The sequence below is a fragment of the Mesobacillus selenatarsenatis SF-1 genome (assembly GCF_000813125.1).
Lineage (GTDB): Bacteria > Bacillota > Bacilli > Bacillales > Cytobacillaceae > Mesobacillus > Mesobacillus selenatarsenatis.
Map to the genome: position 1 here is coordinate 1 of NZ_BASE01000046.1, position 57,671 is coordinate 57,671.

Sequence of the window (57,671 nt, forward strand, 5' to 3'; positions counted from 1 at the left end):
GAAGAAAAGTGTCCGTCATAAAGTTAATAGGCTGCATCTCCTGTTTTACTAACTCTTTTTATGCCGTAAATAAAAGCTGCCAGCTTCAAGTGGCAGCTTTTACAATGATTTACGACCTCGCGCTTTGCTCGGTTTCCGCGCTTGCTCTTAAATTGCGCGACCTTATGAAAAAGATTGTGGTCATCACGATTGACAATGCACCGAACATGACGCTCATATTCTGGAGTCCGACTGCATCGAGAAGGAATCCGGTCATCAACAGGACGACCTGGAAGAAGACGCGGTCCATCATATTCCGGAACGAGAAGAAACGGCCATGAAAATCTTTAGGCACTCTAGTCTGAAAGATGGTAGCGGCTGTCGGGAAGAAGCAGCCTACTGAAAATCCAAACAGCAGGAAGGCGATGATTGTAAGAACTGGCTGGTTGGCAAAATAGAGCATCAATTGCGACCAGCCGATCAGCATCGAGCTAGCAAACAAAATTTTATATGGTGAAAATTTATAGCTGATACGTTTGATCAAAAATGCGCCGCTCATGAAGGCGAGACCTTCGGCGGTATAAATCCAGCCTTTGATGGCAGTACTGTCCTGCAGCTCACTTATATTGATGACAACCAGGTTGAAGCCGCCCAGGAAAATAAGCGGAATCAAGGTCAAAATCAAGGTCATCATCACAATCGGCAGCTTGACGATGATAGGGAACACGTCTTTGAACCCTTGTTTTGGCTGACCATCTTTGACTGCAGAGGCCTTTTTGTTTTCATCAAACTGTAAAAACCAGGTCAGTCCGAACAGGACGATGTAGGCAGCCATCGAAAGGAGATACACAGCATTCAAAGGAATGGCCACAAGCAAAAGTCCTGCAGCGGCAGTCCCAATGATACGAGACAACGTGGACACATTCATATGGACTCCATTCAGCTGCAATAAGTCCTTCTCACTAACGACAAGCGGGATTGCTGCCTGGAGTGCCGGAAAGTAGAATGCGGCAGATATTTGCAATAACACAAGGAACACAAGCATCCACCATACTGAACTGGTTTGAATGGCAATCAGCATAAAAACGACACTGATGATTCGTACGAAACCTGATATCAGCATGACAGTCTTTTTGCTGTATTGGTCTGTCAATCTTCCTGCAAGAGGTCCGACTGCAATCCCAGCCAGTAATCCAGCAGCAAGCAACAGTGATTTTAAAAAGTCAGAAGGAATTTGTTCCTGCATAAACTCAAGGTTTCCAATGATTCCAAGCCATAGTCCTAACCCGGCTATAAACTCGCCGGTCAATAAAATCCAGACATTCTTATTTCTCCACATTTCCTTTGCCTCTCGGTTTCGATTATTTTTTACTTCTCCATAATTATCCGATAATTATAAACCTTCGTAAAGCTAAATATTTTTTTCAATATTTCCTAATAACGATAATTTGATGAAAAAAGATACGGGACTATGAAAATTGTACCAGTGTCATTTTACATTCTTTTGTACGAGTTTTTCCATTTGCACAACAGGGAAATGTATATGGATATGAAAAAGGAGGTGCATTTGGTTAGGCCACTGGAAATGATCATACATACAAGTTAAATGGAAATGGGAGTGGAGAGTTTGAAGAAGTACATAAAGAGTCTGGCAGCAGCATCCGTCATTTTTGCAATTGTTGGTTTTGGCCAGCCAGGAGCTCAGGCAGCGAGCATTGGAATGGGGTCAGTTGGATCAGATGTTACATATGTTCAATCCATTTTGAAGAAACTCGGCTATTTTAATACCCAGACAACCGGATACTATGGGCCAATCACTACTGAAGCAGTGAAGCAACTTCAAAGAGATTTTGGACTTGAACCGATTGGAGGCGTTGGCCCGCAGACATCGAAGCTTATTCAGGAAATCGAGATGATGGCTCATGTTGTTTATGGTGAATCCCGGGGTGAGAGTTACCAGGGACAAGTTGCAGTGGCATCAGTGATTTTAAACAGGGTAGATTCCAATGAATTTCCTGATACAGTTCAGGATGTTGTATTTCAAAGAAATGCCTTTACAGCAGTAAATGATGGCCAGTTCAATCTGCAGCCAAACGATACAGCTTACCATGCAGTAAAGGACGCCTTGCTCGGATGGGATCCTTCATATGGATCCGTTTATTACTACAATCCAAAGCTAGCGACTGATCAATGGATTTTTACGAGAACAGTGACCAAACAGATAGGCAATCACCACTTTGCATATTAAAGTGTTAAGCATCGGTTTCTTTAGAAACCGGTGCTTTTTATGCATTCAGAGGTAAAAAAAGGTACAGAATATTGTTTAGAAAGGACGACTCGATTTTTTCTGGGCTGGAATGTCCTAATACGAATCTTAGATAGCTATTCAAGCGGAGGGCGGGCATGTAAGTATTTCAATTTAGGAGGAATAGGAATGAAAAAAAGAAGGATGATCAATTTAAATTAAGCTATGAATCCGACGGGAAAATGGATAATAAGAAAAACGAAGAAAAGAAGAAGAATAAAAGTGCAAACTTTTTTAACATAACGCCTGACAGTGAATAATGGCAGTGAAGGAGCGCAAAATGGCTGAAGAACGGATTGAGAGGGCTACAGAAAACGATTTGGCTGTCATCGGCTCAATGTTTGCGGAATGCAAAGAGTACCTTGAGTCGAGAGGGATTTTACAATGGGATGAAAAATACCCTAACCATGAGTACTTCGAAAATGCCATGCAGGGTGAAGAGTTGTTTGTCTTGATAAAAGACGAGGACACCATTGGAGTGATGGTCCTTGATGAGTGGCAGGCTCCGGAATGGGAGAATGCCAATTGGTCTAAAACAGAAGGAAAGCCGCTGATTCTCCACTCTTTTTGTGTCGACCCATCTGCACAGGGTGGCGGGTATGGCAGCAAGATGCTGCAGTTTGCCGAGGAATTTGCGAAGGATCACGGATATGGTGCGCTCCGGCTAGATACCTACTCCGGAAACGAGGGCGCGGTCTCCTTTTATGAAAAAAGGGGTTATACAATTACCGGAAGAGTAATGATGAATGGAAAGCCAGAAGGACATGAATTATATGTTTGCTTTGAAAAATTGTTTTGAAAAAGAAACCCTGTCTTCGCTGCAAATGGAGGCAGGGTTTCTTGCTTTCATAGTTTTACAATGACCTCAGTACCATCATGCAATTTCGCATCAACAAGCACAGTTCCTTTGTGATTGCTCAGTTCACGGATCATTTCATTCATCAGCTGCTTGTTTAGTATAGTATCGAAAATTGCATCGGGGACATGTTTATTTTTAGAATCCTGATTCGCCCATTTGTGCATCTGGTTCCTGAATTTTTTAGAAGCAAGAATGGAACTGGCAGTTTTTATGATTTTGTAAGGGACTGGGAGGAAGAATGCGATCTTATTAGAAGTTTTTATTTTTATTTTCAGCATACGTTTTACTCAATGACGACTTTAACTGTATCGCCGTTTGCTGATTGGATGTCAACGATGTTGCCGTCCAGTTCATTTTCGATTGCATCGATCAGCATGTTGACGTCAAGGTCCTTGACGTACTGTTGGGATTGAGGGATACCTGCGGCGATGCTGTGACCCGTTTTGAGAAGTGCTTTTACGAGCTTGATCGGCACATTGACGTTCACATTGTCATTTGCCTTGGATGCAATCCGGATTTTTAATGTTTTATCTAAGTATTTCTTTTGTTTGGTAGGCAAGGCAGGCGTTTCTTTTTCCTTGAGTACGGCAATCAACTGGGCACCTTTCTCGGAATCTATTTTTCCTTCTTGTACCATTGTTAAAATCTTTGAAATTTCTTCACTCATCATAATTCCCCCTATTCACCTTTTAAAAGTTTGATCGCATCTTCTGGAGAAATTTCACCCTTCTCCAGCATCGCAACGATTTTCTTCTCATCGAGCTCATTTTTCTTTTGAGTGTCATATCCCAAGGCGGTGATAATATCGTTAAGCTTTCCTCGGACGGTAGGATAGGAAATGCCGAGTTCTTTTTCCACTTCTTTAATATTTCCGCGGGATACAAGGAAGGTTTCGACGAACTGTAGCTGTTCCTTTGTTAAAGATGCAAGCTTTGAAAGTTCGAATTCATTTTCAATGGTCGTATCACAGTGATTACATTTTAACTTGGTAATTTTGAGGGTTTGGCTGCAAACAGGACAATTCGTTAATACAGGATATACCATGACTGCCTCCTTTCGGTTGTGTTTAGGTATATATTATATGTATTAATTAAAAATGTAAATATTTAATTTAATAATTATTAATAAAATTAATTTTATAATTAAATATATAAAAATCAAATTAAAAAACCTGTCCTAATCAGGACAGGTTTTAAGCTTAATTGCGCGGATCGACATAATCAGGATAATCCGTAATAATACCATCCACCTTCATATCAATCAGGAATTGAGCTGCTTCAGGGCTTCTTACTGTCCAAGATTGAATCTCCATTCCAAGGTTGTGGACTTTATCGACAAGTTCCTTTGAAACGAGTCCATAACTGGGATTGAACAAATCAGCGTATTTTGCGAATTCTTGAAGCGCAGCATCCGTCGTATAGAGACTTGAATAGGTTAAGACACCAATTGGTACTTTTGGAAGCAATGCATCCATCTTTTTCATGGATTCAAAGTTAAAAGATTGGATAATAATCTTGTCATTTTGAGGCTTGTCCAGGTTTCTTTCCGTCAATTCCTGCGCCACTGCTTCTTCGATTCCAGGATAAAGCTCAGGTGCCTTCAATTCTATTAATATGCCAATTTTTCCGTGATAGCGATCGAGTATCTCTTTGAAGGTAGGAATTTTTTCACCGGCAAATTGCTCGCCTTTGAAGCTTCCGGCATCCAGACTTCGCAGCTCTTCTAGCGTCAAATCACCAACACGGCCAGTACCATCTGTTGTCCGATCTACAGTAGTGTCATGAATCACGACCAATTCGCCATCTTTGCTGCGCTGAACATCGATTTCAATGTAATCCGCCTTCATTTCCAGGCCCTTATCAAATGCAGCGATTGTGTTTTCCGGTGCATAACCTGCAGCCCCGCGGTGTGCGACAGTATCGAACTGCCTCAATTCACCAGTGGTAGGTTCAGCAGCAAAGACCTGCTGAAAAGGACTAAGCATAAGGGTTAAGGCAACTCCAGTTCCGATTAATGTTTTTTTCATTTCTCCATCTCCTCTGCATGATTTATGTAACAGTGATAGATTAACGGAGAAATGTTTAGCCCCTATTTCAATTTTGTTTAGAGAGAGTAAGGGATTTATAAAATTATTTAGGAATATTTCCTTGAGGTTATTTACAATTGGATGAGTAATTCTTCCCTATATTTCTACCCTCATAAATTTATGGACTTCCTTGAAGCCTATTTTCTCGTATAAGCGAATAGCTTTTTCGTTAAAAGAAAATACATTCAGGCGGACATCATTGTATCCGAGGTGTTTGAATTCGACCAGACTTTGCTCAATCAAGGATTCTGCGACGCCATTCTGTCTGAACTCCTGTTTTACATATACATCACTGATCCATCCAATCTCCTTATGTGTGAACCAATCCAGGCTCCGGTCCACCAGCACCCAGCCAAGCAAAAACTCCTGAGTTCTGGCAACAAGAAAATAAGCCCCATGGTCCAGGGAATTCTCGTAAGATGCTATCATCTCTTCTTTGTTATTATCAGCCTGTATCCCAGTAGCCTCGGCCCTGTTCACACCCGCCAAGCTAAAAATCTCTTCCAATTCACTTTGTGTAGCTTTGCCGTATTCTATTTCCACTTAATCACCTATTATTTATTAGAATATTAAAACTAAACCAAATTTTACGAGTTTAAATGGTATATATCCATAGTTAACTATAGTAAAATTTTTAATACATCCAATTAAGTTTAAACCGTGAAACGAGGTCTGCTAAATGAAAGTTCTAATATCCGGCTTTGAGCCGTTTGGCAAAATGAACATCAATCCTACTGAGGAATTGTTGCACGAAGCGGAAAGTTTTGAAATTGAAAATGTGGAAATCTCAACAATCCTATTGCCGGTCAATTATGATGAGTGCGCGGAAGAACTAATAAAAAAGATGGATGATATCCAGCCGGATGTGGTGATTTCCTGTGGTCTGGCGGCAGGCAGGACGGCGATTACTCCGGAGAGGATCGGAATCAATGTAAAGGATACGGGTTCTGGTGATCCTTATCCTGATAATAAAGGGAAGATCCCAACAGATGAAATGATTGATGAGGATGGACCGGATGGATTATTCGCCACCTTGCCCAACCGTCTGATCGAGAAGAATCTGAAGGAACTGAACATTCCTGCAGCTGTGTCAAACAGTGCCGGTACATTTATTTGCAATAATACCTTATATGCTGTTTTAAATCATATTCGAAAAAATAATTTGAGCATCAAGGCTGGATTTATCCATTTTCCCGCATCGACGAAAATGTCAGCCATCAATCCCTCACTGCCGTCATTGCCCCAGGAAACAATGGCCCAAGCACTGAAGGTGATTGTTGAAACATGTGCCACGGTTGGAGTACGAAAATAAGAGAGGATGCCAGATGAAACTTGTCTGGCATTTTTAAAAGGAGAGAAGGGATGGAGTTTAAAATTTCGCCTCTGGGTGATGTGGCTGTAGTTTTGTCATTTGGTAATGAAATTAATGAAAGAACGAACAGGCAAATACAGCTTTTCGTCAGCAAGCTGGAAATAGAAAAGATTAGAGGCATCATAGAATGGGTGCCTGCCTATACATCTCTAACGATTTATTACCAACCTGAGATGATCGCCTATGAATCTCTCAAAGCTGAGCTTGAAAAAGTCAGCCTGTCTCCCGGGGAGTCTAAATCAGACAGGAAGTTCGTCTATGAAATACCAGTCTGTTATGGCGGAGAATGGGGCGTGGATTTGGCTTATGTTGCTGATTATCATGGAATGGAGAAGCAGGAAGTCATCGATATTCATGCAAACAGGGAATACCTCATCTATATGATGGGATTCATGCCTGGGTTTCCGTATCTGGGAGGCTTGCCTGAAAAGCTGGCTGTGCCGAGACTCGAGAAGCCAAGGCAGAGTGTGGTGCCCGGTGCTGTCGGGATTGGCGGAAATCAGACAGGTATTTATCCTGCTGATGTTCCTTCAGGATGGAGGATCATTGGTACCACTCCTGTTACCTTGTTTTCTCCGGAGAAGGAGGAGCCATTCCTGTTCGGTTCAGGTCAATATATTAAATTTGTACCAATCAGTGAGGAGCAATTTTTAACGATAAAACAAATGGGCGATACATACGAGGTAAAAAGGATTGAAAAGAGGTGATGTAAAGTGTTTAGTGTCGATCTTAATTGTGATTTAGGTGAAAGCTACGGATTATTTAGAATTGGCAATGACCAGGAAGTGTTAAAGCATATCACTTCTGCCAACATCGCCTGTGGGTATCATGCCGGTGATCATAATGTCATGATGGAAACGGTGAAAATGGCAAAAGTATTTGGAGTGAAAATTGGTGCGCACCCTGGCTTTCCTGACTTGCATGGTTTCGGCAGGAGAGAAATGAAGATAAGTGCCGATGAAATTTACAATCTGACTATATACCAGATTGGCGCTCTTGTTGCGATAGCGAAAACTTGTGGAACAAAAGTCGTTCATGTAAAGCCGCATGGCGCACTGTACAATATGGCTGCAAAAGATAAAGAAATCGCCGATGCCATTGCGGGGGCAGTGGCAGACACCGATCCAACATTTATTTTATTCGGACTTGCAGGCAGCTGTCTTGTGAAAGCGGGAGAGGAAAAAGGTTTGCAAGTGGCGCATGAAGTGTTTGCAGACCGTACCTATCAGCCTGATGGTTCGCTGACGCCGCGTTCGGAGACCAACGCAATCATCCACGATCCAAGTTTAGCAATAAAAAGAGTGGTTAGGATGGTACGTGAAGGAAGAATTGAGGCAGTCGACGGGACAGAGATTGAAATCAAGGCAGATACCATTTGCATCCATGGAGATGAACCACAGGCCCTTGATTTTGCAGTAAGGTTAAATGAAGCTTTAAAAACTGAAGGAATAGAAGTAGGCAGAGGCTGGGATTCTCTATGACGGAATTTCTTTTTAAAGTCCTTAAGCCCGGCCTGCAGACAACAATACAGGATTTAGGGAGAACGGGTTATCAGCAGTATGGCATCAGTCCTTCAGGGGCGATGGATCCCTATTCCTTGCAAATGGCCAACCTCCTGGTCGGGAACCCTCTTCATGAGGCAGGGCTGGAAGCTACGATGCTCGGACCCAGTCTTGAAGCAATGACGGATGTGTCGGTTGCCATTTGCGGCGGGAATCTGCAGCCAATGGTGAACAAGAAAAAAGTATCGATGTGGAAAAGCTTTGTTTTTAAAAAAGGAGATATTCTGTCATTCGGTAAAGTGGAAAGCGGGACAAGGGCGTACATTGGCTTTGCCGGCGGAATTGATGTCCCCCTCGTGCTAGGCAGCAAGTCCACGTTTATAAATGGCGCCATGGGCGGTTTTAATGGCCGGGCACTCGAGGCAGGGGATATTGTACATGGAAGGCCTTTTGTCCGGAAAAATCGTTTTTTACATAAAGAATTTATACCTGAATATAATGCCCAGCTTGTAATTCGGGTGATTCTCGGCCCTCATCTGGAAAAATTTCATCCTGATGCCATAAAGCGATTCTTATCAAATGAATACACGATATCACCCCAGTCAAACAGAATGGGCTTTCGCCTTGAAGGTCCCGAGCTTGGCCACATTGGCGGAGCCGATATCATTTCTGATGCCATTCCAGCAGGAGGAATCCAGGTACCGTCAAACGGGCAGCCAATCATATTGATGGCAGAACGGCAGACGACTGGCGGATATGCCAGGATTGCGACAGTGATTTCTGTCGATCTTCCCCTGCTTGCACAGGCGATGCCTGGAACAAAAATTGGCTTTGCTGAAATCACCATAAAAGAAGCTCAGGAGCTTTATCGGAAGCAGAGAAAACTATTCAATGTCCTTTCTATTGTTTCTAGATAACTACCTTTTAGTGAGACCTGACTATTCAATATCAGGTCTTTTTGAATTGTATAAAAACTTTTCTGCTGGAAATAACTGATAAAATCAGTATTTTCGGGGAGAGAGAAGCATGTATCTATTATTGGTCATAGCAGTCTGGATTTTTTTCGCTTATAAATTTGTTGATTGGTCACAATGGAAAAGGCAATACTCAACTATTCTATTTTTTATGATGGTGAACCTGCTCTACAACACACTTTATTATAATCACACTTTATGGGCATTCCGTGGAATAACAGCTGATTGGCTGAACCACTCGATTATCAATATCGCGTTCACTTTTTTCATCTGTCCGGTAGGGTTGATGATTTATCTGCAGCGGTTTCCATCCACTAGGAGGAATCAGCTGATCTATGTCGGCATATGGGTAGCCTTTTATACGATCATTGAGGCTCTATTCGCTCACAGGGGAATGTATGTTTACGATAATGGCTGGAACAGCTGGCACAACATTTGGCTGAATTTGATTTTGTTTGTGGTCCTGTGGATACATTATCGGAAACCGGTGATCGCATGGATCATCTCTATCCCGCTAGCGATCATTTTCTATTTATTTTTTCCGTTCCCACTGGACAGCCTAAAGTAAAGGCTTTTTTCTCAAACTTTGTTGCTATTGAATACACAATTGGATTGAATTACCTATATTCCTTCTTAAAGTTAATGCTTCTATTGAGAAAAGAGCATGGAACTTCTTACCGACCTGCAAAATGGGGGGGGAATATTACGTTAAAATCGGCTTTAGGATTTTAACAACAATCTTTACGAAAACAGCCCAAAGTAAAAGAGGTGGCTTAATTTGTTGATACAAAATGTATTGTCAGCACCTGTGTTTCTCGTTTTGCTATTCCTGACTTATATCGCAATGTGGCTGTATATCAGCAGGCATGAGGTCAGAAGGGGAAATAAAGATAAACATTAAACAGGTATAATTTCAGGAATATGCTGTTGATTTCTAGATTTGGGAATATTTTTTAAAAAATCAGGAATATTACGATTCATGGTGCCATATTAAAGGCTAAAAACACGGTGGAAAGATTCCACCGTGTTTTTAAGTTCCGATTCCCTCACCAAGACGATGGGAAGGGATGATATTTGTAGACATCGTTGTTTTTATGCCAAAAATAATACTCGGCTTCAAACCAAGTAGCAGTAATATCTATGTTTTATAAAAGTGTAGTGTCTGAAATTTATGGCCAGAGCCTTAATCAATAACTCGAACTACGTCATTGCCACAGTTTTTGCATTTTCCTTCAAGCACAACACTGTCGCGGAAACCCTTGATTACATATTTCTCAATTTGCACGGTGTCCATGCAATGTCCGCAAAAAACGTTCCGTACGAGCAGCTGACGAACATCAGAAGGAATCATAAGCCATTTTTTATTTGCCTCAAAAGGGCTCGATTCATCCGTGTTCTGCGGTTTGTTTGAATTTCCTTTATCCAGTTTCTGTAGGACTTCGCGGATCCTTTCTGGAATAGGTTTGAAATTCTCAAGCTCCAGCCATTCTATCAGGATGTCGATCAGTTCCTTGCTGTCTCGCTTTTCAATGAGGTCGAGTAAATCCATTTTTAATTCTGGATGCTGACCAAGGATGAAATCCACATACTCATATCTCCCAAACTCAGCAGCCAGAGCGAACTCGGTGTAGATACTCTCTGCCAATTCATCTTTAACAAAGTCCCATCCTTTGTCCGTATACATAAGCAGTGAGAGCTTTTCGTCTGTCGTCAGGTAGCCATTAGCTAACACCCATTCAACCTTCTCCATGACTTCCTTCTGTTTTATGTCTGCAAATGCGCCGTACATAGGGGAATGATGGAGGTCAGCTGTATAAATCCTCTTATCTTTTGAGCCTGAAAGAATCTTGCCAAGCAGGCCTTTCCCGCCGTACATAATGATTTCATTAGCAGCGAGCAAAATTGTGGTAAGCTCTTCTTCGCTTAATGGGTTCCTCGTATTATTTTTGTTCATTTAAAAAACTCCAATCAGTGACCGTTATGTGATTATTACACCATACTTCATTCTTCCATGCTAGTCTCATTGGAGTTATTCTAAAAAAATATTGCATTCTAAAAAGTTAGAACGTAAAATAAAAATAGAACATATGAATATATTGGAAGGTGAATTGAGTTGGAATATACAAAGAAAACAATGGAAGTGAATCTTGAGCAGCAAAAGTTGATTTCTAGTCCATTGCGAGTAAAAATCATTTATTTGCTTGCGATGAAGGCAATGACGGCAAAGCAGGTTGCGGATGAACTCGGGAAGTCAGCTGGCAGCATTCATTATCACATTCAGCAGCTGTACAATGGCGGGATTCTTGAGCTTGAGGAAACGAAAGAAAATCGAGGCATCATTGAGAAATACTATCGTTCGAAGGCCACTCATTTTAACTTGAAGAATGAGGGAGCGGTTCCGAATTCAGAATCAGTGATTAGTCAGGGAACATACGTATCTTTGACTGAGGAAGACAAAAAGGAACTGCAGGCTGATATTGATTTATTATTCTTGAAATATGTTAAAAAATCTGCAGGTAAAAGTGAAAAGGATAAAATTTCATATGAAATTAATTTTTCCTTGAAGAAGGAGAAAGAGGAGGAGAGATAATTGGAACGCGCAGTTAAAAAAAATCTGATTCTGTTTCTCGTCGGTAAGGTCACTGCGGTCCTCGGTTCATCGATTTACGCTTTCGCCATCGGGCTGTATATCCTTGCAGAAACAGGATCGAGCTTGAATTTTGCCTTCACACTGGTGCTTAGCATGCTGCCGCGGATTCTGCTTGCTCCGGTTGCGGGTACCTTGAGTGACCGTCTTGACCGTAAAAAAATCATCATCTCCTCCAATTTTGCCAGTGCCATTTGGCTGGGAGTGATTTTAGGAGCTTTCACGTTTTTCTCGCAGGAAATTTGGATTTTGTATGTTGCGACAACAGGATTGAGCATCATTAGTACCTTCTATTCAATAGCCGTTACCTCTTCGATCTATAATATGGTGGGTCCGGACTTCCTTCAAAGAGCGATGTCCCTGAACCAGGCAGCGATTTCCCTTTCAGCTATTTTAGGCCCGGTGCTTGGCGGAGTCTTCTTTGGCATCATTCAACTACACCTCTTCATGGCATTGAACATACTAACTTATATCTTCTCAGCATTTGCGAGCATCCTCATAGAATACAATCTTTTTTCAAAGAAAACGGAAAACAAAAAATCAACTAGCATGTCCGAGGACCTGAAACAAGGAGCTTCCTATATTAAAGCTCAGCCATTTCTCCTCCACCTGGTGATCCTCAGTGTCTGGCTGAATTTTTGGTTTGCAGTATTTCCCGTAGCCATGCCTTATTTAGTTTTAACAGTCAGGGAAATGTCCCCGGTCCAGCTTGGAATCATTGAAGGGGCATTCTCTATCGGGATGCTGGTCATGGCGCTCATCCTGTCAGCGAGGAAGGAAATCAGGAGGAAGGAGTTATCAATCACTGGAGGCATGGTTTTGCTATCCGTTGTATTGATGATGATCGGGCTCCCTGCAGTCCCAGTCTTCATGGGACTGTCAAACGTAGTTATCTTCGGCTTTTTGATGAGTATGGTCCTGATTCTGTCAGCATCCATCATGTTTATCAATACACCAGTGAGTGTCCTTTTACAAAAAAATACACCTGATGAATATCGGGGAAGGGTCATGTCCCTCCTTGAAACAGGGGCAAGTGCGATGACACCATTAGGATTTATCCTGTTTGGTTTCCTGCTTGAAAAATTGCCCGTTTGGCTGCTGCTGGCAGTGTGTGGATTCAGCCTGTTCGCTATGGTTTTCTATCTTTACCGTGGAAAAATGTTCCTCAAGCTGCTGAGGGAGGAAGACCAGCCCAGAGCGGCATCTATCTAAAATAAAAAGGATGAGCAGGGTCGCTCATCCTTTTACCATTCCTTAGGCTCGTAATTCAAGTCACTGAAAAGCTGCCTTTTTTCTTTCTTTGTCAGGTCACGCCATTGACCAATTGGCAGGTTTCCAAGGTGGATGTTCATGATTCTGATGCGCTGCAGCCTGACAACCTGGTATCCAAGAGTTTCACACATCCGGCGGATTTGCCTGTTCAATCCTTGGGTAAGGATGATATTGAACTCGTATTTTGATAATTGGACGACCTTTGCTGGAAGAGTTTTTGTGCCAAGAATCCTTACGCCTTCTGACATCGCCTTGATGAATTCTGGAGTAATCGGTTTGTCCACGGAAACGATATATTCCTTTTCATGCTTGTTTTCGGCGCGGAGGATTTCATTGACGATATCACCGTCATTTGTTAGCAGAATTAAGCCTTCTGAATCCTTATCAAGTCGTCCGATGTTGAAAATCCTTAGCGGGTGATTGACAAGGTCGATGATGTTGCCCTTCACATGCCTTTCCGTTGTGCTTGTAATCCCGACAGGTTTATTCAAAGCAATATATACATAGTTTTGTGCCATCCTGATTTCTTCGCCATTCAGGCGAACGACATCTCCAGGCTCAACCTGGCTGCCGATTTTCGCAACCTTTCCATTGATAGACACGCGACCTTCCTCAATGAGCCGGTCCGCGCCCCGCCTTGACGTTTTACCAGTTTCGCTGATGAATTTATTGATACGCAGGTTAATCCCATCCTTAAATATGAAGTATACATTTAAGAATATTCCACTGCTGGGTTATTTTCAAGCTTCCTGTGGTCAATCCTTAGGAAACTGCAAACGAATTGATGAATCTGGCTCAAACTATATTATAATGTTCAAAAAGGCTGTAACTTGGAGGAATTATATTGGTAGACGTCCTGACTGAAATAGAAATAAAATCCCCGGTTGATCAGGTATCAGATTACGCAGCGAATCCTGACAATGCTCCTGAATGGTATGTGAATATTGATAGTGCTGAATGGCTAACAGAGAAACCATTGAATCTTAGTTCGAAAATTGCTTTCAAAGCCAAGTTCCTTGGCCGGGAACTTGCTTATATTTATGAGATTGTAGAGTATGATCCCGGAAGGAAAATGGTTATGCAAACCTCAGAAGGGCCATTTCCGATGAAGACGACATACACATGGAATGCAGTTGACGCAAACACAACACGGATGACACTGAGGAACCAAGGAGAGCCAACAGGTTTTTCAAAACTGGTTTCACCTTTTATGGCTTCAATGATGAAAAAGGCAAATATGAAGGACCTGAGAAACCTGAAAGAAATTTTGGAAGGATAAAAGCAAAAGCATCAAAGAAGAGAACCGCTTCTTTGATGCTTTTTATTGTTAACTATATGTCATAATATAAACTGCGTCCAGCTCCTAGTACCACTGGACGCTTTTGATGTCCGAGCAATAAAATTTACGAAAAGAGCTTATAGTAAAGTAGTAGAAACCCTATTAAATATAGCAGAAAGGATTAAACATCCCCTAAATGGTCTAAATAAGTAAGGAAAGAGTTGGTAACTTAAGGGGCTGGAAAGTATGTTGAAAAAGATTGTTTTACGAATAAGGGAAAGTATGTGGCTGAGACCGGTCATTTATAGTGTATTGGCATTCCTGCTGGCTTTGGCCGTGATTTATATCGATCATAATGAGCTGGCACAGGGAATAGTCCCTTCGTTTTTGCTGACTAATGTTGAGTTGGCACAGACAATTTTAGGTTCGATTTCTGGGGCGCTGCTGACGATGACGACCATCACCTTTTCGACGATCATGGTCGTGCTTACTACATATTCATCTCAATTTTCACCGAGGACGCTGAGTAACTTCGTTGAGGATCCTGTGACGATGCGGGTGCTCGGAATCTTCATGGGCGGCTTCGTATACTCGATTCTGTCGCTGTTGTTCATGAGTGAAACTTGGTATGAGAGCCAGGTGATCTCAGCTACGGTTGGAGTCTTCATTGCGTTCATTTGTCTCGCATTCTTCGCCTATTTTATCCATAATGTCGCAACCTCCGTCCAGGTGAGTACGCTGATTCGGGAGATTACTGAGGGCGCATTAAAGGTCATTAGAAGACAGGAAGATACATTGGAAAGTGAGTACACGAACGTAATAGACGACAGAAAAGATGCTGGTTTCACCTATGAATATGTTCGGGATGTAAAATGCAGAGGGTTCGGTTATGTTCAGCTGACCGACTATCAGGGACTATTGAAATATGCATCTCAGAACGAACTTGGGGTTGAAGCCAATTTCTTGAACGGTGATTTTATGACAGAGGACAGCATTGCCTTCAGAGTCCATCATAGCGGTGAAATCAACGAGGATATTGATGCCGTCCTGAATCAATACTTAAAGCTGGGTAAAGAGCGGTCATCAATCCAGGATCCTGAATTTGCGCTTCAGAAGATTGTGGAGGTTGCTTTAAGGGCCATCTCACCAGGAATTAATGACCCAAACACCGCAAGAGTCTGTATTTCCTATTTGGGCATGGCCTTGTCCCATCTATGCCGTGTCCGTTCGAATGGGCGCTATATAGCCTATTATGATGAAGATATGCAGCCGAGGTTTATCGGGAAGCAAAAACGGACTATGGACATCTTGTATTTATCCTTTTACCAAATTGTCCATTATGGGAGTCAGGACTTTTCCATTCTTACAGCCCTCATCGACGCTTTTCTATTGATCGGAAAAACAGCTGACGATTCCTTGAAGAAAAGCATTTGGGAGTTGTATATTTACAGCATGGAAAAGTTCGATTCAAACGAGTTGAAGGACCTCGACCAAATCTATTTGAACGAAAAAAAGCGTGAATTATCAACGGTGCTGGGGATAGCTCTTTGATACTTCACCTTTTTTACCAGTTTTGAAAATGGCAAAATTCATCAGTTTTATGGGCCATTTGGAATAATTCCATTGTGCGCGACCTAGTATGTTTGTTATGTTAATAAAGGAATATTTAGTATTTTTTTCAAGACAATCATGCGGCGTGGCACTGGGGGAAATGTTTGAATGGGCAGTGACGGAAAGATACAAAGATACACCGGATTATCTATCATATTTTTTCTTCTGTTCGCGGAGTTAATTGATTGGCTGACTTCATTTTATTTTCCCATAAGTGAAGGTGTTGGCTATTTGATTGATCTGGCTGTCTCCTTTGTTTTTATCGCATTGGTCTTCCGGGTATTCAAAGCGGTGAAAAATACAGCAGAGGATTTAGAAGGACATAAAAAGCGACTAAAAAGCATTTTTGATACTCTGGATGTCGCGATCTGGTCACATGATCTGAAAACGGACACATTGCTGATAACCTCTGGTATCGAAAAATTATACGGACATTCGTCTGAAGAGTTTTATAATGACAACACGCTCTGGAAAAAAGTCATCCACCCAGAGGATCTGCGCATTTTAGCTGACAGGGAAGATGGATTATCAAGAGGAGAAGCAGTCACCAGTGTGTATCGAATCATTCGCCCCGATGGAGAAGTGCGCTGGATTCAGGATAGAGGCATTCCCGTCATTGATGAAAACGGAAATTTTGTTGATTTTACCAGTGTCCTTTTCGACATTACCGACCGGCAGGAAAGTGAAGGGCGCTATCGAAGCCTTGTGGAAATGTCGCCCGATTTGATTGCTGTATACAGCAGAGGAAAGCTGGATTATATCAATGAAGCCGGATGCAAATTGTTCAAGGCAAAAAGTCCAGAGGAATTAATCGGACAGCCGATATCCAAGCTTATTCCCCTTGATGTACTGGCTCATATAAAAAATCGTGAATTAACAATAGATGAGGATTTTGAGGAAAAATTGTGGTTCGAATTTAAAGCAACACAAATAGACGGACAAAAAATTGATGTCGAAATGTCCGCGATGCCGATTTTATACGAAGGAAGAATGGCTGAACAAATTGTTGGCCGTGACCTGACGCAGCGCAAGAAGGCGGAAAAAACCATTAAATATATGGCCTATTATGACGTTCTTACCGGACTGCCGAATCGGAATATGGTCAGGAAGCACCTGAATGCTGCACTATCAAACGGCAACGGGAATCTCGCAGTACTCTTTCTTGATCTCGACCGTTTCAAGATTATCAATGATACGAAAGGCCACCGTGTTGGCGACCTATTGTTAAAGGTTGTTGCCACCAGGTTGAAAAATGCGGTCAAAGAGCAGGGGCTTGTAACACGCCAGGGCGGTGATGAATTCATCATTGTACTTAAGGATTTCGGGAAGGAACAAGTCGTTGAAGTCGCAGAAGGAATCCTTAATGAATTTAATGAAGGGATTACCATCGAAGGCCAGGAGTTCTTCGTGACCCCAAGCATTGGAATCAGCATGGCACCAGAGGATGGTCAGGATGAGGAAACGCTGATCAAGCATGCTGATACGGCGATGTATCTCGCAAAAGATCGCGGGAAGAACAACTACCAGTTTTATACCGACAAGCTGCACGGACTCTCCTCGCGAAAAATGGAGTTGGAAAATGGCCTTAGAAAAGCGTTGGAGCAAAACCAGCTTATGCTCCATTATCAGCCACAGGTAAATCTGGAAACCGGGGAAATCATCGGGGTAGAAGCACTTGTGCGCTGGGTGCATCCTGAGAAAGGCATCATCTCACCAGCTGAATTTATCCCTATGGCCGAGGAAACGGGATTGATCGTTCCTCTTGGTAAATGGGTGCTGGAAAAGGCGGCTGCGCAAAACAAAGAATGGCAGGAGAAAGGCTACAGCCCAATACCGATGTCAGTAAACATATCTGTTCGCCAGCTGCAGGAAGATACTTTCATTGATTGTGTAAAACAGGTAATGTTCGATACTCAGCTAGCACCAAATTATCTGGATTTTGAAATCACAGAAAGTGTCATGCAGAACAGCGAGAAAACAGCTTTGATTCTGGACCAACTAAAGGAGCTTGGCGTAACACTCGCGATTGACGATTTTGGAACCGGATATTCATCATTAAGCTTACTGAAGCATTTTCCGATTGATAAAATAAAGATCGACAAATCATTCGTTGATGATATCACACAGCATTCCAACCAGGGAGCGATGGTCAAGACGATCATTGACATGGGACACAATCTTAAATTCAGTGTTATTGCAGAAGGTGTAGAGGAACAGGAGCAGGTTGAATTTCTGCTTAAAAACGGCTGTGTGGTTGGACAAGGCTATCATTTCAGCAGACCGTTGCCAGTGGAAGCGATTGAAGAATTGTTTATGGAAAATAAAAGACGTGGAGGCATTCTGCAGTAGCAGAGTGTCTTTATTTTTAACACCAGGAAGGGACTTGTTTTCAAAAAGATTGTAAATAATAATCTGGATGTTTAACAGAAGAAAGTTTAGGCTATTACACTTTCGTATACTAAAGAAGGAGGATTACATCAATGAATGAAAAGTATAAACCATTATTTAATTCATTTACGTTCCCTAATGGTATTAACCTGAAAAATAGACTTGTCATGGCGCCGATGACCAATTTTTCGTCGAATGAGGATGGAACCGTAACGGACGCAGAGGTAGAATATTACGCACGCCGTTCGAATGGCGTAAGCATGGTTATTACTGCGTGTACATATGTAACCCGCAATGGAAAAGGGTTTCATGGAGAATTCGGTGCCGATAGTGATGAAATGATCCCAAGCCTAAGGAAGCTGGCATCTGCGATAAAAGCTGAAGGTGCTAAAGCGGTACTGCAAATTTTTCATGGTGGCCGTGAGTGTCCACCCGAGCTTGTGCCAAACGGAGATATTGTCAGTGCGAGCGATGTTCAATCAGAACGCAACAGCGCGAAAGCACCACGAGCATTGACTGGAGAAGAAGTGGAAGAGATCATTGCTGCGTTTGGGGAGACCACCCGGAGAGCGGTTGAAGCAGGCTTTGATGGTGTAGAGATTCATGGAGCCAACGGCTATTTGATTCAGCAATTCTTTTCGCCACATTCAAACAAGCGTGATGATCAATGGGGAGGGTCGCTGGAGAAAAGGATGGCATTCCCGCTGGCGGTTGTGGATGAGGTGAAAAGAGTAACCGCAAAGCACGCAAAGGACCCGTTTATCGTCGGATACAGATTCTCGCCAGAAGAACCTGAGGAGCCGGGGATAACAATGGCTGACACATTGGAACTAATTGATGCCCTGGCTGAAAAAGACTTAGATTAGTTGCATGTTTCGTTAAATGATTTCTGGTCAAAGCCAAGAAGGGGTGTCGATGATGACCGTTCAAGGATGGAAATCATCCAAGAGCGCGTGGGAAGCAAAGTTCCTGTCATAGGTGTCGGCTCACTTTACAGCGCAGAAGATGTTATGAAGGCATTTGAAACAGGAGTGCCCTTGCTCGCGTTAGGCCGCGAACTCATCATGGACCCAGACTTTGTCGAAAAGGTTGAAACTGGCCGTGAAAATGAAATCGAAACAAAGATCGATACAGGTGCACAGGCCCGGCTTGTCGTTCCGGATCCATTATGGCAGGCAATCGTAAATACACCAGGCTGGTTTCCAGGCGTTCAATAATAAATTTGCTGAAAAAAGAACCAAAGTTGCTGCTTTGGTTCTTTTTATCGTTCATTTTAGATGAAAATCCTTTAGCAGAAGCAACTTATTGGCGAAAATTCGATTTTATTGGCGATATTTTAATTTTATTGGCGAAAAAATGAATTTATTGGCGGAGTTCACAGGTTTATTGGCGATTTTATGATTTTATTGGCGAACTGGAAATTATCCTCGATTTTTTCCATTTGAATTGCCATAGAAGTGTAAGATATATCACCGTAAGCAGCAGTTTAAGTCTTTATAATGAAAATATGTAAGGGCTTACATTAATTTGTTGATCTGGAAACTACCTATACTGACGCAGCTTTGCCAGGTTCGATTACGGGAGGGGATGTTTGTGTTGCTAACGGAAGAACAGAAAATGGTGCTGGATATTTTTGAAGAAATGAAAAACGAGGGGCATGAACAAGTGATCTTCAACTATGACAAGGCAACTGGATTGAAGTCGATTGTCGCCATCCACGATACGACGCTTGGTCCGGCGCTAGGGGGGTGCCGGATGTGGGATTATGAATCGACTGGAGAAGCGCTTCGAGATGTTCTGCGCCTTTCGAAAGGGATGACTTATAAATGCGGCGTTTCGGGTGTGACTTATGGAGGCGGGAAAGCGGTTATTATCGGTGATCCCAAGTCGGAAAAATCGGATGAGCTTTTCCAGGCTTTCGGCTCATTCATTGAAACATTAAAGGGCCGCTTTTACACAGGAACGGATGTCGGTACGGTTGGCATGGATTTCGTATCTGCATCAAAGCAAACATCGTATCTTGTCGGCTTGCCTGAAGAATATGGAGGCAGCGGGAATTCTGCTGTTATTACTGCCTTTGGTGTGTGGAAGGCAATCAAAGCAACTGCAAAAGAGATTTTTGGAACGGACTCACTTAAGGACCGGCAAATTGCCGTTCAAGGTCTTGGAAAGGTAGGCCGCTTTCTGGTAGGGCACCTTCATGAAGAAGGAGCGAAGCTGATTGTCACTGATATTTTTGAAGAGAATGTAATAGAAGTTAGAGAGCAATACCCAGATATCGAAACAGTTGAACCACTTGATATTTACAGCGTAGAATGCGACATTTTTTCACCAAATGCTTTGGGCGCAGTTATCAATGACATCACGATCCCAAAACTTAATTGCCTCGGAGTTGCCGGAGCAGCGAATAATGTTCTGGCAGAAGAACGCCACGGCGACATGCTGCACCAGAAAGGCATCCTATATGCTCCGGACTATGTGGCCAATGCGGGCGGCTTGATCCAGGTGGCAGATGAACTTCACGATTACAGCAAGGATCGGGCGTTCAAGAATGCGAGCATGATCTATGATATTCTCGGAAAAATCTACAAAATCTCCAAAACTCATGATATACCAACGTATAAAGCCGCAAATATATTAGTAGAAGAGAAGATTGAAAAAATCAGCAGAATCCAGAGCAAGTATACAGGTTAAGCAACAGGAGGTGAGAAGCATGCGCTATAAAAGCTTTAAAAATGTCATTGATGCTGCACGAACAAGACCGCCCGTAAAAATGAGCATCGCAGCTGCACACGACCGAGATGTGCTTGAAGCTGTTAAAGTGGCTGTGGAACTCGGAATCATTGAACCTTATCTAGTCGGCGACCCGCAAAAAATCTTTGAGCTGGCAAGGGAACTCGACTTTTCTGTTGAGGAATATCCTGTTTATCCGGCCTATACTGAAAATGAAAATGCGTTTATTGCTGCCAAACTGGCAAGCGATGCTCAGGTGCAGGCAATCATGAAAGGCTTCGTGAATAGCACACCATTTTTAAAAGGGGTGCTTCATAAGGAGCTCAATTTAAAAACTGGCTCTGTTATCAGCCATATCTCCGTGTTCGACATCCCGGGTGCTGATCAGCTTATTAGTATGAGTGATGGCGGTATTAATATAGCCCCAGATTTTCAGCAGAAGAAGCAAATCATCCTGAATGGTGTCGAGTTCCTCGACAGAATTGGAGTGGACCGGCCGCGGGTAGCGATTTTAGCAGCGAACGAACGAGTCAGCGAGAAGATGCCAGTGACCGTGGAAGCCGACCATCTGGCCATGCTAATTAAAAATGAATCGAGTAAGCCTATTTTGATAGAAGGACCGCTTCCGCTGGACCTCGCCATCAGCAGGGGATCTCTTCTGCATAAAGGACTGGAAAGCGAGCTTGAGGGAGCAGCCGATCTGCTCATTGTCCCAACAATTGAGGCAGGAAACTTCCTTGGCAAGGCGATCACTTATTTTGCCAAGGGGACGATGGCAGGAATCGTGCTGGGTGCGAAAGTACCGCTCGTATTAAACTCCCGGTCAGATACAGCAGAGGCAAAATTGGCTTCGATTGCACTGGCCGTCGTTGCGGCATCCAATACAACGGTCAGCGTTGGAAGATAGGAGAGTTATGATGAAAATCCTTGCAATAAATCCAGGTTCCACTTCTACCAAGCTAGCAGTTTATGAAGGCGAAAAATTACTTTTTGATGAAACCATCCGACATGCTGATGCTGAAATCATGAAGCTGCCAGAACTGGCCGACCAGCTGCCATACAGGCTTGCGTCCATTATGGAGGCTTTACGATTGAAGGAATTCAAGCCTTCAGAGCTCGACGCGGTCGTTGGCCGGGGCGGCATGCTAAAGCCAATGGACAGTGGAACGTATTTTGTAGATAACCATCTGCTAGATGATGCACGCTCAGGGAAATATGGCAATCATGCATCGAACCTGGGATCCATTATCGCAGCGGAGATAGCTGGAACTCATCAAATACCTGCCTATATAGTTGACCCAGTATGTGTCGATGAACTGATGGCTGAAGCAAGGATCTCCGGTCTGGCTGATATAGAAAGGAAAAGCCATGTCCACGCTCTCAATATCAAGGCCGTTTCCCGGAAAATTGCAGCGGAAATCGCGAAGGATTTGGGTGATACAAACTTTGTTGTGGCTCATCTAGGCGGCGGCATTTCAGTCGCTGCGCTGCGCAATGGCCGGATCATAGATGTCAATAATGCCGAAAATGAGGGGCCGTTCTCTCCTGAAAGAGCGGGCGGCCTGCCGGCAAAACAGCTCGTCCAGCTTTGTTTTTCAGGGAAATATCCCGAAAAGGAATTGCTTCAGAGGATGACAAAGCAAGGTGGGGTGTTTTCCTATCTGGGCACCAAAAATCTCATGGAAGTAGAGAAGCGAGCTGTTGATGGTGACTCGGAGGCCGGCCTTATTATAAATGCAATGTTACATCAGGTCGGGAAAGAGATTGGTGCGATGGCCACGGTACTTGAAGGGAAGATCGACGGAATCATTCTTACCGGGGGAATCGCCCATTCAGATATGATTACGGGTTTGATTCAGGAGAAAATCAGTTTTCTAGGAAAAGTTTTCGTGCTGCCTGGTGAAGCGGAAATGGAAGCACTGGCTGCCGGAGCTTTCAGAGTGATGAACGGACAGGAAAAAGCGAAAACCTATTAAAAAGTGCCTGAGCCTATGTGTCTTGCGAGGACACATAAAGGCTCAGGCACTTTTTTTTGTTTAGAATGATAATTTTATTCTGGAAATAGCATTTAAAAACAGGGTTTTACTCAAGTAAATAGACTTATTGCTATAAAAACAAAAGTCTAATAGAAAGTAAATAAAGAAATTTATTCGCAAAAAACAGCCTCTTATTAGCAAACTGGAAGTTATCGCTGGTTTTTTCCAGCCGCAAGTCCACTCTCGTAGATCTTCACATTTGCATAGATGCCAGAAAGAACCGGTGCCATCAATTCCAACTTTTCAGCATTCTCCAACAAGTAACCAAATAGGTGATCAGCTTCTGTCAGCAGTGATTTTTCCATATCGCGCTGCAGGGAGGATTTCATTCCATGACCGATTTCCTTCAATCTTCCCAGTGTGGTCTCCATAGCTCCTTCTGCTAGCGTTGCACCGATTGTCTCCATGATTGCCGCAGTTTCATGAACCAGGTTCTCGATTGTTTTCCAGCCATGCTCCTGATCCCGAATTGGACCGATTGGCGACCTGAAGAGGGAGGTGATGCCGCTAAGTGATGTGATGAATAAGTATTTGTGCCACATCTCCTGGTCAATTTTTTCAGAAAGGCGTAAGCTTGCTTTCGTTCCGATGAATGTTTCTTCAAGCTTCAAGATTCGTTCCGTTTTTACACCATTCCGTTCACCGAAGACGAAATCATGAATGGGGCTGGTGTGAACGATTTTTCCATCTTGAGTAAGGGTAGTTTCGATAAAGCATAGGCCACCAATTACCTTTTCAGGTCCGAAGGCTTCAGTAAGCACATCAAGATGCGCAATTCCGTTCAGTAATGGCAGGACCATCGTCTTATCTTCAACGTAAGGCTTGATATCCTCAATGGCACTCTCCAGATGATAGGCCTTGGTAGAAACAAGAACTACGTCAAATGGTTCCACATTTTCCCCTGCCAAAACAGTCTTAGGTTCTGTAAAGTGCATATCCCCATGAATGCTTTCCACCACCAACCCATTTTCACGAAGCTGCTGCTGGCGCTTTTCACGGACCAAAAATGTGACATCTTCTCCTTTTTCCAAAAGGCGGCCGCCGAAGTAACCGCCAATTGCTCCTGCTCCCACGATTAATATTTTCATATCCATCAACCTCCTAGACTATGTAAAAGTGCACGCCTGGAATCAAGCGTGCACAATCCTTGTCTTATTGTTATACGAGAAAGGCTGCGAGCAGCCCTCCTGCAGTAATGAAAACAATGATGATTTTTGCGAAAAGGGGAAGCTGCTCTTTCCCTTTGTCATTAACTTGTGCTTCTTTCTCATTGACCGATTTGCGGTATTCCGGACTGCAGCATCCGCTCATCGTTACGCCACCTTGTTATAGTTGGAAATATCTTCTTCGAGCGGAATATTTTTAGCTCGTGCTTTTTTAGCAGCGTTAAAGAAAATAACCGTGATGGCGACTGTAACAATTAATGCTCCGATATTGGATACTGTCAGCGACTGGCCGAATCCGATTGGGGCATTAAGGATGTAGGAAGTCGTAGCTGCTGTCATGAACATACCAGGAATCACGGCGATCCAGTAGTTCTTTTTGGCGATGAACAGGTACATGGCACCAACCCAAAGCGCGATTACCGCAGTTGATTGGTTAGCCCAGGAGAAGTATCTCCAAAGAAGCGTGAAATCCACTTTTGTCAAAGCGAATGAGATAACGAATAATGGAACAGCAATCCATAGACGGCTAGCGATTTTCTTCTGTGAAAAATTGAAGTAGTCAGCAATGATCATACGCGCACTGCGGAAAGCAGTATCACCTGATGTGATTGGAAGTACGATTACACCAAGAACTGCAAGAGTTCCGCCAATTGCACCAAGCATTGCTGTTGAAGCTTCACTTACGATAGCAGCAGGTCCGCCGTTTGCAAGCATGTCGTTCAGGCCGTTGTAGCCGTCGAACAAGCTCATTGCAGCCGCAGCCCAGATCATTGCGATGACACCTTCAGCAATCATCATGCCGTAGAAAATTTTACGGCCATTCTTTTCATTTTGCGTTGTACGTGAAATGATTGGTGTTTGTGTTGCATGGAAACCTGATAGAGCGCCACATGAAATTGTTAAGAACAATAGCGGGAAAATCGCTGCATTACCAGGGTGGAAATTTGTTAATGATAATTCAGGAATCGGTGCACCAGTGATGACAAGCATTGCGCCTACTCCGACTGCACTGATCAACAGCAATGCGCCGAAGATCGGGTAGAAGCGTCCAATGATTTTATCAACAGGTAGCAGCGTCGCTAAAATGTAGTAAACAAAGATTGCCCCGATAATAAGGCCCATTGTTACTTTTCCATCCATTAAATTGTGAAGCAAGCCAGCTGGAGCTGTAACGAATACGGTTCCAACTAAAAGTAAAAGAAGAATTGCGAATGCATTAACCACATGCTTCATGACTTTGCCAAGGAATTTTCCTGCAAGTTCAGGAAGGTGAGCGCCTCGGTTACGGATTGAAATCATCCCTGTTAAATAGTCATGTACAGCACCAGCGAAAATTGCGCCAAGAACGATCCAAAGGAAAGCAACCGGTCCGTAAAGCGCTCCCATGATCGGCCCGAAAATAGGTCCGACACCAGCGATATTAAGAAGTTGAATCAGAGAGTTCTTTGCTGTGGACATTGGAACATAGTCAACGTCATCCTTATGTGTATAAGCCGGAGTGGAACGAACCTCGTTCACGCCGAAAACCTTTTCTACAAACTTGCCATACGTGAAATAACCAATAATTAAAAGTGCAATACCAGTTAGAAAGGTATACATATGGAACCTCCTCAAAGTATAATGTATGCGTTTTCATTAAGTATAATAGAGAAGGAGGAATTATGGCTGTTTTGTGAACAAGATGCAGGAAAATGAGCCTGAAGCGCAAAAAATGTCGATTAAAATGCAAAAAAGCATCCTTAAGATGCTTTAAGAGAAGTTATAATTCTAGCTTTGTCCTCAATGCTTTTACATAATTCCGGCTGACTGACAGCATTTCATCCCGTCCTTCGATTTCCAGTTGATAGGCTCCATTGAACCAAGGAGTAAGCCGGGTAACATAATCGAGATTCACAATATAGCTTTTATGAATGCGGAAAAAAGAGTATGGCGTAAGCCTTGTTTCAAGATCCTTCAAAGGAATTCTTGTTTCGTATTCTCTTGCTTTCGTGACGATTTTAGAGTATTTTTCTTCTCTCGATATATAAAGGATATCCTTCGGGTCGAGGTAGAAGATTTCTCCGTCTCCTTCAACGGCAAGCTTGCCAGTTTGCTTGCCCGACTCTTGTTCGGCGGGCATTAGGAAATGTTTCTCAATCCTGTTGACTGTCTCCAGCAGCTGATTCTCATCATAGGGTTTAAGCAGGTAATCAACTGCCTCATATCTAAAAGCCTCGACAGCAAATTGCGGATAAGCAGTGGCGAACACAATTAGTGGTGTTTTCTTTAATTCCATCATCGCTTTCGCTGCTTCCATTCCATTCATTTTTGGCATTTCGACATCAAGGAAGACGACATCCGGATGGAGTTGCAGGGCCTTCATGACCGCAACTTCACCTGATTCAGCTTCCCCGACAACCTGGATGGAAGGGAAGGATTGCAATAAGTGCCTCAGCTCATCCCTGCTGTATAATTCATCATCAACGATTAGAGTACGTATCATCTTGTCCATCTATAACTCCTCCGCTTGTGGAATCGTAAAAGAAATCTTTGTGCCTCTTCCAGGCTCGCTATCAATCCGCAATGAGGCATCTTCCCCAAAATTCATCGTAAGCCTTCTGTTCACATTGAAAAGAGCGATCCCGCTGCCTGTTTCAGAATCAATTATTTGTTTGCCTAACTGATTGATCCGTTCCTTACTCATTCCCTGTCCATTATCCCTCACCGTTACTAGCGTGCTTTTATCTACTTTATGAATCTTTATATGGATTTGGCAGTCATGATCCATATTCTTGATTCCATGTTTTACAGCGTTTTCTACAATTGGCTGCAGCGTCAGAGGCGGAATTTTTACAGGCAAAGCATCATCCTCAATATCATAGGTAACCTTCAGTTTTTCTACAAACCGGGCCTCTTCAATAGATAGATAGGCTTTAACATGGGCCAATTCCTGCTCAAGCGTTGTCATCGATACTGTCGTCGCGGTCAGGTTCTGACGCAGGAAATGGGAGAGAGAGACAAGCAGCTTCCTAGCTTTTGCAGGATCAATCCTGATCAGCGAGGTGATGACATTCATTGTATTGAAAAGGAAATGAGGGCTGATTTGTGCCTGCAGTGCCTTTACCTCTGCTTCCTTGGCAAGCTGATAGGCTTTTTCGGCTTCGGCAATTTCAAGCTGGTTGCTAAGAAGATTGCTAAGGCCGGAAATCAGCTCAATAACGACATTGGTGATTTCTTTTTCAGATTTAAAATAAAACTTCAGTGTGCCAATCGTTTCGTCGCGAAGTTTTAAAGGAGCGATCACCGCAGCGCCAAGAGGGCAGCTTTGCTCGCGGCAGTGGATCGTTTCATCATTGGCGACGACAAGTTTGCCGCTTTTCAGTACATCCCTCGTAATCTGCGTCTGAATTGGACTTGTTGAGCGATGATGATCATCCGCAAGACCGATATGTGCCAAGATTTCAGTTTGGTTTGTGATTGCGACCGCACTAGTCTGCACTTCGTTGTGCAAAATCTGGCAGACTGCCCTGGCTGAATCCTGATTGATGCCCTTGCGCAAGTATGCGAGTGTCTGGTCGGCGATTCGCAGTGTTTTTTGCGCAAGCATCGCTCCAGTCTTTTCTTCCTCGGAAACCACATTTTTTATCACCATCAAAAATAAAGCAGACCCAAGGCCATTTGCGATAATCATTGGAACACCGATAATTTCGACGAGTGTTTGGGCTTGATCATAAGGTTTCGCAATCAAAAGGATAATCAGCATCTGCACCGTTTCCGCAATCGCCCCAACTAGAAAGGCTGTACTCAGATTGACATTGTTTTTCTTCTTCTGAAAGCGGCCGGCAATGATTCCGGCAACTATGGCCGCAAGTCCGCAGGCAAGAGCAGTGAACCCGCCGAGTGTGAAGCGATGCAGACCTGCTATGAGCCCGGCACCAATTCCGACCTTATAGCCTCCAAGCATACCGGCAATCACAATCCCGATAACCCGGGAATTGGCAATCGCTTCATCCGATGCCAGGTCAGCAGCCCAGGGGTTGAACTGCAGATTATCAGTTGAGAAGCTCATGCCAGAATATGTACCGATAATCCCGAAAAAACCAAAGAATACAATTGCAAAATATTGCTGTCGCCTGTTCAGGGAATCATGGTAAATCAACCCCCGGAAGAAGCGGAACCTTGTTAAAATAAAGGCAATCGTCACAATGATGCCAAGCCGTTCCAGCATCGTAATGAGTAATTCGAACATAACCGTACTCCTCAGGAAGTATTTGCATTCATTTTAAATGAAAGGTTGAGAAAAACAAAGATAATAAGCTGCGCTGTTGGAGTTTTACATAAAAAGAAGCCTGGCATGCTTGTACAAGTGGGAAATCCTACTATTAGTATGACATTAGAGTTGGATTGGTACTTTTTTAAGGAATAAATGATAATTTTAGGGGAGGAACTTGAAATTTCTACTGAAAAATGCAATCCCATTAGAGTTTTTTCAGTTCAAGTAATTGATATTGTGGATTTTGTAAAAGGGTATTGTCAACTTATTGGCGAAAATCTAATTTTATTGGCGAAGTTCACAACTTTATTGGCGAAAATCCCCTTTTATTGGCGAAAATCCCCTTTTATTGGCGAAAATAAAAATTTATTGGCGAACTGGAAATTTCGTGCGTTTTTTTCCAGTTCGCCAATATGAGTGGCTAGAATATTTCAATATCGCCGCTCGATACATCAGCGTTGATTTCGTATTTCCCGCTTCCATGTTTGCCGCTAAGGCGGTTATCGGATGCTTCTTTGTTTTCAAGCGGGAATTGACTCGATATGTCACCGCTGCTTATTTTTCCGTTCAACGTAAAATCAGCATCATCTGGCAAATCCAGCTCGATATCACCTGAGCTTACATTTAAGTTAACGTCATCTGTCAAACGTTTCATCTGAATTTCCAGCTCACCCGATGAAACATCTGCCTTAAGCTTCCCTGAATAGTTTTTGACATGGACGCTTCCGGAGCTGACTTCAAATGAACCAGACTCCGCTACAACTGTGTTAAATTCGGCTTCTCCTGATGAACTTTGGTGTTCAAGTGATTCTACATCCAGATTCTCCAAAACCATGCTTCCTGATCCGATTTCAATCGCAAGATTCTTTAACTTCATCGGAGAGTGGATCGAATCTCCTTTGAATACAACTTCACCTGAGCCGAGCTTGATTTGCATATTCTTTTCATAGTCTTCAGGTATATAAACTGTCAGAGACGTTTTATCCATCTCAAACCAGTTGAACCAGAAGAAGCCTTTGCGTTTAACAGCAACCTCAATCTCATCGCCATGTTTATCAACTTTTACCGTACCTTTGCCCTTTAGCTCGGCACGAACATCATCCCGGTCTTCTGCCACAATCATCGTCTCGACACTGGAGATATCAATCGAGATATTTTCTGTTTGACTAGTCACCTTCACCGCGTTTTCCGCCTTTGCAAAGTTAACTCCGCTGCCATCAAACATATAATTCCAAACGATGTAAGCCCCTGTAATCAACAGGAATATAACCAAAATCCGTTTCATTTTAAAAATCTCCTCTCAATCTCATTCTATATTCAGAATAAGGCAAAACATTCTTCTCCCCAATGAACCTCCGCTTTAAATCTCGATAGGACCTGAGGCGGATTTTGAGTTAAGTCGCTCATGAAAAAAAGCCAGATTCCGTTCAAAGTCTGGAATCTGGCTTCTTGTTGTTATTAATTAGGCTTTCGCTTCATAAAGTTTTGCAATCTCTACAATGGTTTCAACGGATTTCACCATGTTATCCACAGAAACATATTCGAACCTTCCATGGAAATTCTCTCCGCCTGTAAAAATATTTGGTGTAGGCAATCCCATATAGCTGAGCTGCGAGCCATCTGTGCCGCCGCGGATCGGTTTGACGATTGGTTTGATCCCTAGGTTTTCCATGGCCTCGTAAGCGATGTCGACAATTTGTTTTACTGGCTCGATTTTATCCTTCATGTTGTAATATTGATCGTTCATTTCAAGCTCGACCCGGGTCTCGCCGTATGTCAGTTTCAATTCATTGGTGATTTTCTGTATTAAATCTTTCCGATTCTGGAAGCTGTCACGGTCAAAGTCGCGGATGATATAGTGCAGTGTCGTTTCCTCGACATCGCCTTCAATGGAGCTGAGGTGGAAGAAGCCTTCATATCCGTCCGTATGCTCAGGTGTTTCTTCAGCTGGCAGCTTGCTGTTGAACTCCATCGCGATTTTCGCCGAGTTGACCATTTTTCCTTTCGCCGTGCCAGGGTGGACGTTTTTGCCTTTAAAAGTCACTTTTGCGCTTGCTGCATTAAAGCTTTCATACTCCAGTTCGCCAAGCGGTCCACCGTCAATGGTATAAGCGAACTTCGCATTGAATGCTCTAACATCGAACTTATGCGGCCCTCTGCCAATTTCCTCATCTGGTGTGAACGCGACACGAATCTTGCCATGTTTGATTTCCGGGTGCTTGATCAAATAAGCCATCGCTGTCATGATTTCTGCGATTCCAGCCTTGTTGTCCGCGCCGAGCAGAGTAGTGCCGTCAGTCGTAATCAATGTGTGGCCCTTATACTGGGGCAGCTCAGGGAAATCGGCAGGCGAAAGGATGATATTCTGTTCCTTATTCAGGATGATTTGATTTCCATCGAAGTTTTCCACAATCTGCGGATTGACATTTTTGCCGGTAAAATCAGTTGCTGTATCGACGTGGGCAAGGAATCCGATTGTTGGAACCTCTTTATCGGTATTGGCAGGAAGTGTCGCCATCACATAGCCGTTCCCGTCAATCGTCACTTCTTCCATTCCAATCGTTTTTAACTCCTCAACAAGCATGTTGGCAAGAGTCAACTGGCCTTCTGTCGATGGCGTGGTTTCGCTGTTTTCATTAGACTGGGTGTCCACTTTCACATATGAAGTGAATCTTTCAATGAGCTCGTTCTTCATTCCGTTTCATCTCCCATCCGTATGTATGTTTTCATATTAGCATAGAACATCAGAAACGCCATTTTATAGGAATCTCAAAATTCAATTTTTAAGGTATAATGGAAAAAAGGAGGATGGGAGTTTATGGGATATATATTTACGGCTATTGTCCTGTCTGCAGTGTTCTATTCGATCTATAAAATAATCACAACCGGAAAAATGCCGAGCAACAACTATACTCCATTTGATGATATTACTGAGGGGAAAAAGCCAAATGATGATTGATATAGGAGTAATTATTGTTCTGATGCTGTCGCTCTGGTCCATCACGATCACACTGCAAAAATTGGCTGACAGAATCATGAAAAAACAGGAGCAGCAATATGAGCTGCTCAAAGAGATTAAAGATTTGCTAAAAAACGAAAAATAGCAGAATAGAATGTTATCTCTTTACATAAATAAAAGTTAAGGTTAGGATGAAAATAATTGAATATTGAATTTACTACTAGGGGTGCCTTATTACGGGCTGAGAGAAAGACGTTAAGTCTTTTAACCCTTCGGACCTGATCTGGGTAATACCAGCGTAGGAAAGTAGTGTGAGAGACGTTTTCTTACTTTGCTTCTATGCCAGGTCCAATTATGGATCTGGCTTTTTTATTTTTCTAAGGAGGGAACAGGATGGAAAAGAAAGAGATTGCTATACTGCTGGACAGAGTCCGCAGGGAGAACCCGCTTGTACATAATATCACCAACGTGGTGGTCACCAATTTCACCGCCAATGGATTGCTGGCTATCGGGGCGTCCTCTGTAATGGCCTATGCTCAAGAGGAGGTTGCCGAAATGGCGAGGATCGCCGGGAGTGTTGTTCTCAATATCGGAACGCTGAGGCCAGAAGTCGTAGAGTCAATGTTGATTGCCGGCAAAGCGGCGAACGAGCAGGGAGTACCGGTTATCCTGGACCCAGTGGGTGCGGGCGCGACACAGTATCGTACCGAGACAGCTAGGATGTTGATGGAAGAATTGGAGATTGCGATGATGAGAGGAAATGCATCAGAGATTGCCAATGTTGCCGGGGAGAATTGGAGTATACGTGGAGTGGATGCAGGTGAATCCAGTGGGGATGTGTTCGAGCTTGCTGTTTCAGCCGCAAAAAAATTGAAGACAGTTGTTGTCCTTACTGGTAAAGACGACATTATTACAGACGGACACACTGCATTTATTGTCCATAATGGGCACCCAATGCTAACAAAAGTGACGGGCACCGGCTGTTTGCTGACTTCCGTAATAGGCGCCTTCACTGCTGTTGAAAAAAATATGATCAAAGCCGCAACAGCAGCAGTAACCATCTATGGAGTGGCAGCGGAAATTGTTGCTGACAATTGTGCCAGTCAGGGTCCGGGAAGCTTTCAAATAGAATTCTTAAACCAGTTATACCTGATTGGCGGAAACGATCTGATTGAGAAAATGTCTTTTACTCGAAAGGAGGTAGATTGATATGAAAAGAGCAATGACAATTGCGGGCTCAGACAGCGGCGGCGGTGCTGGTATCCAGGCAGATCTGAAAACCTTCCAGGAGCTGAAGGTGTTTGGGATGTCTGCTCTGACTGCTGTAACGGCGCAAAATACGCTTGGGGTCCAGGCAGTCTTTCCCATGGAGGTAGAAGCGGTCGCCGAGCAAATTCAATCTGTCGGAGAAGATATAGGGGTAGATGCTTTGAAAACTGGAATGCTTTTCAACGCTGAAATCATTGAGACTGTTGCTGAGAAAATAAAGTATTTCGCCTGGGAAAAGGTCGTTGTCGATCCGGTCATGATTGCCAAAGGTGGAGCATCACTGCTCCAGCAGGAAGCTGTTTCTGCCCTGAAAGATCATTTGCTTCCACTTTGCCTCGTGGTCACACCCAATATTCCCGAAGCAGAAGTGCTGACCGGGATGACTATTCTCAGTCACGATGACAAGAAGGAAGCGGCCAGGCGCATCCATGCCCTTGGAGCAAAAAATGTCGTGATTAAAGGCGGTCATGATCTAAATACAAATGAGTCTGTTGATCTCCTTTTTAATGGTGCAGACTTTGAGTTCTTCTCTGTTCCGAGAATTGAAACGAAGAACACACACGGTACTGGCTGCACTTTTTCCGCCGCGATCACCGCACAGCTTGCGAAGGGATTGACAGTATATGACGCGGTATCCGTGGCGAAGGAGTTCATCCACGCTGCCATTGGAAACTCACTGAATATTGGCCAAGGCCACGGCCCAACAAACCATTGGGCCTTTAACAGGGAGAAGGGAAGGCTAGCAACATGGCACGGATAAATCCAGAGAAACTGAAAAGCTTGCTCAAGGTTTATTTTATCGCAGGCAGCACGAATTGCTTGGAGGATCCTTGTATAGTGCTTGAAGAGGCGATTCGCGGGGGCATCACTCTTTTTCAGTATCGTGAAAAAGGGAGTAACTGCCTTGATGGGACGGAAAAGCTAGTGCTGGGAAGGGAGCTGCAAAGAATCTGCAAGAATAACGGCATACCGTTCATTGTGAACGATGATATCGAAATGGCCCTTGAACTTGATGCGGACGGCGTCCATATTGGCCAGGAGGATGAGGATGCACAGGAGGTCCGCAAAAAAATCGGTGACAAGATTCTGGGAGTATCGGTGCATTGTGTAAAAGAGGTAGAAAAGGCAAAGCTTGCAGGTGCGGATTATTTTGGCGTTGGCCCGATTTTTCCGACAGAAACAAAGAAGGATACAAGAGCTGTTCAGGGAACGGCACTTATCGAGGAGTTAAAAGATTTTGAGATTCCGATTGTCGGTATCGGTGGAATTACCGCTGATAATGCTTCGCTCGTGATGGAAGCCGGAGCCGATGGAGTTTCAGTGATTACGGCGATCAGCCATGCAGATGACGTCTGGGAAGCAGCCGACAGATTGAGAAGGAAAATTTATAACTAAACGGAGGTTGAAATGAGAAACACACAAAAGCTTACACTTACTGCGATGATGGTAGCCATCGGTACATTGACCAGCCATATGTTGTTTATCCCGCTTGGTATTGTGAAGGTGTTTCCTGTACAGCATTTCATCAATATATTGTCTGCCGTTTTGCTCGGGCCCTATTACGCTTTAGCCCAGGCCATTGGCATTTCACTGCTGAGGAATTTGTTCGGGACTGGATCTGTCTTTGCCTTTCCGGGAAGCATGATTGGTGCTCTCCTGGCTGCCTATTTATATCAAAAAACGAAGAAAATAGGATTCGCTTTTGCCGGGGAGGTAGTTGGAACCGGAATTATCGGTGCCATTGCAAGCTATCCAATCGCGGTGCTTCTCCTTGGCAATGAGGCAGCTGTGTTTGGGTTCATTCCTGCGTTCCTGGCGAGCTCATTGGCTGGAGCGACATTGGGTTTTGTTCTTTTGAAAATTTTTCTGAAGAATGCTGGTGGAAGTATCGAGATGACCAGCAAGCTTTAATTTGGAAATAGTTTCTTGCGTATGTCTTTAGCTGGAAATAGGTGAATTCCTGCTATATGATTATAAATAGAATCATATATTCCAGCTGAAAAGGGTGACATTTTTGAACAAAGAGAACAAGCTTGGATTGGTAGTGGACGTTGAGACAACTGGACTTGGTCCAGATTCAGATGAAATCATAGAACTGGCTGTTAAGCTATTTTCCTTTCACGAGGAATCAGGAGAAATAATCGACATTCTTGATGAAGATTCTTATTTACGGGAGCCGCTGTCTACAACCGCCCAAAGGAATTATGACAGAGCATACCGGATTCATGGGATTTCTTATGACATGGTTCGTGGAAAGACATTTTACGATGAGAAGATCATCGATTATTTTAATCAGACCGATGCGATTTTTGCCCATAATGCTTCTTTCGATAGAAGTTTCTTATTCAGGATGTATCCAGAGGTCAACGAGATGAAATGGTATTGCACGATGAAGAATGTTCAATGGAAGAACCACGGCTTCCCTAACAGCAAGCTGCTGACTTTACTTCAGGCTCATAACATTTCGAAATTCCAGACGCACCGCGCGATGGATGACATTACATATTTGACGGAACTGCTGAAGCAGCAAAACCCAAATGGCGATTTTTATTTGAAAGAAGTACTGGATTACGGTCCGATGCGAAAGTACCAGCCTGCCCAAAAACAAAGAAGAAGAATGTTCTATTAGAAAAGGTGCCTGTTTTTTCAGGCACCTTTTCTATTTTATAGGACATATAGATAAACGCTCAGGAAATGGGAAAGGCTTCCGAGCATGATAAAAATATGGAAAATCTCATGGAAACCGAGATGCTTGGAACGAAGGAAATCAGGTTTCAACGCATAAATGACGCCGCCGATCGTGTACATGATGCCTCCGGCAACCAGCCAGAATATACCGGCAGGATTTAAGACAGATGAGAGGGGAGAGACGACGAAAATAACCATCCAGCCCATGACAATATAGATAGAGGTAGACAGCCATCTTGGACTCCTGAACCAAATCATCTTAAAGAGGATTCCGCACAAAGCAGCGAATGTAATGATGCCGAACAAGGTCCAGCCTGTGAATCCATTAAGGCTTATCAGGCAAAACGGTGTATAGGTTCCGGCAATCAATACGAAAATCATGGAATGGTCGATTTTTCTAAGGAAGGCGATCACGCTATCTTTGCTGATGACCATATGATAGGTCGCAGATGCAGTATAAAGAAGGATCATGCTGATGCCGAAAATGGTGACAGAAGTAATTGCCAGCGCTGAGCCGGTGGTAAGCGAAGCTTTGATGACGAGCGCTAGCAGGCCTGCAAAGGATAATAATGCACCGGCAAGATGAGTCAGGCCATTAATTGGTTCGCGGATGTAGCTGTTCATTTTTTAACCTCCATATCACTTTACGTAGTATTAATAACTACTTATAATAATATACTCATAACGATACATAGTCAATGTTTACGATTGTGTTTTTTTGCATTATAATAAAATAAGGCTCTTTTCTCAAGCTTGGTCGCTATTGACTACAAAATAGGATTGAATGATCTATGTTTCTTCGCAAAGTTGACTCTTTTTATGAGAAAAGAGCAAGCAAACTTAATACCGACCTACAAAACGGCTTTAGGATTTTAACAACAATCTTTACGAAAACAGCCTAAAATAAAAACATGAGGGATTACTATTGAATAATCTAGAACAGCTGCTGGCTGAGCTTAAACTTGAAAATAATATCGCACTGGAAGACATCCCTGAAATCGACTTGTACATGGACCAGGTGATCCAGCTATTCGAAAAGAATTTTGGAAGCTCGACACGGAATGAGGATGAAAAAGTCCTGACGAAAACAATGATCAACAATTACGCAAAGGGGAAGTTGTTCTTCCCTATAAAAAATAAAAAGTATTCGAAGGAGCACCTGATCCTGATCAGTTTGATCTATCAGCTGAAAGGCGGCTTGTCGATCCAGGATATCAAGCAGACACTTGAAGGGATCGACAAGAAGACTGAGACAGGTGATCTTCCGCTTGGCCACTTTTATCAAAGTTATTTGAAGCTTTATGAGAAAAATGTTGAAATCTTCAGCGAGGATGTCCTAAAAACGGAACAAGATGTTAAACAGGAAGTGAAGAGGCTGGAAGCAGATGAACCTGAGGAACTCGAAACGGTATTATTGATTGCTTCACTTATTAATATAAGTAATTTTTATAGAAGGACAGCAGAAAAACTGGTTGACAGGCTTGCAGCTGAAAATAAGAAAAAGGACTGAATTCAAGGTGTATTTGACAGTAAAAGAAGCAGCAGAATATTTATCGATCCCGGAATCGAAAGTAGAAAAGATGATTTTTCAACGGAAAATAAGGGCCATTCACGATGGCGACCATTATTTGATATACAAAGATCAATTCAACACGCATATGAAACAGATGCAGAAATATAAGATACTTGTTGAGGAAATCATGAATGAACCGGTGCCTGAGGATATTGACATTAAAGATGAGGATTAAAAAACGCGAAAGGACTGATCCTTTCGCGTTTTTAGTTCACAGATGTTTCGACTCTTTTCATTTTATCCGCGTGCTTGATCGGCAATTGGACGATTACGTCTGTACCTTTATCAGGCTCGCTTCTGAACTTGATTGTGCCATTATGGGATTGAACAATTTTAAAGCTGACAGTCATTCCGAGTCCGGTACCTTTTTCTTTGGAAGAATAAAAAGGTTCTCCAATTCTTTCGAGGAGCTCTTTTGATATTCCTACACCCTGGTCCTTAACCACAACTGTAACATTGTTATCAAAGCTCTCGAGTGTGATGTTGACGACATCCCCCGCTGAAGATGCTTCAATTGCATTCTTTAAAATGTTGATGAACAACTGCTTCAGCTGATTCGGTTCGCATTCAATCATGACAGGCTCGCTTTGTACCTGAAACTCGATTTGGATATTATGCAGGCTCGCTTCTGATTTTAAAAGTGAAATGACATCATGTAAAATAACCTGCAGATCTGCTTCTGAGTATTTAATTTGCTGCGGCTTGGCCAATAATAGCAATTCGCTGACGATATGGTTGATCCTGTTCAGTTCATCAATCATGATCTGGTAGTATAGCTGATGCTTCTCATCCTCCATCTGCAATAGCTGGACAAGTCCCTTTAAAGATGTAAGAGGATTGCGGATTTCATGGGCTACGCTCGCTGATAGCTCACCGACTACAGACAGCTTGTCCGTTCTTCGCAAACGCTCCTCAGTTTGGCGAAGTTCCGTAACGTCCCTGGAGTTGCAGATTATTCCCGCGATTTTATCATTCACAATAATCGGCAGGGAAGTGCTCTGAAAAATGAGTGGCTTACCGTTTTTTTGCAGTAATTCCAGTTCAAACATTTGTGGGCAGTGATTTTCCACCACATTGGCAACCTTATCTAAAACAATCTGACTGTGGGAATCCGGAATTAAATCTGCAAGGTTTTTTCCGATATACTCGTCCTTGCTATAACCAGTGATTCTTTCAAACTGTGGATTAAGATTTGTGATCGTCCCATTCAAGTCGAGCATCGAAACAATATCAGGACTATACTCAAATAATGACCGGTATTGCTGCCTGCTCTCTTCAAGGAGAGTTTCAACGTATTTTCGTTCAGTAATATCCCGGCCCATTATGACAAGACCTTGCCGGCTTCCATCATCATTGAAAAGCGGAACTTTAATCGTATCAAACGTCTTGGTTGTTCCGTCCGGCTGGGGAAGCACTTCCTCGACACGGATGATTCCGCCTGCCTTCCATGCTTCTTCATCGGATATCTCGCAATATCTTAATGCATCGCCGAAATAATTGCTATATTCCGCAAGCTCCGAGTCTTTCTTTCCTCTATAGTCAACATGTTCAATATCAAACAGTTTTAAACCAAAATCATTGGCTTGAATCCATCGGCCTTCTCCATCTTTGAAATTGACGAAATCGACCATTGAATTGATCAGTGTGGACAGTCGCTCTTCTTCTTCTTTTGAAGCACTCAATTCTTCCATCTTCGAGATGAAAAAATAGAAAAACCATCCTGCTAACAAAACATAAAGAACTTCCTTAGTATGTTCGATAATGGCAACAAAGTCTGAAGGAGCGTATAAATTCAGCAGGTAATTTGTTCCGAAAATCCAGGCAATGCTCAGTATGAAAAAGATCAGGACATATTGCTTTTTTTTCATCTCTTGACTCCTAAAGTAAGCATTCAGCTTACGCAATTTAAATAAGTGTTACTTTTCTATAGTAGCACAATTCATTCAATTAAAATTAAGATTATTTTTAATTTATCTTCTCTATTATTTGGAAAAATATACAAAGGACCGAATTAGATCGGTCCTGTTTTCTCATTAAAAATCTCCATCAGAGGCCTGGAACGGAATATTTAAACGATTTTCAACTGTCCGGAGTCTCTGGTTCAATCGATTTAACCGGCGCGTGTGTCGTTCGTCGTTTTGATTTAAGCGGGTAACCTCATTATTAAGACGTCCAATTTCCCTGTTAAGCCGTGTAATCTCCCTGTTTTGTCGGCCAATCTCTTTATTCTGTCTATCCAGCTCTGTTTTTTGAACCTGGATTTGCCGTTCAAGCTGATTGACCCGCCGTTCAAGAGCCGGCTGCCTTGCGTGATCATGTGATTCCTGCTGTTGCGTGTAATAGTTGAAATCGTAATGAGTATAAGGGTCAAATTGATGCGGACTGTAAGCATAGTGATTCGGATACATACGGGCACACTCCTTATTTTAAAAAAGTCCGCCAGGGTGGCGGTAAATTCTATATAGGGTATGTAGGTGTACGCGGAGAGTGAAGGGCAGTTGCCTAAAGAAGGAAAAAACTGGTGAAGCGGCGAAAGGGATAAACAGGTCAAGGTCAGAGGAGATGAAACTATGGATTGTAAAGTAAGAAAGGGCAATATTCACTATGAAGTCACCGGGGAAGGTTTTCCCTTGCTCATCCTTCATGCTATGGGTACAGACCACCGTTCGATGAAAGGCTGGCTTGAACCTGTTTTTAATGAAGTTGAAGGTTTCCAAAGAGTATATATTGATTTACCTGCCCATGGGCTGAGTGATATTGATGATAATGTGAAATCAACGGATGACTTACTAGGAAATCTATTGGACTTTATTGATGATAAATTTGGGGAAAAAGAGTTTTCACTTATTGGCGCTTCCTTTGGCGGATATTTAGCACAAGGTATTCTCCATAAGAAAAGAGGACAGGTAAAAGGGATTTGCCTTTTGGCTCCAGCGCTGCATGTAAAAGAAAGGAATCTGCCAGAACGAATTGTTTTAGAGAAGGATGAAGAGCTGCTTTCAAATCTTGATCCTGATATCCAAACCGCATTTGAAACTCTATTCATCCACCAAAATGACGCAACATTCGGGGCCTTCATGAAAGAAATCCAGCCCGGCAGGCTTTTGGCCAACCGTGAGTTTCTTGCTTCAGATTGGAAGGCCAAACGCTATTACCTGACAGATGCACCTTTTCAAGATGTTGAAACCCTCCCACAATCAGCGTTGTTTATCCTTGGGAAGCAGGATTATATTTGCGGATATAAAGACCATTTCTTTTTCTTGGATAAGCTCCCGAATTCTACAATGGCTGTATTGGATCGTGCAGGCCATATGCTCCATGTTGAAAAGCGTGAACTTGTCCAGGCTATATTTGGGGATTGGCTGACAAGCAGTCATTAAAAAAGAGAGCGCAAATATTGCGCTCTCATCCCTTTCGGAGTTGTTCCAATATAACCTGAGCCTCATAACCAGAGGTGAAATCAATGATCGTCGCTTCTTCACCTTTGATTGCTTTTACAAGATTATCAACCAATGAATCTGACAAGTTTCCATCAGCCTCCAAAGGAAGAATCTCCTCGCCAAGCTTGCCGCCAGCGAGTTGCCCCCAGTTTAGGAGTGATAATGTCCCTTTATCTCCATAGGCTGTGAACGCAATTTCCTCCTTGCCGGCAATTTGGCTCATGCCATCAATAAATACTGGAGTACCATCAGCAAGCTTCAAGATTGCAAGGATCGCACTTTCACTGGCGTGCGGGTCTTCAGGGAATTGAATCTGAACATCTTTCACCTCTACTGATCCAAAAATCTTTTGTAGCTGCTGGATGAAATGGACACCAACCTCAAGGACATAGCCACCCTGTTCCTTGCTCGCAACCCATGCATTCTGCTGCCATGGGCGCGGCCATTCTGGGAAATGCATCTTCAATTGAACCCTTCTAAGCTTGCCGACATAGTTCTCCTTGATTAATTTTGCAAAAGTCTTGCTGCCGGCACTATAGTTCAGCGGAAAATTCATCGCATGGACGACACCCGCATCCTGTGCCTGTTTTAAAAGACTTTCAGCCTCTTCAACTGAGTTAGCCAACGGTTTTTCACATAAAATATGTATCCCTTTCGCGAGAACATCTGATGCAACGGCATGGTGGAATTTAGGGGGTACAGCGACATAAACAAGATCCATTTGGGTCTTCTCAAGCATTTCTTGATGGTTCGTAAATGCCGGAATCCCGCCAAGTTCGGCTGCCGTTTCCTTCGCTCTAGTTTCCATCGCGTCACAAATAGCCGCAATCTCCATCTCCGGGTGGTCCTGAAAACCTCTTATCAAACGCTGGCCAATCGCACCCAGGCCAATCACTCCAACTTTTATCATAGGGAACCTCCAAGTTTCATAGTTCTTTCTTTTCATTATACAAATTATTGTGAGAATTAGTTTGAATAAAAATTATGGCGTTTTAAAATAAGGTCTTTAGGACTATGGATGTTTAAATTTTTAGATATTTTGGAATATTGTAATAATTATTTTAGGTAATTAAAATTATAGTGTAATAGACTAAATGACAGGAAGGGGTAAGGAATTGAAAAAGAAATTAGGCCTTAAGGTCCTATCGAGCATTACGATGACAGCAATGCTTGCAAGCACTCTATCATTTGCATCATCAGGACCAGCACCAGTTAATGCAGTTGAAAAAGCAAGTATTCAGTCCCAGGGTGGAGCACCAATAGATTTAGGCATCGCAAACGATGAGAGATTAATAGAAATGCTTAAGAAGAACGGCACTATTGCAAAGAACGCAACACCGGCAGAAGCGGAGAAAGCATTGCAAAAGTATTTGCAGAGTAAGGCAGCTGGGGCTTCAAAAGAGCCTGGAGAGTTACATAAACATGAAAAGGAATTAGGCAGCACGTTAAACGAAAAGCTCGCTTCGACCGGACTTGTTAATGGAAAAGGAAATAAAAGCGGGCAGACGAAGGGTACTACTGTTAATCCAGTACAGGAAGAAACCTGGAATGGGGGTCAGCGTAAGGATAATGTTCTTGTCTTGTTGATTGAATATCCAGATTTCCCCGCAACGAACATTCAGCCTGGAGAAACAGATATGTATTATGAAGAATACGTAAAAGAGCATTATACAGATATGATCTTCGGCGAAAACGGATATAAGGGTCCAAATGGGGAGACTTTACTCTCCGTTAAGCAGTTCTATGAACAGCAATCCGGCGGAAGCTATACGATAGAAGGTCAGGTAGCCGGATGGTACAAGGCTTCTCAGCCAGCAGCCTACTACGGTGGAAATAATGCAAGTGACAATGACAGTAATGCAAGAGCTCTTGTAAAAGAGGCACTCTATGCTGCAGCTACAGACAGATCAGTTGATTTGAACAATTATGATCAGGAAGATCGTTACGACCTTGATGGGGACGGAAACTACCGCGAGCCAGATGGTCTGATTGATCACCTGATGGTTGTTCACTCTTCAGTTGGTGAAGAAGCGGGTGGAGGTCAATTAGGTGCAGATGCAATCTGGTCACACCGGTGGAATCTTGGTGGTGTAACGACTTTGCCACGTACAAAAACGAAGGTTCCATACTGGGGTGGAAAGCTAGCTGCTTATGATTATACAATCGAACCGGCTGATGGAGCAGCAGGAGTATTTGCACATGAATACGGCCACGACCTTGGACTTCCTGATGAATATGACACTATCTACAGCGGTGCTGGAGAAGCGGTATCTTACTGGTCCATTATGTCAAGCGGCAGCTGGGCAGGTAAAGTTGCGGGCACAGAGCCAACTGGCTTTAGTCCATATGCACGAGAATTTCTGCACGCATCCATGCCGGGCAGTAACTGGTTGACTGGGTCCACAATCCATTCTGATGATGTTACGAACTCAGGTAAGGAAGTATTGATTGACCAAGCTAACTCTAAAGGAACGAATAATGATGCTGTTAAAGTTGATTTGCCTGATAAGGTCAATCTGATTAACACACCTGCAGCAGGTTCATGGGAATTCTACGGCGGCAAAGGTGATGAAATTGATCACCAGATGGTAACTGAAATTGATTTGAGCAATGCTTCTGAAGCAACTTTGGAATATGATGCATGGTATGATATCGAATCAAATTGGGATTATGCAATGGTGCAAGTCTCAACTGACGGTGGCTTAACTTGGAAGTCACTGTCAACATCAAATACAAATTCTGACTTAGTATCAGATGGGTACCCAGCCATCAAGGAGAATCTGCCAGGTTACACAGGGGCAAGTGATGGTTGGATTCATGAATCAATTGATTTAAGTGAGTATGCAGGACAAAGCATTCAGCTTCAATTCCGTTATATGACAGACTGGGGTACTGCCCTAAATGGTTTCTTTGTTGACAATGTAAAGGTGACTGCCGATGGTGCCGAGTTATTGAACGACGGTGCCGAAGGAGAATCAGTCTTTGATTTACAGCATGGCTTTGAAAAGCATGAGGGGAAAACGTCAACTAAGCACTACTACTTGTTAGAGTGGAGATCTCATAACGGTGTCGATGAAGGTTTGAAGAACATCCGCCGCGGTGCAAGCTTGATGAGTTATGATTCAGGACTGGTTGTATGGTACGTTGACAATGGTTATGACAATAACTGGACAGGAGTACATCCAGGAGATGGATACCTTGGAGTGGTAGACGCTGACCAAACAATCAATAGGTGGAGTAATGGCGAGGTTGGATCAACTCGTTACCAGATTCATGACGCAGCATTCAACCAAGGAAAGACTGAAGAGATGTATCTTGATTATTCAAGTATACTGGGAATTACGATGAAAGATAACGCCACTCAAAGAACCCCAGTCTTTGACGATAGCGCAAGTTATATTTCTCCTGTATTGCCAGACGCGGGACGAAATGTACCGACATACGGGCTTAAGTTCCGTGTACTTGGCCAAAGCACTGACGGTACAGTTGGTAAAGTATTGATTTCTAAATAAAAATGTAGAAACGCTGCCGGTTTTTTCGGCAGCGTTTTGCTTTTTTCTAATCAACATCCGGCTGGAACCCGATTAACTTCGCTTTTTTATCAGCTTTTGGATCTGAATCCGGGAAGGTGATCACAGAGGCGATATAATCCCAGCGCAGGAACATGTGAGTGATGCAGGTTTCCTCTACCTGGTCTTCGGCGGGTATGGCGGTTCCATCTTCCTTCTGGACTGGAGTCCGCTTATAGCAAGGATTTTCAACCCATATTCCCATATTCTCCGCATGTACTATTTTTACCAGATACCATTCATCTGGCTGGTAGATTCCCGTAATATCCCCAATCATGCTTTCGGGAAAATTCTTCAGTTTAATTTGCACCTTTTGGTTAACATAAGCGTCTAAAAACATGGACAATCTCCTTTCCTGAAAAGACTCATCTTATACCTACTTCCTTTTTCAGCAAAAAATAAACATGAAAAAAAGGCCAATTAAGGCCTTTTATAAGAATAGCACCATCAAATCTTCGTCATGATAGGTTCCGTCGATCACCATCGCTTTTTTATCTACTCCATAAGTTTCGAAGCCAAGAGAAGAGTAAAGCTTTTTGGCTGGCTCATTGCTGGCATTCACCGTCAGGTAAATCTGCTCAATACTAGTTAATTCAGAAGCCTGTTGAATGGCCATCTTCATTAAAAGCCTTCCAGTGCCGTGACCACGCTGTGAAGGAGTCACGTACATGGCAAAAATATTAGCACGGTGCCTTATTTTAACTTTCCCTTCAGGAACAAGGGTAACAACACCAACAAGTTGCCCCTCGTTGAATGCTCCGAAAGTGTATGTGAATTTACTATCTAGCCTTTGACCGTAATCCGATGCTTCATAATACATCTCATCCTCATAACTTGAGCTGAATGCCTCAGGGTTCTTAAGTAAAGCTTCATGACGCAGGACCCGATATCCCTCAGCATCCCCGCCATTTAATCGTCGAATTTCCATTATGCTCACCTCTGTAAAAATAGTTGCTATATAAAGTTCTAGATTAAAAGCAGATTATCCTTTTAAAAAGAGAATTTGTGATTTAGGCAGAGAAAGGAATAGTTGTTATTGTGACAGATTTGGGGGCGATTACGGAAAAGCTGTCAAGAAAAAGCCGTTATTGTGACAGGTTTGGAGGCGGACACATTAAAGCTGTCAAGAAAAGGTCGTTATTGTGACAGGTTTGGGGACGAACACGGAAAAGCTGTCAAGAAAAAGCCGTTATTATGACAAGTTTGGGAGTAACACGGAAAAGCTGTCAAGAAAAAGCCGTTATTGTGACAGGTTTGGGGGTGAACACGGAAAAGCTGTTAAGAAAAAGCAGTTATTGTGACAGGTTTGGGGGTGAACATGGAAAAGCTGTCAAGAAAAAGCCGTTATTGTGACAGGTTTGAGGGCGAGCATGGAAAAGCTGTCAAGAAAAAGTCGTTATTGTGACAGGTTAGGGGGCGAACACGGAAAAGCTGTCAAGAAAAAGAAGGAAGTTCGGACAGGTTAGCAGGCATAAGGAGTTTATCTGTCCGAATGCAAGTACATGCACAAAAACATCACTCAACCCGAACTCAGTACCAAACAAAAACCTCCCCGGATCTAACTCACACCCGGGGAGGTTACTATTCCAAACTATATTAAAGCTTAAACGAGCTCTTCAGCGACACAATGCGGTTGAAGACTTTCTTGTCTTCTGTAGTATGCTTTGGATCGACGTTGAAGTAGCCGTGGCGGAAGAACTGGTATTTGTCCTGCGGCTCGGCGTCATTCATGTTTGGCTCGATGAAGCCGTTCACGATTTCAAGGGATTTTTCATTCACATAATCAAGGAATGATTTGTTGTCTGCTTCTTCAGCTTCTTCTTCTTCGCTGTCCAAAATCAACGGCTCATACAGGCGGAATTCTGCTGGAAGTGCATGTGTTGCGTCTACCCAGTGAAGTGTTCCTTTTACCTTGCGGCCAGTGAAGCCAGATCCGCTCTTTGTTTCTACATCATAGGTGCAGCGAAGCTCAACTACTTCGCCATTCTCATCTTTAATCACTTCTTCACACTTGATAAAATAAGCATGCTTCAAGCGGACTTCATTACCAGGGAAGAGGCGGAAGTATTTTGCTGGAGGATTTTCCATGAAATCATCCTGCTCAACATAAATCTCACGGGAGAATGGAATTTTCCTAGTTCCCATTTCCGGATTTTCCGGGTTGATATCGGCATCAAGCCATTCGACTTCGCCTTCCGGATAGTTTGTGATGACGACTTTCAATGGACGAAGCACGCCCATTGTACGAGGAGCCTTCAGCTTAAGGTCTTCACGGACAAAGTGTTCGAGCATTTGTGCGTCAACTGTTGAGTATCCTTTGGAAACTCCAGCCGCTTTTACAAATTCACGGATAGCTTCTGGTGTGAAGCCGCGTCTTCTTAAGCCGGAGATTGTCGGCAGGCGAGGGTCATCCCAGCCATCGACATATTTTTCCTCGACAAGCTGCTTCAGTTTGCGCTTGCTCATTACCGTATTTGTCAGATTCAGGCGGCCAAATTCAATTTGCTGTGGTGTTGCTTCCATTTCGCACTCACGAACAACCCAGTCATAAAGCGGACGCTGGTCTTCGAACTCGGTTGTGCACAAGCTGTGGGTAACACCCTCAAGCGCGTCCTCGATTGGATGGGCAAAAGCGTACATTGGATAGATGCACCACTTGTCGCCTGTGTTATGGTGTGTTGCATGGGAAATTCGGTAGATGACCGGGTCACGCAAGTTGATGTTCGGTGATGACATATCAATCTTTGCACGCAATACCTTTTCACCATTGGCGAAATCTCCATTACGCATCTTTTCAAACAGCTCAAGATTCTCCTCAACAGAACGGTTGCGGTACGGACTATCCTTGCCAGGCTCGGAAAGGGTGCCGCGGTATTCACGGATTTCATCTGCTGATAAATCATCCACATATGCGAGTCCTTTTTTTATCAACAGGACAGCACGATCATACATTTCATCGAAGTAGTCAGATGCAAAGAACAAGCCTTCCCATTCATAGCCTAGCCATTCGACATCTTCCTTGATGGCATCGACGAATTCCTGGTCTTCCTTCAATGGGTTCGTGTCGTCAAAGCGGAGATTTGTTTTGCCGCCGAATTCATCTGCAAGGTCAAAGTTGATGACGATGGATTTTGCGTGACCGATATGTAGGTATCCGTTTGGTTCTGGAGGGAATCGAGTCACGACTTTATCGCGCTTGCCACTCTCCAAATCTTCCTTTATGATCGTTTTTATAAAATTAGAGTTTTCTTCCAATTGAAATCAGCCTTTCCTTTGTTCAGTCTCATTATCTTTATTTTAATGATTACTATAATATATTTCCACTGAACTATATAGTAATAAGAAAAAAGCGGAAAAACAAGTAGTGAAATATCAAAAAGGTGCCTTAAAAAAGGCACCTGCAGATTATTTGGCTAAAACATTCCGAATGACTTCGTAAGTAAGGTTCGGAACTATCTTAACAGAGTAGTCTATTTCCATTCGTTCATATCGTTTATGGGCGTCCAACCCGTAAGGTCCGATGTTAATGACTGGCACATTTAGTTCGCGGATTTCCTGGTAGTCCACGAAAAATTTCGTTCCCCAGCTTGGATTGTTCCGGGATGCGAAGTCCAAAGCTTCATCATCATCACTCAAAGCGACAAAACTCATGTCAGATATATAAGGAAAGAAACTGCGGACAACGATTGGCTCATCATAGCCCGGCTGTACCGTTTTGACAGCGTTGTCTAAAGCGTCAATCAGATTTCGCTCATCCTCAGTTTCACCAGTCACTTCAATCCTTGGCGAGTAGAGGGAAGAGTAAAAGATAATGATTGCCGGACTCTGGTCGGGCATCCATTTCCAGGCCTCTTCGACCACTCTAGCTGCGTACATCCTCAGGTCCAGGCTGGCATCGAGAAGGAGATCATCCTTGAATTCCACCATGTGGGCAGTGTAATCAGTGCCATGGGCCTTGATGAGTTCAGCTTCCATGTCTTCATAAGTCATTACCCTCGGCTTCCATTGAATCTCCCTGCCTGGCTCACCGCTGATTTTGCAAAAATGCTGATATCGTTCCTCGTACAGCTTCAATGCTTTTTCAAAAGCAATATGAGCTTGCTCCTTCAATTTTTCCAAAACATCCTTTGGCGTCCAGGAGTGAATGAAGAAGTTGTAATAAACATAAGCAGCCAGAGCCGTTTGCACAGTATAGTTAGGCTTCAGGTCCATCTGCTTCAGGGAAACCGGCGGAATCGTCGTCTCGCCGAATGCCTCATTGCACAGGTCAGGATTATAGTCGATTTGTCTCGTCAATTCTGCAGCGATCAGATTCGGATCCAGGCCTTCGAAAGCGGAACCGACATGCGTTTCAGAGCCTGTAATGTAAAAAGAAGGGAGCAGCTTTCCGACAGTTCCTTTATAGATATAACGATTCTTATCTCCTGTAAACCGGGGTGAGACAAAGTCGCTATTGACTGCAGCGACATATTCAAAGTTGTGCTTTTCTTTCCAGGCGTTCAGGTCTTTGACGGCAGAGAGGATTCCATACGAACTGTCCTCTTCATCACACTCCGTTAAAAAAACAAGATTGCCATCGAGCTCCTCTGGGTGTTCAGAAAAGTATTTCAGGAGATAGAGGTTGGAAGCGACGCCGCTCTTCATATCAAGCACCCCGCGGCCAAACATCCATTCACCTGATTGCGCATGTTCATTTACAAGCGGTGGCAGATTCTCTTTTTTTAGCTCAACAAGCAGTTGGTCCGGATCAAATGCCAAATCAGCCAGTTGTGTAAAATCATCGATTCCTACTGTATCAAAATGTCCCATCAGAATGACAGTACGGTTGCTGTTTCCTTTTGTGCCTTTTACAAAAGCCATGACATTGTACCGTTCGAGTACATCATTCTGGGTTTGCGGTTTGATGACGTGTGACGGATTCTCTATAAAATAAGGAAACGATGAAATCATCGTATAAAGTGCCTGGGCAATCTCGTTCTCTCCATTTGTGTTGACAATGCTTCCGATGTTCACAAGCTGCTTCGTATAAAATAAAACCTCATCCCTGCAATCAAGCATCCAAAGCATCTCCTTTCCGAATATTCAGGTTTTTGATTCAAACGTAACTCATATTAGTGGGAAATACAAGAGATGCAGTGTGGTATTTGTCACATGAAAAATCCTCCCCGGTATCGAGGAGGATTCTGGTATATTTTTTCTTACCTTTATTTGATAGTGTGGTTACTTACTGGATGAGGCTGCTTGGACTGCTTCATAGGCATTGACGTAGCCTGCACCTACTTCATGGAGCTGGTATTCAGGCATTGGATCGGCGGTTTGGATCATCAGGTCGAGTGCCAGATCCGGATTGAGAGAAGGGTTAGCTTCCTTCATTAAAGCAACGACACCAGAAATATGTGGTGCAGCCATACTTGTGCCGCTGGATGTTGTATAGTAAGGCAGGTGAACTCCATCGATATAAGAGACATCGGTGACTGTACCTAATAGATTCATGACAATGCCGGTGGAAGAACGTGTTGCCACGATATCGACGCCTGGAGCTGTGATGTCAGGGTGCAGGTATTCGTCTCCTGCAACACCTCGTGATGAGAAGTCGGCAAGTTGTTTATCCTTGGTTCCGGCTGCTACACTTATGACCCAAGGAGCCGCTGAGTATGGGTTTAGCGTGTTATCATCTGGACCTTCATTTCCTGCTGCAAACACAACCGTCATGCCTGCGTCATGCGCTTTTTTGGAAGCGATATTGATTGGGTGATCAGGAGAATACTCCCCGGTTGAACCCCAGCTGTTGCTGATGATGTCGATTCCGTACTTTTCTTGATTCTTAATAGCATAATCAAAAGCTTCCAGTGACCAAAGAATATTGATAGCCTCGCCAACGCCAAGTCCTACTAATTTAGCGTCTGGAGCAACTCCTTTATATAGGCCATCGCTAGAGGTCCCGCTACCGGCAATTGTTCCGGCAACATGGGTGCCGTGGCCGGAGGTGGTGTCTGTGTTTAACTGGTTCTCAAGGTAAAGAGGCTGGTTGCCGAAAAGGTCACCAACAATGAATTTCACATTCTGGATAACTTTTTCACCGTACTGCAAATCAGGATGGGTAGCATCAATGCCGCTGTCGATTACAGCAACAGTAACTCCTTTCCCGGTGTAGCCCAGGGCATTCCAAACAGCTTCTGCCCCAATAAGTGCCCTGCTGTCACGAAGGAAATATTCCAGATCATCATTTGCGTAAATCGAGAGAATATTGGTTGCTGTTAGGAGCAGTTCATTGACGAGGCCAATCTTCCCTTTAACTGCCACCATTGGAAGCTCGCTGAAAGGGTTCACCTCGAAACCTAATAGTTTTAAAAGCTTAATATCCGAAAGCAATGGCATGTCTTTATAAGTGATAATCAGTTCAACTTCTTCATTGCTCAATGGATTAGCCAGCAGGCTTTCAAGCTTGGGGTCCAGCTCAACTGAAAGCAAGGATGCTTTTGGGCTGGAGAATGATGGTGATAAAATAAAACTAAATAACACGAGTGCTACCGCAAAAATATTGATCTTTTTCATATTTTCCTCCTTTGAAATGTGTGAAAATTCATACATTTTTATTTATCCAAAGCAAGTTAGCAAGAAACCTAAATAGAGTTGGGAAAATATTAGATTCACTAAATGTTCATCGTTTCACAATCTGTACAAAACATCATGAATCTTTTGTGTCATTGGCTATTTTAAGAAGGAAACCAGCTTAAAAAAGAGGAAAATGAAGGTGTAAATATAAAGGAGGGAATATCATGCCAAAAGAAATTTTCAAAGCCACTGCTGCATTGCAAGAAGGGGTGAAGGTTGATGTTCAGGCCAGGGGGTTCCATATCACGATTGATGAGCCTGTCAATTTAGGAGGGACCGACCAGGGGATGAATCCTGTGGAAATGCTTCTTGGTGCATTAGGAGCTTGCCAATCCATCGTGGCACGAGTGTACAGCCAAAAATTCGGAGTAGTATTAGAGGATTTCCGCGTCGAATTGGAAGGGGACCTTGATACCGATGGGTTCATGAACAAGTCAGATGTGCGCCGCGGCTATTCAGATATTCGTTATACCTACTATATTAAATCGCCATCTCCGGAAGAGAACATCAGGGCCCTGGCAGATTTCATTGCTAAAACATGTCCGGTGGATGATACAATCTCAAATCCGGTGAATGTCACCAGAACAGAAATTGTAATCGAAAAGCCAGTAACATTATAAATAGAGTTTATAGGACGGCGCTCCATGTAGTGCCGTTTTTTTGATTTTATAAGTAAGTATAAAACTTTTACACTTAGATTAGTGTCCAGCTCCAGCGCATAGCCCCTCGAGTCGCTTGTCCAGCTGCTGCTCCTAACTCCTCGAGACGTTTCGGTCCTGCCTATGAAGTCAAAGACCGCCTTCACTGTCAGGCCCTCCAGCGCTTGTCGGAGTTGGACAGTCGCCGCTGCTTTTCGTTTTCGGTTCGCCCCATGAAGTCAAAGAACGACTTCACTGGTCGGCCCTCCAGTGCTTGTCGGGGCTGAACAAGGCACTTGCGCTTTTCTTAGTTTCATAAAAAATCCTCCACTGGAGAAATTAATGGTAGAAATTTTTCTAGGAGGCGCTTATGGATTTCACTTTTGTATGGCAAACGGCTTTTTTGATTTTATCAGGAATTCTATTATTGAGAATCGCAGGCAGGAAGTCGATTTCCCAAATGACATTGGCACAAACAGTTGTTATGATTTCACTTGGGACGATTATAGTCCAGCCGATTGTGCAAAAGAGCATGTGGAAGGCGATTGCCGGGGCAGCGATCTTTGTCGCTGCGATTGTGATTCTGGAGTATCTACAGCTTAAATTTAATCTCTTTGAAAAGTTCATCACAGGGAAATCAAAAATCATTATCCAAAATGGGCAGCTTAATATCAAGAATTTGAAGAAGCTTAGGCTGACAGTTGACCAGCTGGAGATGAGACTGAGGAATAAAGGGATTACGAAACTGGAAGATGTTAAATTTGCAACAATTGAACCTAATGGCCAGCTTGGATATGAGCTGGAGGATGACGCAAAACCGCTCACGGTCGGAGAGTTTAAAAAGATATTGAATGATTATCTTCCGGCAATGGTCATGAAAATGGACGAGAAGCCGGAGTCGGCGAAGCCTGACATTTTCGATGAACTCAATAAATCAAATGCGCAGCAAAATCCTAAATACCTCCAATAAAACAAAATTTCCCTTTTATTTATACAGTGTGCTGTGCTATTATTTAGAGATGCGAAATACACATGAAAATCTTCTGCCGCAGAAGATTTTTTTCTTTTTTTAGTAAAAGGGGAGATATACATTGTCACAACAAAAAGAGCCATTATGGACCTCTTCGTTCATTAAATTGATGGTCGGGAATCTATTTATCTTTATGTCATTCCAGATGCTGATTCCTACATTGCCACCATATATAAAATCAATCGGTGCGAGCGGGACTGAAATTGGTCTTGTTACCGCGCTATTCTCGATAGGGGCTGTTTTGAGCCGGCCGTTCATTGGATTTATGCTTGAATATAAAGCACGAAAACCGCTTGTCTTGATCGGTGCCCTGATGCTTCTTTTGATCACATTCTTATACCCGCTGTCTCAGGTCGTTATCATTTTCCTTGCGTTTCGATTGTTGCATGGTCTTGCATGGGGCTGGTCTACAACAGTAAACGGAACGGCAGCAGTGGATGTTGTCCCTAACTCCCGGCTTGGGGAAGGAATGGGCTATTTTGGTCTTTCGATAACAATCGGAATGATTATAGCACCGAGTCTGGGAATCTTTTTGTACCAGATTACGACCTTTGAAAACCTGGTATACTTTTCGGGAGTACTTGGCGTCATTGCCTTACTGCTGCTTGCATCGGTTCACTACCAAACTCCTGATCAAGTTTTAGAGACGAAGAAAGAAGACTTAAAGTTCACATATCTTGGATCGCTTGTTGAGAAATCTGGCTGGTTCCCTGCGGTCTTGACGTTGTTGATCAGTCTGGGCTATGGAACGATTGTCACATTCATTGTCATTTTTGGCGAAGAACGCGGGATCGAGCAGATATTCTTGTTTTACCTGTGTAATGCAATTTTTGCATCACTCTCACGTCCGGTTGCCGGAAAGTGGTTTGATCAAAAAGGACCAATCGGTCTCGTTATTCTAACAATCTCCATTACATTTGCAGGTATGTGGGTGCTGTCATTTGCTCATTCTAATATGATGATTGCTGTTGCTGGAGTACTATTCGGTATAGGATTCGGTTTATTGATTCCAACCTTGCAATCATGGACATTATCGATTACACCGCCAAACCGACGTGGAGTCGCGAATGGAATGTTCTTCTCATCCATTGACCTGGGAATCGGTTTAAGCGGGCTGGTTTTCGGCGTCCTGGCCCAGTATATTGAACTGGGAACTTTGTTCCAGATATCCAGTGGATTTATCTTAATAGCATTAGTTCTGACCATTTTAAAGGGGAGACGTACAAAAGCTATCCGTCAGCCGGAGGAAGCTGTTTCCTGAGAAGCCAGCCCTGTGTGAAGGGCTGGTTTTTTCTATGGTTGCTAATAGGCTCTGTTTTGATTTAAACTGATAAAGAAATTTAGACAGTACGGATTGGTAAGTGAGGACTTTTATGGAGAATCAGGATCAAACATTTGAAGTGATGCGTGCATGCATGCTAGCCGGAAAAATCATGCTTCAGAGTGGCGCTGAGACATATCGGGTGGAAGATACGATGTCGCGGATGGCTTCTGCATTCGGCATTGATCAGACGCATAGCTATGTAACACCAACAGGCATTATTTTTTCAGTAGAAGGAGTAGGCCCCGAAAGGACGAAGCTAGTACGTATATCTGACCGGACAACCGATTTAAGGAAGGTGGCAATGGTCAACAGTGTTTCGCGTAGAATCAGCAGCGGCGAGGTTGGTTTGAGGGAAGCCTGCAAGCTCCTGGGGGAGATTGAGGAAGCAAATCTGACCTATTCGTTTATAATTCAAATCCTGGCGGCAGCGATCGCGAGCGGCTGTTTTACAATCATGTTCATGGGAAGCTGGCTGGACTTCCTGCCTTCGATGGCTGCCGGGGGAATCGGTTTTTTCCTGGTTGTTTACTTTCATAAGATTGTCCCAGTTAAATTTTTCGCAGAATTCCTATCTTCCTTCTTCATTGGGATGGTGTCGTTCTTCTTTGTTAAATTTGGTCTCGGGCAGGAGCTTGATAAAATTATCATCGGCTCAGTAATGCCGCTTGTACCGGGACTGCTAATCACGAATGCGGTCAGGGACCTGATGGCAGGTCATTTGGTTTCAGGGTTGTCAAAAGGAGCAGAAGCACTGTTGACGGCGTTTGCTATTGGATCGGGCATAGCGGCAATTTTATCTTTCTTGTAGTCAGGAGAAGTGGCGATGATTTATATAGAACACCTTATTACGAGTTTTATTGCGTCTACAGCGTTCGGAATTATTTTCAACGCTCCTAAAGAATCGTTGGTCAAATGCGGCATTTCCGGGATGGTAGGCTGGATTGTTTATTTTGCGCTTGATGTAAATGGATTCGGGACGATTTTTGCCACATTGATGGCTTCATTTTTAATTGCCGTTGTCAGCCAGGTATTTGCGAAGGCATATCGGACACCGATCATCATTTTTAGTGTCGCCGGGATTATTCCTCTTGTTCCGGGAGGACTGGCGTATGATGCGATGAGGAATTTCGTGGAGAATGATTATGGTGTAGCTCTTTCTTTGGCTGCAAAAGCATCGATGATCTCCGGTGCAATAGCTGTTGGACTTGTCTTTTCTGAAGTAATTAACCAGGTAATCAGAAGGTCAAGCCTTGGTCCTGTAAAATAGGGGAAATGACTCATGTGAAAATGTGAGTCATTTTTTATGGAGAAAAAGAGTAAACTCAGGCAGGAACATCCAAATTTTACCGTCGTTAAAAGGGATTTTCATGACTATGTAGAATAATTTTTAATATACTTTTTTAAAAGGGGAAAAGACATGGAAATTCTATTGATCAGGCATGGTGAGTCGGAGGGGGATATCCTTCAGGTGCATGAGGGCCGGGCGGATTTGCTGCTGACAGATCATGGCCGCAGGCAGGCAAAGGAAATGGCGAAAGTGGTAAAAGAGAAATACATGCCAGAGGTCATCTGGGCAAGCACCCTGAAACGCGCAAGAGAAACGGCAGAGATTCTTAGTCAAGAAACGGGAATCCCGGTCATCGAAGAGGATAGTTTGAGAGAGTTTAATAATGGGGTTTTGGCAGGGTTGCCATATGTGGAAGCAAAGATCCGCTATCCGGAGCCAGAGGGAGGCAGGAAACCTCATGAACCTATTGAAGAAGGCGAATCAGAACTAGAATTCCGCTTCCGCGCCCAAACAGTATTTTCAAAGATACTTGCAGAAAGTGCTGGAAGGAAACGAATTGCCATTGTTTCACACGGCGGAATGATTTCTAACCTGTTAAGAGCTTTCTTGAATCTGCCAGTTTTATCGGATACTTATTTTCCTACAGGAGATACCGGAATTCATTTGCTCAAGGTGAATGGAGGACAAAAGACAGTGATGTTCCTGAACGACTGTGGGCACTTGGCAAAAGTAGATTCAGAGCAGATGGCAGCACAAAATTAATTAGTCTCATTGATACTGTAAAAAATCCCGAACCCAGTCTGCAGGGTCCGGGATTTTTTGTTTACATTTTTACAATCGTCCGTCCACGGTTCTCGCCTTTTAAGATACTGGCCAGAACGCCAGGCAGTTCTTCTAATGACACTTCGTTTTCAATCGTTTCCAATAATCCCTCTGGCTTCAAGTCGGTTGCCATTCGCTGCCAAAGAAGCTTTCGCGTATCCATTGGGCAGTAAACGGAATCGATGCCAAGAAGGTTTATTCCTCTCAGTATGAACGGGAAAACGGTTGTTGGGACATCTGTTCCGCCAGTCAAACCGCTGACTGCGACTGAACCATTGTATTCAAGCTTACTGAGGATTGCAGATAAAGTCTTACCGCCGACGGGGTCAACGGCTGCTGCCCAAAGCTGCTGATCGAGAGGCTTCGTTTTTTCACCAACGAGCTCTTCACGGCTGATGATTTCTTCAGCTCCAATTTTGCGAAGGTATTCGTGTTCCGAAGCTTTCCCCGTGCTGGCAACGACGTGATACCCTCTTTTCGCCAGCATCGCCACAGCGACGCTGCCAACTCCTCCGGTTGCTCCCGTAACGAGAACTTTCCCTTTTTCTGGAGTAAGACCGTTCTCTTCAAGTCGGTGCACGGACAATGCAGCAGTGAATCCGGCTGTTCCGAAAACCATGGCTTCCCTAAAATTCAACCCTTTAGGCAAAGGCACGATCCATTTTGCTGGAATACGCGCAAATTCACTGAACCCTCCATAGTGGGAAACCCCTATTTCATAACTGGTGGCGATGACTTCGTCACCTTCCTTGAAGCGATTGTCTTCTGAACGGACAACCGTACCGGCAAGGTCGATGCCAGGGACGAAGGGATAGGATCTGACAATCTTGCCATTCGGGATGCTCGCAAGCCCGTCTTTAAAGTTGACGCTTGAGTAGGCAATCTTGATCACCACATCACCCGCAGGAAGATCCTCCAGCCCAATCGTTTTTACCTCTGCTGAAAAATCACTATCTGTCTTGTTCACCATAAAAGCTTTGAAATTGTCCATAACTCCCCCAACCTTTCTAGCTTGATAGTTTCAGTATAGGGCATAAGCATGCCGGACTTCTAATAACTCAACTTAATGAGGGCAAACCATTTTAACAACTATTAAAGAGATTGGGTATGACTTTTGTTGCTGACATAATACGAGATCAGATATCAACTGCGATGGAATAATTCGTAGTGCAGTGAGACATCCATAGGGATCATGTGCGGATAAACCAAGGCGACCATCTATTACCGTCACATAAAGGCTGCCAAGTGTCCATAAACGAGAAAGAGTCTGCTAGTTTGTTAAGTCCATCACGAATTTATTACGATTTTGTGTCCACTTAATCTGGTGTGACGGACTTCACATATCTTTTAATCTGCCTCCCTTAAGATTTAGATAAGTAAGGTACACGGTGGAGGTTAGGGCTTCTAAACATTATTAAATCAATTTTTCACTATTCACAAAGTGTTTACAATTTAACCCTATTTAGACTGTTTTTCCATGATAAGATGAATTTTGAAATCGGGAACGATTTACAGGGAGGTAGCAAAGTTGTACAAATTCGAGAAATCTTTTTACTCAAAAACAAGCATGTATTCCTTTGTCGTAGTAATGATATTGTTTTTCTCAATGTGGTATTCAACATCGAAGTTTGTCCATATTGATATGGCGCTTCTGGGATATGCAATCTCATCAACAGTCTTTGCAATTGGCCTGACAATCAGGATGAGCTTCTGGATGTGGCGAAAGGCCACTAACAGAGTGGCGAAGCGGAGTGTTGATAACCTTTTTAATAAAGAAAGATTGAAAAGAAATTCAAAAGCGTTTGTTAGAACCTTGATCGATAATATCATTTTGCAAAAATTCATTTTCCAGCGCGGGATCTACCGCGGAATTCAGCACTTCATGATTTCTTGGGGCTGCATCATTTCATTCGCTATTACATTCGGTCTTACATTCGGTTGGATGCGTTTTGATCTGATCGACCCGGAAACATACCAGATCATCGTTTTCGATAT

General features: G+C 43.3%; 58 protein-coding genes, 1 pseudogene and 1 riboswitch (1 of these 60 running past the window's edge). Of the genes and pseudogenes, 34 read left to right on the top strand and 25 right to left on the bottom strand.

Annotated elements, in window-relative coordinates; translation table 11 throughout:
* Positions 1-109: 109 nt before the first annotated feature.
* Positions 110-1,318: an MFS transporter gene (locus TY49_RS10595; RefSeq protein WP_041965887.1), complete on the bottom strand. Its 1,209-nt coding sequence runs from the start codon at positions 1,316-1,318 to the stop codon at positions 110-112.
* Between the two features lie 279 nt (positions 1,319-1,597).
* Here TY49_RS10595 and TY49_RS10600 point away from each other — a divergent pair, with 279 nt between their 5' ends.
* Together TY49_RS10600 and TY49_RS10605 are read left to right on the top strand one after the other, a co-directional pair.
* Positions 1,598-2,227 (top strand): cell wall hydrolase, encoded by a 630-nt coding sequence (locus tag TY49_RS10600; protein WP_232310438.1) that lies wholly within the window; start codon positions 1,598-1,600, stop codon positions 2,225-2,227.
* Between the two features lie 337 nt (positions 2,228-2,564).
* Entirely contained in the window at positions 2,565-3,083 is a 519-nt protein-coding gene (locus TY49_RS10605) for a GNAT family N-acetyltransferase (RefSeq protein ID WP_041965888.1), read from the top strand.
* Between the two features lie 47 nt (positions 3,084-3,130).
* Here TY49_RS10605 and TY49_RS10610 read toward each other — a convergent pair whose 3' ends face one another.
* The 5 genes from TY49_RS10610 to TY49_RS10630 form a co-directional block, all read right to left on the bottom strand.
* On the bottom strand, positions 3,131-3,421 hold the full coding sequence (locus TY49_RS10610) for a hypothetical protein (RefSeq protein WP_041965889.1): 291 nt from the start codon (positions 3,419-3,421) through the stop codon (positions 3,131-3,133).
* A gap of 5 nt (positions 3,422-3,426) precedes the next feature.
* Positions 3,427-3,810, bottom strand: coding sequence for an SHOCT-like domain-containing protein (locus tag TY49_RS10615; protein ID WP_041965890.1), 384 nt, complete (start codon positions 3,808-3,810; stop codon positions 3,427-3,429).
* A gap of 11 nt (positions 3,811-3,821) precedes the next feature.
* Positions 3,822-4,187 carry a DUF2089 domain-containing protein gene (locus TY49_RS10620; protein WP_041965891.1) on the bottom strand — a complete coding sequence of 122 codons (366 nt, stop codon included), beginning with the start codon at positions 4,185-4,187 and terminating at the stop codon, positions 3,822-3,824.
* A gap of 154 nt (positions 4,188-4,341) precedes the next feature.
* Positions 4,342-5,169 carry a glycerophosphodiester phosphodiesterase gene (locus TY49_RS10625; protein ID WP_041965892.1) on the bottom strand — a complete coding sequence of 276 codons (828 nt, stop codon included), beginning with the start codon at positions 5,167-5,169 and terminating at the stop codon, positions 4,342-4,344.
* A gap of 156 nt (positions 5,170-5,325) precedes the next feature.
* Positions 5,326-5,772, bottom strand: a complete 447-nt coding sequence (locus tag TY49_RS10630) for a GNAT family N-acetyltransferase (RefSeq protein WP_052442158.1) — start codon at positions 5,770-5,772, stop codon at positions 5,326-5,328.
* Positions 5,773-5,908: 136 nt separating this feature from the next.
* On the opposite strand from TY49_RS10630, the gene TY49_RS10635 reads away from it, so the two are divergent.
* From TY49_RS10635 to TY49_RS10655, 5 genes are all read left to right on the top strand, one after another.
* Positions 5,909-6,541: a pyroglutamyl-peptidase I gene (locus TY49_RS10635; protein WP_041965893.1), complete on the top strand. Its 633-nt coding sequence runs from the start codon at positions 5,909-5,911 to the stop codon at positions 6,539-6,541.
* Positions 6,542-6,591: 50 nt separating this feature from the next.
* Positions 6,592-7,308, top strand: a complete 717-nt coding sequence (gene pxpB, locus TY49_RS10640; RefSeq protein WP_041965894.1) for a 5-oxoprolinase subunit PxpB — start codon at positions 6,592-6,594, stop codon at positions 7,306-7,308.
* A 6-nt stretch (positions 7,309-7,314) separates the two neighbouring features.
* A complete protein-coding gene (locus tag TY49_RS10645; RefSeq protein ID WP_041965895.1) occupies positions 7,315-8,082 on the top strand; it encodes a LamB/YcsF family protein in 768 nt (255 codons plus the stop codon).
* Complete coding sequence (locus TY49_RS10650) at positions 8,079-9,020, top strand: 5-oxoprolinase subunit C family protein (protein ID WP_041965896.1); 942 nt, start codon at positions 8,079-8,081, stop codon at positions 9,018-9,020. Before TY49_RS10645 ends, TY49_RS10650 begins: the two co-directional genes overlap by 4 nt.
* Positions 9,021-9,129: 109 nt before the next feature.
* Positions 9,130-9,645, top strand: coding sequence for a CBO0543 family protein (locus TY49_RS10655; protein WP_041965897.1), 516 nt, complete (start codon positions 9,130-9,132; stop codon positions 9,643-9,645).
* 615 nt (positions 9,646-10,260) lie between these two features.
* Here the strand turns inward: TY49_RS10655 and TY49_RS10660 are convergent.
* Positions 10,261-11,031 carry an RQC-minor-1 family DNA-binding protein gene (locus tag TY49_RS10660; RefSeq protein ID WP_041965898.1) on the bottom strand — a complete coding sequence of 257 codons (771 nt, stop codon included), beginning with the start codon at positions 11,029-11,031 and terminating at the stop codon, positions 10,261-10,263.
* Between the two features lie 159 nt (positions 11,032-11,190).
* Here TY49_RS10660 and TY49_RS10665 point away from each other — a divergent pair, with 159 nt between their 5' ends.
* Both TY49_RS10665 and TY49_RS10670 read left to right on the top strand, forming a co-directional pair.
* Positions 11,191-11,667: an ArsR/SmtB family transcription factor gene (locus tag TY49_RS10665; RefSeq protein WP_232310439.1), complete on the top strand. Its 477-nt coding sequence runs from the start codon at positions 11,191-11,193 to the stop codon at positions 11,665-11,667.
* Positions 11,668-12,936, top strand: coding sequence for an MFS transporter (locus TY49_RS10670; protein ID WP_041965899.1), 1,269 nt, complete (start codon positions 11,668-11,670; stop codon positions 12,934-12,936).
* 32 nt (positions 12,937-12,968) lie between these two features.
* On the opposite strand, the gene rluF is transcribed toward TY49_RS10670, so the two are convergent.
* Positions 12,969-13,682 carry a 23S rRNA pseudouridine(2604) synthase RluF gene (gene rluF, locus TY49_RS10675; RefSeq protein WP_232310441.1) on the bottom strand — a complete coding sequence of 238 codons (714 nt, stop codon included), beginning with the start codon at positions 13,680-13,682 and terminating at the stop codon, positions 12,969-12,971.
* Positions 13,683-13,840: 158 nt separating this feature from the next.
* Here rluF and TY49_RS10680 point away from each other — a divergent pair, with 158 nt between their 5' ends.
* The 7 genes and pseudogenes from TY49_RS10680 (at position 13,841) to buk (ending at position 22,983) form a co-directional block, all read left to right on the top strand.
* Positions 13,841-14,275, top strand: a complete 435-nt coding sequence (locus tag TY49_RS10680; protein WP_041965901.1) for an SRPBCC family protein — start codon at positions 13,841-13,843, stop codon at positions 14,273-14,275.
* A 246-nt stretch (positions 14,276-14,521) separates the two neighbouring features.
* Positions 14,522-15,826 carry a DUF2254 domain-containing protein gene (locus TY49_RS10685; RefSeq protein ID WP_052442159.1) on the top strand — a complete coding sequence of 435 codons (1,305 nt, stop codon included), beginning with the start codon at positions 14,522-14,524 and terminating at the stop codon, positions 15,824-15,826.
* Positions 15,827-15,994: 168 nt separating this feature from the next.
* Entirely contained in the window at positions 15,995-18,235 is a 2,241-nt protein-coding gene (locus TY49_RS10690; protein WP_041965902.1) for a sensor domain-containing protein, read from the top strand.
* A 131-nt stretch (positions 18,236-18,366) separates the two neighbouring features.
* Positions 18,367-19,491: pseudogene (locus tag TY49_RS10695) on the top strand (NADH-dependent flavin oxidoreductase).
* Between the two features lie 406 nt (positions 19,492-19,897).
* Positions 19,898-20,968 (top strand): Glu/Leu/Phe/Val family dehydrogenase, encoded by a 1,071-nt coding sequence (locus TY49_RS10700; protein ID WP_156972667.1) that lies wholly within the window; start codon positions 19,898-19,900, stop codon positions 20,966-20,968.
* 19 nt (positions 20,969-20,987) lie between these two features.
* The gene (locus TY49_RS10705; protein ID WP_041965903.1) at positions 20,988-21,914 is read left to right on the top strand and encodes a phosphate acyltransferase; all 927 of its coding nucleotides are present in this window, start codon (positions 20,988-20,990) and stop codon (positions 21,912-21,914) included.
* Positions 21,915-21,921: 7 nt separating this feature from the next.
* Positions 21,922-22,983 (top strand): butyrate kinase, encoded by a 1,062-nt coding sequence (buk, locus tag TY49_RS10710; protein ID WP_198135610.1) that lies wholly within the window; start codon positions 21,922-21,924, stop codon positions 22,981-22,983.
* Between the two features lie 209 nt (positions 22,984-23,192).
* Here the strand turns inward: buk and TY49_RS10715 are convergent, their stop codons facing one another.
* The 7 genes from TY49_RS10715 to pepT all read right to left on the bottom strand — a co-directional run bounded on the left by TY49_RS10715 (position 23,193) and on the right by pepT (position 31,156).
* Positions 23,193-24,131, bottom strand: a complete 939-nt coding sequence (locus tag TY49_RS10715) for a ketopantoate reductase family protein (protein WP_041965905.1) — start codon at positions 24,129-24,131, stop codon at positions 23,193-23,195.
* A gap of 70 nt (positions 24,132-24,201) precedes the next feature.
* Positions 24,202-24,354: a hypothetical protein gene (locus TY49_RS24970; RefSeq protein ID WP_198135611.1), complete on the bottom strand. Its 153-nt coding sequence runs from the start codon at positions 24,352-24,354 to the stop codon at positions 24,202-24,204.
* 2 nt (positions 24,355-24,356) lie between these two features.
* Positions 24,357-25,808, bottom strand: a complete 1,452-nt coding sequence (locus TY49_RS10720; RefSeq protein ID WP_041965906.1) for a carbon starvation CstA family protein — start codon at positions 25,806-25,808, stop codon at positions 24,357-24,359.
* Between the two features lie 160 nt (positions 25,809-25,968).
* Positions 25,969-26,700: a LytR/AlgR family response regulator transcription factor gene (locus TY49_RS10725; RefSeq protein ID WP_041965907.1), complete on the bottom strand. Its 732-nt coding sequence runs from the start codon at positions 26,698-26,700 to the stop codon at positions 25,969-25,971.
* Complete coding sequence (locus TY49_RS10730; RefSeq protein ID WP_041965908.1) at positions 26,701-28,437, bottom strand: sensor histidine kinase; 1,737 nt, start codon at positions 28,435-28,437, stop codon at positions 26,701-26,703.
* A gap of 445 nt (positions 28,438-28,882) precedes the next feature.
* Positions 28,883-29,746 (bottom strand): LiaG family protein, encoded by an 864-nt coding sequence (liaG, locus tag TY49_RS10740; protein ID WP_041965910.1) that lies wholly within the window; start codon positions 29,744-29,746, stop codon positions 28,883-28,885.
* A 177-nt stretch (positions 29,747-29,923) separates the two neighbouring features.
* The gene (gene pepT / locus TY49_RS10745; RefSeq protein WP_041965911.1) at positions 29,924-31,156 is read right to left on the bottom strand and encodes a peptidase T; all 1,233 of its coding nucleotides are present in this window, start codon (positions 31,154-31,156) and stop codon (positions 29,924-29,926) included.
* Between the two features lie 123 nt (positions 31,157-31,279).
* Between pepT and TY49_RS24640 the strand changes: the two genes are divergently transcribed.
* The 7 genes from TY49_RS24640 (at position 31,280) to TY49_RS10770 (ending at position 35,318) form a co-directional block, all read left to right on the top strand.
* Positions 31,280-31,420: a DUF3951 domain-containing protein gene (locus TY49_RS24640; protein WP_156972663.1), complete on the top strand. Its 141-nt coding sequence runs from the start codon at positions 31,280-31,282 to the stop codon at positions 31,418-31,420.
* A complete protein-coding gene (locus TY49_RS24975) occupies positions 31,410-31,565 on the top strand; it encodes a hypothetical protein (RefSeq protein WP_198135612.1) in 156 nt (51 codons plus the stop codon). The genes TY49_RS24640 and TY49_RS24975 overlap by 11 nt, the downstream gene beginning before the upstream one ends.
* A 67-nt stretch (positions 31,566-31,632) precedes the next feature.
* Positions 31,633-31,742, top strand: a riboswitch (TPP riboswitch).
* A 71-nt stretch (positions 31,743-31,813) separates the two neighbouring features.
* The gene (gene thiM / locus TY49_RS10750) at positions 31,814-32,629 is read left to right on the top strand and encodes a hydroxyethylthiazole kinase (protein ID WP_041965912.1); all 816 of its coding nucleotides are present in this window, start codon (positions 31,814-31,816) and stop codon (positions 32,627-32,629) included.
* Position 32,630: 1 nt separating this feature from the next.
* Positions 32,631-33,449 (top strand): bifunctional hydroxymethylpyrimidine kinase/phosphomethylpyrimidine kinase, encoded by an 819-nt coding sequence (gene thiD, locus TY49_RS10755; protein ID WP_198135613.1) that lies wholly within the window; start codon positions 32,631-32,633, stop codon positions 33,447-33,449.
* On the top strand, positions 33,437-34,084 hold the full coding sequence (thiE, locus tag TY49_RS10760) for a thiamine phosphate synthase (RefSeq protein ID WP_041965914.1): 648 nt from the start codon (positions 33,437-33,439) through the stop codon (positions 34,082-34,084). The genes thiD and thiE overlap by 13 nt, the downstream gene beginning before the upstream one ends.
* Positions 34,085-34,096: 12 nt before the next feature.
* The gene (gene thiW / locus TY49_RS10765) at positions 34,097-34,600 is read left to right on the top strand and encodes an energy coupling factor transporter S component ThiW (RefSeq protein ID WP_041965915.1); all 504 of its coding nucleotides are present in this window, start codon (positions 34,097-34,099) and stop codon (positions 34,598-34,600) included.
* Between the two features lie 103 nt (positions 34,601-34,703).
* Entirely contained in the window at positions 34,704-35,318 is a 615-nt protein-coding gene (locus TY49_RS10770; RefSeq protein ID WP_041965916.1) for an exonuclease domain-containing protein, read from the top strand.
* A 35-nt stretch (positions 35,319-35,353) separates the two neighbouring features.
* Here the strand turns inward: TY49_RS10770 and trhA are convergent, their stop codons facing one another.
* Positions 35,354-36,001 carry a PAQR family membrane homeostasis protein TrhA gene (gene trhA / locus TY49_RS10775; RefSeq protein WP_041965917.1) on the bottom strand — a complete coding sequence of 216 codons (648 nt, stop codon included), beginning with the start codon at positions 35,999-36,001 and terminating at the stop codon, positions 35,354-35,356.
* 301 nt (positions 36,002-36,302) lie between these two features.
* Here trhA and TY49_RS10780 point away from each other — a divergent pair, with 301 nt between their 5' ends.
* Both TY49_RS10780 and TY49_RS10785 read left to right on the top strand, forming a co-directional pair.
* Entirely contained in the window at positions 36,303-36,887 is a 585-nt protein-coding gene (locus TY49_RS10780) for a DUF1836 domain-containing protein (protein WP_041965918.1), read from the top strand.
* Between the two features lie 7 nt (positions 36,888-36,894).
* Positions 36,895-37,125 carry a helix-turn-helix domain-containing protein gene (locus TY49_RS10785; protein WP_041965967.1) on the top strand — a complete coding sequence of 77 codons (231 nt, stop codon included), beginning with the start codon at positions 36,895-36,897 and terminating at the stop codon, positions 37,123-37,125.
* A 31-nt stretch (positions 37,126-37,156) separates the two neighbouring features.
* On the opposite strand, the gene TY49_RS10790 is transcribed toward TY49_RS10785, so the two are convergent.
* A complete protein-coding gene (locus tag TY49_RS10790) occupies positions 37,157-38,818 on the bottom strand; it encodes a PAS domain-containing sensor histidine kinase (protein WP_041965919.1) in 1,662 nt (553 codons plus the stop codon).
* 165 nt (positions 38,819-38,983) lie between these two features.
* A complete protein-coding gene (locus TY49_RS10795) occupies positions 38,984-39,358 on the bottom strand; it encodes a hypothetical protein (RefSeq protein WP_041965920.1) in 375 nt (124 codons plus the stop codon).
* A 162-nt stretch (positions 39,359-39,520) separates the two neighbouring features.
* On the opposite strand from TY49_RS10795, the gene TY49_RS10800 reads away from it, so the two are divergent.
* Positions 39,521-40,330, top strand: coding sequence for an alpha/beta fold hydrolase (locus TY49_RS10800; RefSeq protein WP_041965921.1), 810 nt, complete (start codon positions 39,521-39,523; stop codon positions 40,328-40,330).
* A gap of 25 nt (positions 40,331-40,355) precedes the next feature.
* Here the strand turns inward: TY49_RS10800 and TY49_RS10805 are convergent, their stop codons facing one another.
* On the bottom strand, positions 40,356-41,300 hold the full coding sequence (locus TY49_RS10805) for a Gfo/Idh/MocA family protein (RefSeq protein ID WP_041965922.1): 945 nt from the start codon (positions 41,298-41,300) through the stop codon (positions 40,356-40,358).
* A 184-nt stretch (positions 41,301-41,484) separates the two neighbouring features.
* Between TY49_RS10805 and TY49_RS10810 the strand changes: the two genes are divergently transcribed.
* Positions 41,485-43,902 carry an immune inhibitor A domain-containing protein gene (locus tag TY49_RS10810; RefSeq protein ID WP_041965923.1) on the top strand — a complete coding sequence of 806 codons (2,418 nt, stop codon included), beginning with the start codon at positions 41,485-41,487 and terminating at the stop codon, positions 43,900-43,902.
* Between the two features lie 46 nt (positions 43,903-43,948).
* Here TY49_RS10810 and TY49_RS10815 read toward each other — a convergent pair whose 3' ends face one another.
* The 5 genes from TY49_RS10815 to TY49_RS10835 all read right to left on the bottom strand — a co-directional run bounded on the left by TY49_RS10815 (position 43,949) and on the right by TY49_RS10835 (position 50,514).
* The gene (locus tag TY49_RS10815) at positions 43,949-44,299 is read right to left on the bottom strand and encodes a hypothetical protein (RefSeq protein ID WP_041965924.1); all 351 of its coding nucleotides are present in this window, start codon (positions 44,297-44,299) and stop codon (positions 43,949-43,951) included.
* A 90-nt stretch (positions 44,300-44,389) separates the two neighbouring features.
* Positions 44,390-44,887: a GNAT family N-acetyltransferase gene (locus TY49_RS10820; protein WP_041965925.1), complete on the bottom strand. Its 498-nt coding sequence runs from the start codon at positions 44,885-44,887 to the stop codon at positions 44,390-44,392.
* Positions 44,888-45,555: 668 nt separating this feature from the next.
* Positions 45,556-47,214 carry a glutamine--tRNA ligase/YqeY domain fusion protein gene (locus TY49_RS10825; protein WP_041965926.1) on the bottom strand — a complete coding sequence of 553 codons (1,659 nt, stop codon included), beginning with the start codon at positions 47,212-47,214 and terminating at the stop codon, positions 45,556-45,558.
* A gap of 150 nt (positions 47,215-47,364) precedes the next feature.
* Positions 47,365-49,017: a M20/M25/M40 family metallo-hydrolase gene (locus tag TY49_RS10830; protein ID WP_041965927.1), complete on the bottom strand. Its 1,653-nt coding sequence runs from the start codon at positions 49,015-49,017 to the stop codon at positions 47,365-47,367.
* Between the two features lie 162 nt (positions 49,018-49,179).
* Entirely contained in the window at positions 49,180-50,514 is a 1,335-nt protein-coding gene (locus tag TY49_RS10835) for a S8 family peptidase (protein WP_041965928.1), read from the bottom strand.
* Between the two features lie 224 nt (positions 50,515-50,738).
* On the opposite strand from TY49_RS10835, the gene TY49_RS10840 reads away from it, so the two are divergent.
* The 6 genes from TY49_RS10840 (at position 50,739) to TY49_RS10865 (ending at position 55,616) form a co-directional block, all read left to right on the top strand.
* On the top strand, positions 50,739-51,194 hold the full coding sequence (locus TY49_RS10840) for an OsmC family protein (protein WP_041965929.1): 456 nt from the start codon (positions 50,739-50,741) through the stop codon (positions 51,192-51,194).
* A 388-nt stretch (positions 51,195-51,582) separates the two neighbouring features.
* A complete protein-coding gene (locus TY49_RS10845) occupies positions 51,583-52,182 on the top strand; it encodes a DUF421 domain-containing protein (protein WP_041965930.1) in 600 nt (199 codons plus the stop codon).
* A 169-nt stretch (positions 52,183-52,351) separates the two neighbouring features.
* Positions 52,352-53,503 (top strand): MFS transporter, encoded by a 1,152-nt coding sequence (locus TY49_RS10850; protein ID WP_041965968.1) that lies wholly within the window; start codon positions 52,352-52,354, stop codon positions 53,501-53,503.
* A 112-nt stretch (positions 53,504-53,615) separates the two neighbouring features.
* Positions 53,616-54,374 carry a threonine/serine exporter family protein gene (locus TY49_RS10855; protein WP_041965931.1) on the top strand — a complete coding sequence of 253 codons (759 nt, stop codon included), beginning with the start codon at positions 53,616-53,618 and terminating at the stop codon, positions 54,372-54,374.
* A gap of 15 nt (positions 54,375-54,389) precedes the next feature.
* Positions 54,390-54,833 carry a threonine/serine exporter family protein gene (locus TY49_RS10860; RefSeq protein ID WP_041965932.1) on the top strand — a complete coding sequence of 148 codons (444 nt, stop codon included), beginning with the start codon at positions 54,390-54,392 and terminating at the stop codon, positions 54,831-54,833.
* Positions 54,834-54,983: 150 nt separating this feature from the next.
* Positions 54,984-55,616, top strand: a complete 633-nt coding sequence (locus TY49_RS10865; protein WP_041965933.1) for a histidine phosphatase family protein — start codon at positions 54,984-54,986, stop codon at positions 55,614-55,616.
* Positions 55,617-55,677: 61 nt separating this feature from the next.
* On the opposite strand, the gene TY49_RS10870 is transcribed toward TY49_RS10865, so the two are convergent.
* A complete protein-coding gene (locus TY49_RS10870) occupies positions 55,678-56,667 on the bottom strand; it encodes an NADPH:quinone oxidoreductase family protein (protein WP_041965934.1) in 990 nt (329 codons plus the stop codon).
* A 537-nt stretch (positions 56,668-57,204) separates the two neighbouring features.
* Here TY49_RS10870 and TY49_RS10875 point away from each other — a divergent pair.
* Positions 57,205-57,671, top strand: the beginning of a protein-coding gene (locus tag TY49_RS10875) for an MFS transporter (RefSeq protein WP_232310440.1). It continues 703 nt past the right edge of the window; only the first 467 of its 1,170 coding nucleotides appear in the window; its start codon is at positions 57,205-57,207; its stop codon lies off the right edge, out of view.

Bases quoted from the DNA above. Each gene is read 5' to 3' on its own strand.
- TY49_RS10595 (WP_041965887.1), bottom strand. From the start codon at position 1,318: ATGTGGAGAAATAAGAATGTCTGGATTTTATTGACCGGCGAGTTTATA.
- TY49_RS10605 (WP_041965888.1), top strand. From the start codon at position 2,565: ATGGCTGAAGAACGGATTGAGAGGGCTACAGAAAACGATTTGGCTGTC.
- TY49_RS10610 (WP_041965889.1), bottom strand. From the start codon at position 3,421: ATGCTGAAAATAAAAATAAAAACTTCTAATAAGATCGCATTCTTCCTC.
- TY49_RS10615 (WP_041965890.1), bottom strand. From the start codon at position 3,810: ATGAGTGAAGAAATTTCAAAGATTTTAACAATGGTACAAGAAGGAAAA.
- TY49_RS10620 (WP_041965891.1), bottom strand. From the start codon at position 4,187: ATGGTATATCCTGTATTAACGAATTGTCCTGTTTGCAGCCAAACCCTC.
- TY49_RS10625 (WP_041965892.1), bottom strand. From the start codon at position 5,169: ATGAAAAAAACATTAATCGGAACTGGAGTTGCCTTAACCCTTATGCTT.
- TY49_RS10635 (WP_041965893.1), top strand. From the start codon at position 5,909: ATGAAAGTTCTAATATCCGGCTTTGAGCCGTTTGGCAAAATGAACATC.
- pxpB (WP_041965894.1), top strand. From the start codon at position 6,592: ATGGAGTTTAAAATTTCGCCTCTGGGTGATGTGGCTGTAGTTTTGTCA.
- TY49_RS10650 (WP_041965896.1), top strand. From the start codon at position 8,079: ATGACGGAATTTCTTTTTAAAGTCCTTAAGCCCGGCCTGCAGACAACA.
- TY49_RS10655 (WP_041965897.1), top strand. From the start codon at position 9,130: ATGTATCTATTATTGGTCATAGCAGTCTGGATTTTTTTCGCTTATAAA.
- TY49_RS10660 (WP_041965898.1), bottom strand. From the start codon at position 11,031: ATGAACAAAAATAATACGAGGAACCCATTAAGCGAAGAAGAGCTTACC.
- TY49_RS10685 (WP_052442159.1), top strand. From the start codon at position 14,522: ATGTTGAAAAAGATTGTTTTACGAATAAGGGAAAGTATGTGGCTGAGA.
- TY49_RS10690 (WP_041965902.1), top strand. From the start codon at position 15,995: ATGGGCAGTGACGGAAAGATACAAAGATACACCGGATTATCTATCATA.
- TY49_RS10705 (WP_041965903.1), top strand. From the start codon at position 20,988: ATGCGCTATAAAAGCTTTAAAAATGTCATTGATGCTGCACGAACAAGA.
- buk (WP_198135610.1), top strand. From the start codon at position 21,922: ATGATGAAAATCCTTGCAATAAATCCAGGTTCCACTTCTACCAAGCTA.
- TY49_RS10715 (WP_041965905.1), bottom strand. From the start codon at position 24,131: ATGAAAATATTAATCGTGGGAGCAGGAGCAATTGGCGGTTACTTCGGC.
- TY49_RS24970 (WP_198135611.1), bottom strand. From the start codon at position 24,354: ATGAGCGGATGCTGCAGTCCGGAATACCGCAAATCGGTCAATGAGAAA.
- TY49_RS10720 (WP_041965906.1), bottom strand. From the start codon at position 25,808: ATGTATACCTTTCTAACTGGTATTGCACTTTTAATTATTGGTTATTTC.
- TY49_RS10725 (WP_041965907.1), bottom strand. From the start codon at position 26,700: ATGGACAAGATGATACGTACTCTAATCGTTGATGATGAATTATACAGC.
- TY49_RS10730 (WP_041965908.1), bottom strand. From the start codon at position 28,437: ATGTTCGAATTACTCATTACGATGCTGGAACGGCTTGGCATCATTGTG.
- liaG (WP_041965910.1), bottom strand. From the start codon at position 29,746: ATGAAACGGATTTTGGTTATATTCCTGTTGATTACAGGGGCTTACATC.
- pepT (WP_041965911.1), bottom strand. From the start codon at position 31,156: ATGAAGAACGAGCTCATTGAAAGATTCACTTCATATGTGAAAGTGGAC.
- TY49_RS24640 (WP_156972663.1), top strand. From the start codon at position 31,280: ATGGGATATATATTTACGGCTATTGTCCTGTCTGCAGTGTTCTATTCG.
- TY49_RS24975 (WP_198135612.1), top strand. From the start codon at position 31,410: ATGATGATTGATATAGGAGTAATTATTGTTCTGATGCTGTCGCTCTGG.
- thiM (WP_041965912.1), top strand. From the start codon at position 31,814: ATGGAAAAGAAAGAGATTGCTATACTGCTGGACAGAGTCCGCAGGGAG.
- thiD (WP_198135613.1), top strand. From the start codon at position 32,631: ATGAAAAGAGCAATGACAATTGCGGGCTCAGACAGCGGCGGCGGTGCT.
- thiE (WP_041965914.1), top strand. From the start codon at position 33,437: ATGGCACGGATAAATCCAGAGAAACTGAAAAGCTTGCTCAAGGTTTAT.
- thiW (WP_041965915.1), top strand. From the start codon at position 34,097: ATGAGAAACACACAAAAGCTTACACTTACTGCGATGATGGTAGCCATC.
- trhA (WP_041965917.1), bottom strand. From the start codon at position 36,001: ATGAACAGCTACATCCGCGAACCAATTAATGGCCTGACTCATCTTGCC.
- TY49_RS10790 (WP_041965919.1), bottom strand. From the start codon at position 38,818: ATGAAAAAAAAGCAATATGTCCTGATCTTTTTCATACTGAGCATTGCC.
- TY49_RS10795 (WP_041965920.1), bottom strand. From the start codon at position 39,358: ATGTATCCGAATCACTATGCTTACAGTCCGCATCAATTTGACCCTTAT.
- TY49_RS10800 (WP_041965921.1), top strand. From the start codon at position 39,521: ATGGATTGTAAAGTAAGAAAGGGCAATATTCACTATGAAGTCACCGGG.
- TY49_RS10805 (WP_041965922.1), bottom strand. From the start codon at position 41,300: ATGATAAAAGTTGGAGTGATTGGCCTGGGTGCGATTGGCCAGCGTTTG.
- TY49_RS10810 (WP_041965923.1), top strand. From the start codon at position 41,485: ATGACAGGAAGGGGTAAGGAATTGAAAAAGAAATTAGGCCTTAAGGTC.
- TY49_RS10815 (WP_041965924.1), bottom strand. From the start codon at position 44,299: ATGTTTTTAGACGCTTATGTTAACCAAAAGGTGCAAATTAAACTGAAG.
- TY49_RS10820 (WP_041965925.1), bottom strand. From the start codon at position 44,887: ATGGAAATTCGACGATTAAATGGCGGGGATGCTGAGGGATATCGGGTC.
- TY49_RS10830 (WP_041965927.1), bottom strand. From the start codon at position 49,017: ATGCTTGATTGCAGGGATGAGGTTTTATTTTATACGAAGCAGCTTGTG.
- TY49_RS10835 (WP_041965928.1), bottom strand. From the start codon at position 50,514: ATGAAAAAGATCAATATTTTTGCGGTAGCACTCGTGTTATTTAGTTTT.
- TY49_RS10840 (WP_041965929.1), top strand. From the start codon at position 50,739: ATGCCAAAAGAAATTTTCAAAGCCACTGCTGCATTGCAAGAAGGGGTG.
- TY49_RS10845 (WP_041965930.1), top strand. From the start codon at position 51,583: ATGGATTTCACTTTTGTATGGCAAACGGCTTTTTTGATTTTATCAGGA.
- TY49_RS10850 (WP_041965968.1), top strand. From the start codon at position 52,352: ATGGTCGGGAATCTATTTATCTTTATGTCATTCCAGATGCTGATTCCT.
- TY49_RS10855 (WP_041965931.1), top strand. From the start codon at position 53,616: ATGGAGAATCAGGATCAAACATTTGAAGTGATGCGTGCATGCATGCTA.
- TY49_RS10860 (WP_041965932.1), top strand. From the start codon at position 54,390: ATGATTTATATAGAACACCTTATTACGAGTTTTATTGCGTCTACAGCG.
- TY49_RS10865 (WP_041965933.1), top strand. From the start codon at position 54,984: ATGGAAATTCTATTGATCAGGCATGGTGAGTCGGAGGGGGATATCCTT.
- TY49_RS10870 (WP_041965934.1), bottom strand. From the start codon at position 56,667: ATGGACAATTTCAAAGCTTTTATGGTGAACAAGACAGATAGTGATTTT.